The sequence below is a fragment of the Luteibacter sp. 22Crub2.1 genome, assembly GCF_900167995.1.
Lineage (GTDB): Bacteria > Pseudomonadota > Gammaproteobacteria > Xanthomonadales > Rhodanobacteraceae > Luteibacter > Luteibacter mycovicinus.
In genome coordinates this window covers 1-57671 of sequence record NZ_FUYT01000014.1, presented here as the reverse complement: position 1 = coordinate 57671, position 57671 = coordinate 1, and the positions used below count along the sequence as shown (strand labels likewise).

The following is a 57671-nucleotide window of genomic DNA, read 5'->3' as shown; positions in this document are numbered from 1 at the left end:
GGGTCTCCCTCCCCGCCCATATACTGAGTGATGTAGTTCCACCACGTTTTCCCCGGGGGTGTTCTGGTTTCGACGGGGGTAGTGCGATCTACTGGTGCATGCCGAGGGGGTAGCTTTCCTCGTTAAACCAGCTGCAAAACATATAGTTGCCAATGACAACTACTACGGTGACAACTCGGTGGCTCTCGCCGCCTAAGCTGTCCGGCCCCTAAAAAAGGCCAAACCCCCGACCCGCTCTTGTGCTCATGCTCGGCGGTGTAGGGTCACTATCATGAGACCGCTGAAAGGCTCTCCGTCTGTGGGCCTGACGCTAGATCAATCAGATATGTCCGCCGGTGCGCTTAGCACGCCGTGCTGTCGGTGGACGAGATCTAACGGTGAGCTAAGCATGTAGATCTGGAGATTAAACGCCTTCGGACGCGGGTTCGACTCCCGCCACCTCCACCAACACCTGCGGCGAGACAGCGATAAATCGTTGTTTCGCCGTTTCTTTTTGCGGCAAAGCCACGCCCGAAACGCCGTTCCCTCAGGTGTCGCTTTAGCTGCCGTTTGTGCCCAGACCCTTGTTTGTTCAACGTCCGTCCGGCCTCTACGTCGCTTTCTAGTGCTGTCCACGCCGGACAGGTCTGGGGCTGACCGCTCCGATGCACGCGAAGAGCCCGACACATGGCGACCAGCCGGAACTCACGGAGGTGATCGCAAATGAACGCGTACTTAGCCCTTACCCGTTGGCAAAGCACGCGGCGACTTCTTTGGCGATGTCACGCTCCTCGGCGACACGCTTCAGCTCAGCCTGTAGGCGTCGAACCTCGGCGCTCTGATGCAGCTCCGCACGCTTGACGATCGTGGGCTTGGAGAAGGCCTTCTTCCAGCCATACAGGCTGTGGCTCGTAACGCCCAGCCGCTGGGCGACGTCGAGCACCGGCCGCCCGTGCTCTCGAACTGCCTTGATCTTGAACTGATCCGTATAACGCTTGCCACTCATAGAGACCTCCTCAACTGCCATAAATTATGGCTTCAAGTGGTCTACGAAAGTCTGGGCGGTCCAGCTCGCCGAAATCGGGGCTCGCTTTAGCGCGCAGCATTGTTCGTTAAAGCCACTCCTGACCTAGCCGTTTTAGCTACCAGCATGTCGGTTTTGAGTGGAATTTCACGGGAGTCGTCGAATGTTTTTGTGACTGTGATGGTCCCCGTCAACGCCGCCGGTTCGTTCACTGCGCCCGCAGCGTCGCGAAACAACCACGCCTGTTCGACGTCCGCTGGGAAAAGCGCCGCGGCACCGACGATGATCGCGCCCGAGAGGTCCATGTTGCCCGCTGGGTCGGTGTCAACTTTGAAGCTCCATCCGTTTGGAACGTGCACGACGCTGGCCAAAGTCAGATGTTTTCCATGCATCTCCAGGCCAACGATCCGTTCGCCCGGGCGCACATCAACGCCTTTGAGTGACAGGACATATTCCCTGGCTGATGCCGCAGACGACGCGCACACCAGCACCATGACCAACACTACCGCGCTGACACGATGTTTCATGACTTAAATCCTTCCGGAACGGTGACCGTACCATTGTGCAAACGGCCCTGTCACAGTTCACCTCCCGGCGAACGCGGCCGGCGTCAATCGATGACGTCGATGGCATCCGACTGCAAAAATAGGCACGAAGGGACAATCGCCCCCGTGCCCGCATCCGTCAGATGCTGCCTTGCAAGAACGACACGAGGTCGCGATTGAAGTCGTCCTTGTGCGTGATGACGAGGGCGTGTGGCGCGCCATCATATTCTTTCAGCACCGAGCCTGGAATCTCCCTGGCCAGACGGCGCGCGCTGGCGTCAATCGGGATGACCTTGTCATCATCACCGTGGATGATGAGCGTCGGGACACGGATAGATGCGATGTCCTGACGGAAGTCGGTTTTGCTGAACGCATCCACACAGTCGAGCGTGCCTTTCTTCGATGCCTGCATGGCAACCACCAGACTCGAATCAAGCGTCGCCTGGCTTACCGGATGGGACAACATGCCCTGGCCAAAAAACTGCTTGCCAAATGTTTCAAGGAACGCGGGACGTTCATCGCGGAGTTTTTCTTTCATCTCCGTGAAGACATCGCCGTCGACGCCATCGGGATTGTTGTCGCCCTTGAGCAAGTACGGTGTCACTGCCGACGCAAACACGACGCTGGCAATCCGATCGGCACCATGGCGTGACATGAAGCGCGCCACTTCACCGCCGCCCATCGAAAATCCAACAAGCGTGACGTCTCTCAAGTCGAGTGTTTCCAGCACGGCGTTCAAGTCATCGGCAAACGTGTCGTAGTCGTAGCCGGCTGCCGGATGGTCGGACCGCCCGAATCCCCGACGGTCATAGGCAATGGCACGAAAGCCGGCGTCGGCCACCGCACCCATCTGGTACTCCCACATGGCCGAACTCAGCGGCCATCCGTGAATGAACACAACCGGGCGGCCTTCGCCCACCTCTTCATAAAAAAGCGTGGTCGGTTGAGCTGTGGATTTGACGGTCACGAATGGCATGGGGAACTCCTCGGGTTGGATACCAACGCTGGCAAGGACCACATCAACAGCGAGAGAAAGACCTGCATGCGCTTGAACGACGTCCGTGAGTCACAAAGCGACGTATCGATGTCTCATGTCATGGTAGCGTTTCGGTGTCAGCGAATAGCGCCCTGCCGCGGAGCGCCAGCATGTCTCGCATGAGAAAAAAGGCCGACCTGCCTCATAAAACCTGCGCCGCCTGTGGGCTCCCCTTCACCTGGCGCCGAAAGTGGGCGAAGGATTGGGAGCAGGTCAGGTATTGCTCCGAGCGGTGCCGACGCTCGAAACCCGATATCAAAGGGTCTGTCATTCCCAGCCTTCGGTAGTCACGCCACCTTGACCCGAAATCACCCGGCCTGTTGTGTTACATCCAAACACACAGGCAAACCGTCACGTTGACGGAAACACAGCGATGGTGCATCAACAGACATTGGATGCCCCCACTGTGCAAACCTCAGAAAAAACGACCTGCCTGCTCGTCGAAGACAACGCCTTCGTATCCGATGCGTATCAAATCGTGCTTGAAGGTGGCGGCTTTCGTGTCTGCCAGGTCGCCGCGTCCGAACCCGACGCCATCGATGCCATCCTTACACGCAGGCCTGACGTCGCTCTGGTCGACATCGACATCGACGGTGGCGATTCGCTCGGCGTCGCCACGGCGCTCATCGCCAAGGACGTTCCGGTGGCGTTCGTCACGGGGCACCCGCGGTCCGTCTTGCCAGCGCCCTTCTCCACTTTGCCGTACCTGCAAAAACCGGTCTCGCGCGCCGCGTTGCTTGCGCTCGTCCAACGCCTGGAAGAGATGCGGGACAGATGAGCCGCCCGGGCCGGCCGGCCAGCGGCTTTATTCGCGAATGATTTGCCAGGTTCCGTCTGCGCCTTCCTGACGGACCTGCACGTCAAAACCCATTTCCTCGAGCGCGCGGGCACGGTCGCACGCGGCATGCATGGCTACCAGCCCGTCCTTGTAGGACTCGCCGTCCCTCCCCTGCTCCGACACGTGCCAGTGGCCGCCCGGTTGCGAGGGGTGCAGGATGAATATCCGAACGAGTGACATGAGCGCTTTTCCGGCAAAAAAACTTCCGGAAGAATACTGATTGCTCTGCGCCCTCTCAACGGCAAAATCCATTCGACCGCGTAGTGGAAAGGCAGTGGCGGACTCTGCGGGCGCGGAGCGCATGGCCAATCCTCATCTCAGGCGCGAAACGGCCATCTGACCAAGGCTCCAGACGCTCGCCCAGGCGAGCTGAAGCGTGGCGTGAGCACTTCCATCGGCACCGTCTTCGACCACCACGCCACGGTGGTCGAACACCTGAAACGAGCCCCGAAACCCCTCGCCTGGTAAGGCATGAACGGAGTACCCGCATGTTAATCGGACAGCCATCGTACAAATGTACAGCACTTGGCTGAATTTGTCTTCCCGCGTCTGGCGACTCGCGTCCCCGCGCCGTCGAAGGACGGTGCATCCAGCACCCTCAAAAGTCTCGCCAAACCGACGCCGCCATGGCGACCGTGGCCGGTGAGGAGGGCGACTGCAGGACCGGTGGGGTCGGAGTGCGGCCGGCTGGCGCAGGACGTTCGGCGTAGGGAGCGGTGTCCTCCCCCGCAAAGCGGAAGACAGCGACCTGGAGCATCAGGCCTTCGGCAAGCTCGCTGGCTTGCTGACTAGCCGCACTGGCTTCCTCAACGAGGGCCGCATTTTGCTGGGTGACCGAATCGAGCTCGGTCACCGCCATGTTGACCTGATCGATTCCGGCCGCCTGCTGGGCATTGGCCGTGGCAATGTCGGTGACGAAGCTTGCCACCTTGACCGCACCCGCTTGCATATCGGCCAGAGCGTCCGTAGTACGCGTAAGAAGCGCAGCGCCAGCTTCCACGCGCTCGCCGCTCGATGCGATCAGCACCTTCACGTCCTTGGCAGCCACAGCACTTTGCTGGGCGAGACGACGGACCTCTCCGGCCACGACCGCGAAGCCCCGCCCATGTTCTCCGGCGCGTGCGGCTTCGACGGCGGCATTCAAGGCCAGCAGGTTGGTCTGAAACGCGATCTCGTCCATCGTGGTGACAATGCCGCTGATTTCGCGACTTGCATCGCTGACCCTGATCATCGCATCCGACGTTTCCCCCGCGAGCCCGCGCGTCGTCGCTGCCTGGGACGTCAACAAGTCGGCCAGCGCCCGGGCCGCCGCAGCGGACTCGGCGTTCTGACGGACCGAGGCGGTCATCTCTTCCATGGAGGCTGCCGTCTCTTCCAGACTCGATGCCTGCTCCTGGGTGCGCGAAGACAATTCGTCGTTGCCGGCAGCGATGTCCTTGGCCGCGGCGTTCACCTGGCTGGCGTTGTCGCGCACTTTCCGGACGATGCCGGCCAGCGTCGTGTCCATCGCGACGAGCGATCGCAGGGTGTCGCTGACCTCGTCCTTTCCTTTGACGTCGATGGCGTGCCCTAGTTCGCCGTCGCTGATGGAGGCAGCCAGTTCGCGAGCCTGAATCAGGGGTCTCATGATGGAACGCGCCAGGAAGACGCCGCACGCAACGAGGGCCGCCGCGCCCACCACGAGCCCGATGACGACCAGGACGAACGCGTGGCGCTCGATGTTCTCCGACTGGGCGAACGCCTGCGCGGCTTCGTTGACGTTTTCCTGCACGATGGCGTCGATCGCACTCGATTCGGCGGTAAACGCCGGGCCCACCGCAGTGAGCATGTACTGCACCGCTTCGTCCCGTTTCCCGCTCGCCATCAGCGGATCGAGACGTGCGTTGAGCTCACGGGCGTGCGCCTGCGCCGCAATGAACCGGTCAGCTTCCGCTTTTTCCTCAGGCGAGGAGACCATGTTCGGGTAGTAGCTTGCCCAGAGGGCGTCTATTTTTTTCGCCGCCGCGGCGTTGTCCGCCTGCTCCGCTTTCGCCGCGTCCACCGTGCCCACCAGCAACGCCCGGTTGAGCCCGGTGCGCGTCCCATTGAAAAGCGCACGAACCCCGGTGACATCCACGATTGGCTCGAGTGACGTGCGGTAGATGGCTTCCGTCTGCGCGCCGGTCTGGCGAAGAGCCATCAGCCCCCCGACGCCGACCGAGAGGGCGATGACTACGGAGATGGCAATGAGAAGCGCGATGCGCTGGCGAACAGTCATGGGAACACTCCAGGCGGGGACATTTCGCTATCGGCGCGCGCCCACACTGCTGAAGTAAATTTGACAAAATTGATGAAAAGCGTTCATGCGCGATTAAATCGACCGAAAGGCTGGCGAAAGGAGGTCGTATTCAGGGCCGCGAGGCCCGACTTTTTTTGGTTCCTGCCGCCGACCGCACCCGCTATGATTACCTTGTCTGGCAACACGGGGTGCCGTACCGACCCGTCGCCACGGGCTCTATAAAAAAAGGCCCCGCTTCGTGCGGGGCCCTCGTGCATCATGCGGCGGCGTTATCGAGAAGTTGCCGGACGCTGTGCTCGGCCTGGGAGCCCGATGCGATGTCGATACGTCGCGGCTTCATCGCTTCGGGAACCTCGCGCTTGAGGTCGATCGTGAGCAGTCCGTTGACCAGGCGGGCGCCGGTCACCTGCACATGCTCGGCCAGTTCGAAACGACGCTGGAAGGGACGCGTGGCGATGCCTCTGTGCAGGTACTCGCCTTCCGGTTCTTCCTTGCGTTCACCCGACACGGTCAGCCAGTTGGCCTGAGCGGTGACCTCGATATCCGCTTCGCCGAAGCCGGCGACCGCCATGGCGATGCGGTACTGATCATCCGCAAGCTTGATCGAGTCGAAAGGCGGGTAATTGTCGGATGTCTGGCCCCTGGCCGCCGCGGCCTCGAGCAGATCGAACACGCGATCGAAGCCGACGCTGGAACGATGTAGCGGTGCAATATTCAGAAGAGTTCGCATGACCATATCCTCTTGAGCAACATGGGATGGGTTCTCTCTGCCACCCCCTTTCGGCGAGTGGCGAGGCCGACCCCGAAGCGGTCGGCGGGCACTAATTTATGCAGCGCCTGAAAAATTTCAAGACCCGGAATTCAGCCGTTATTTAAGCTGTTTTCCGTGCCGATCAGGCCCGTGAACGAGGCAGGGCCCGCCCATCCCACATGCACGCGGCATGCCGGCCGTGTCACAGTGCATGCAAGACCCGTGACGTGCGCCGATCCCATGACCGCCCTCATCGCCCTCATTTCGCGCCGCTCGTTATGCCTCGGCGCCCTCGTCGCCCTGAGCCTCATCGGCACCGGCGGCGCGATGGGTCAAACATCGCCGACGACACCCGCGACCGTGACGGCCCCAGTGACCGTGCAACCTCTTGCCCTGGAGGAGATCCTGGCACGCGCGGACGAGGACCAGGAGCTGCTCAGTCAGGTGGGACGATTGCTCGCCGGCCCGGATCCGGTGACCGCGATGAGTCCGACGCTCGACGCGATCACCCGTTCCGTCGACAGCCAGGCTCGTCTCGCTTCCGTCGGCGAACTTCGCGGCGTACCGGTGATGCGGCTCGAAAGCCTTGCGCGCCAGTGGGCATTCAACGCGCGGCGGTTCAGCCGCTGGGAGGCGTCGGAACAACGCGCGTTTTCGCCGTATGCCGACCAGGCGATACGCCTGGCGCAGCGACGCGCCGTGTGGTCCGCCACGCGCGCGCAGGGCATCCTCGACGGGCTGCCCCCGGTGCTGACTCAACGGGTCGATTCGATATTGCAGCAGATCGAAGCCTCGGAGGCTTCGCTGAGCCCCGCGCTGTCACGGCAGGATGCGCTCAAGCAACGTGCCGGCATGCTTAAGGCGCGCCTGCAAGCCGGTGAGGCGGCAACGGCTGATGCAATCGACCGCATCGACCGTCAACTGCTTCGACTCGATGTTCCGCCGCTATGGTCCGCCTCGACCTGGACGTCGCACACCAACGCCAGGACCGCGTTCGACGCTGCGGACCAGGGCCTCGATATCGAAAGCCAGTTCGCCAGCGATTACCACGCGGCTGGAGGAAGCAATCAGGATGCGCTGAAGCTGGTCCAGTTCCTGCTCGTTCCACTCATCGGCTGGCTTGCCTTCGAGGTGCGGCGCGCTCGACAAACAGCCAGTTCCACGAGCGTCGCACGCGCACTACGGCGTCCGCTATCCACGTGGCTGTTGCTCTCCATGCTCGCCGTCCTCGTGCTGGAGCCGGACGCACCGTTGCTGGTGGAGGAGTTCGTGCTGTTGATCGCACTCATTCCCGCGTTGCGTCTGTTGCCCGGCGGCATCGTTCGCCAACTGGGCGGATGGCCCTACGTCGCCGTCGCGCTGTATGTGGTCGACCGCATGGGTGTGGCGGTCGTCGGCGACGCGTCGCTCTACCGGTTATTCGGTCTGGGCCTGGCATGCATGGCGCTCGCACTTACGCTATGGCTGCTCCACCGCGCGAGGGCTTCGACAGCGCTATCGCAACCCGGCTTGATGCGCTTCGTCCGCCCCGCGGCGAGCGTCGTGGCGATTCTGCTGGCCATCGCCGTGGTAGCCAATGTGATCGGCAATGTCACGCTGGCCGAAACGCTGACCAGCGGGGTGATCGACACCGGTTACATGGCGCTCGTGCTTTATGCCGCGGCAGCGGCCATCGTCGGTATCGCGGGCGCACTGGTGGCTCGCCCCGCCGTGGCGGGAAGGCGCTTCTTCGTGCGTCACAGCGGGTCGCTTCGGCGCATCGGAACCCGCGCCCTGATGATGGCCGCGCTGGTCGGCTGGCTGTTCTACGCCATGACCCGTTTCCGTGTGCTGCGTCCGCTGTACCGCGCGGGGGCGTCGATCTGGGAACTGGGCATCGATGTCGGCGAGGTGTCCATCCACATCGGCGACGTCGTCGTCTTCGTGTTCGCCACCTGGCTCGCGTTCTGGTCGGCCCGGGGCTTGCGCATGCTGTTGCGGGAGGAACTGCCCCGGTACGCCTCGCTCCCACGCGGCGCCGGCAACAGCATCGCCTCGCTCACCTACTACGCGATCCTCATCCTGGGGTTTCTCCTGGCGCTCTCCGCCGCTGGCTTCAAGGTGAGCCAGCTTGCTCTCATCTTCGGCGCGCTGGGCGTGGGTATCGGCTTCGGATTGCAGACCGTGGTCAACAACTTCGTTTCCGGCCTGGTGTTGATGGTCGAGCGCCCCATCCAGCCGGGTGACGTGGTCGATGTGGCCGCGAGCTCCGGTACGGTTCGCGCCATCGGCCTGCGCGCCACGGTGATCCGAACCTTCGAAGGTGCCGACGTGGTGGTACCGAACGGCCTGTTACTCAGCGGCAACCTGACCAACTGGACGATGTTCGATCGCACCCGGCGCATCGAGGTCATCGTCGGCGTCGCCTACGGAGCCGACCCCGGCAAGGTCATCGAGGTCCTGCTTACCGCCGCCGGTAGCACGCCGGGTGTCTCGGAAGACCCGAAGCCCTCCGCGCAGCTCATCGGATACGGCGACAGCGCCCTGCAGTTCGCGCTGCGCGCATGGACCCACGATCTCGGCGCGCTGGGCGATGTCCGCAGCGACCTGCTCGCTCATACCCTGGCCGCTGTCGACGCCGCGGGCATCGAGATTCCGTTTCCACAAGTCGAGGTCCATCTGCGCGCCCCGATGGCGCCCGAGTGACAGCCGCCGATTCACGGCGGAGGCTCAACCGCCGGTACGCACCTCATGGAGGCGCGCGCGGCCGCCCCACCACAGACCAAGCGATCCCATCGAAACGGCGCCGAGACACAGGAACGCGCCGTGGAATCCGATCGTCTCGGCAAGCCATCCGCCCAGTGCGGGACTGAGTGCCGCACCGACGCCCTGCATCGTCATCACCGCGCCCTGCGCGACGTTGACGCGCCCGGTGCCCTGCATCAGACGCGCGACCAGCGCAGGCACGGCCACGCTCTGCAAACCCGCGCCGATACCATCGAGCACCTGTACCGGAAAGACGCCCCAGCGGTTGATGAAGAACGCGGCAAGTGCTCCGCGCAGCGGCAACGCAAGGAAGGTCACGAGGATGACCTGCCAGTAGCCACGCGTGCGGATCAACCGCATCGCCAGCAGTGAGGTTCCCACCATCACCAGTTGCGCCACGACGATGGTCAGCGCCGTAAACGAGCTGGGCTCGGCCTGGTGCGCGGCGACCACCGCCATACCGTAGAGCGGCAACATCGCCGCGTTGCCGAGGTGAAACAGCGCGAGCGCGGCGGCCAGGATCAGCAGCGGCCGGCAGGTCACCAGGATCGATACGCCCGAAGGCGCGTCGTCGTTACCCCCGTCGTCCGATTCGAGGCCACGCGCGGCACGGTGATCGATCGCATCGGCCGGAATCAGCAGCGTCGACACCACCGCCAGCACGCCGAATACGGCGGCAACCAGGAATACACCACCGAAACCGAAGCGCCAGCCGATGAACCCGGAAACACCGGCGCCGACGAGGTTGCCAGCGTGGTTGGCCACCTGGTTGCGGCCGAACTGCCGGTCGAAGCCCCGCGCGCGGGCCATGCCGAGGGTGACGCCTGCGATCGCCGGCCCGAGCAGCGCGCCGGCGATCGCCGTGGCCACCTGCGAGAGCACCACCATCGGAAACGAATGCGCGTACCAGACGATGCACGACGCGATCACCGTGCAGATCGACGAGACGACGATCGCCAGCCGCTTGTACCGCGTCGCATCGACCACGGCACCCGCCGGCGCCGTGACCAACAGGCCCGCGACGCCACCGATCGTCATCACGGTGCCAATGGCTCCGGTCCGCCAGCCGGCGGACTGCAAAAACACGCCCAGGAACGGACCGATGCCGGCCTGCACATCGGCCACGAAGAAGTTGAGTGCTTCGAGCGGTCGTCGGCCGCGCATGGTTCGTTCCTGAGCGAGTGCCACGTGCGTCTCCCGGCGTCAGTGCTTCGGCTTCTTCGGCATCGGCTTCAGCGAGTCCGCACTCGTACCGATCGCTTCCGCATGGATGACCGCGCCATGGGCGGTATCGGTCCAGCGACCTTCGACCGCGATGGACTTGCCCGGCGCGAGCATCCGTCCGAGTTCGGTCGCCGCGTGCGGCGGAAAGCGCACGATCACCCCGTCATCGAGCAGCACGCCGTGCGCATTGCCCTTGGGACCATGCAGCAGACGCGCGATCTCGCCCTCGTACGACCAGCGGGAACCATCGTCATGCGGTTTGGGCTTTTCTTCGCCGGGTTTCGGACCCTCATCGACAATGCGCTTGCCTTTCGCGGGATCGATCGCCACCGCGACGATCACGTCGGCGCCGCGCACGGCCACGCCGCGCACTTCGAGCCGGCTACGTGGTTTGAGAGCTCGCGCCAGCGCCCGTGACAGATGGGGCGGCGTGTGGATTTCGGTGCCGTCGGTCAACAGCAGTCCATCGATATCGCCGTGCGGGTTGAGCAGGAAGCGGTCCAGCGTGCCGCGGGTAACGGGAAGGTAATCGGGATCGAGCCAATGCATGTGCTACTCCAGGGATAAAAAAATCGGCAGGAAACGCCACCGCCCATGTACGGGCGGCGGCGCCTGGATCGGGGTCAGGGCGTGGGAACGGGCGGCGTGGGAGCCGGTGCTCCGCCCAACGCGACACCCGGTTGCGGCGGCGTCGGCGGGCGGGGTGCCATCGGGCCAGGCTGCGGCGGTGCGGCGACCGGCTGTTCGCTACCGGGCGTCGTGCCGAGAGCGGTCACCTGGATGGAACGGCCGTAGGGCGTGTTCACGCCGAAACCTTTGACGGCGATTCGTGCATGCGGCTGCATCAACGCGCCGGCACGCACCGCCGCTGGAGGCGGCACGCGCAGGATCGAGCCCTCATCCAGCAGCACACCGGCCACGTCACCGCGCGGGCCGTACAGCGGCTGCTGCACCAGGCCGTGCGCTTCCATCGGCTGCAGCGCCGGTGCCGCTGGCGGAGCCGGTGGTGCGGCCGGCGGCGTGTCGGTCAGCTCCGTGCCGCCCGCCGTGATCGAGTCAGCCTGAAGCAGCGGCAAATCACCCACGCGGAAGCCCCGGGCGGTGAGACGATCGCCCCTATGGAGCTTGCCCGCCAGCGCGGCGCCCATCGTCGGCGGCATGCCGACCTGCGTGTGATCGTCGAGCAACACGCCGTCCACGTCGCCATTGGGATTGACGAGAAAACGGGCGACGGTGCCGGTCACCTGGGTGCGATGCGCGTCGGCAAGCGGTGCCGGCGGCGCGGGCGGCGGCGGCGGGATCGCCGAGGGGGACGGTCGATCCTGGGCGACGGCGCTGCCGATGGCCAGGGCGAGCGCGCAACCGAGCAAGGGAAAACGATTCATGATGAACTCCTGCATCGCGGTGGGGAGGCCGCGATGAAAACCGTTGCATCGTTCGTGCCAGCCGCGAAAGCGCTGAAAAACAGGCCTGTCGACACATCTGCGTCGATGGAAGTGTCCCCCTCGGGGACACCCGGTGTCCTCGCCACGGACACTATTCGAGACCGTGGTCCAGCAGCTTGCGGTAAAGCAGCTGACGACGGATGCCAAGGCGACGTGCGGCCTCCGCGCGATTGCCCTGCGCAGCCGCCAGCGCCTGTACGATCATCGCGCGCTCCAGCCGCGCGAGAGCGACAGGCAGCGACTCGCCCTCGCCGACCTCACCGCGCCCGCCTTCCGCCGCCGGCAGCGCGCCGTCGGCAAGCATGCCGTCGAGGTCGGCCGCGTCGACCACCGGTCCGGGCACCAGCACCCGGCAGCGCTCCATGACATTGCGCAACTCACGGACGTTGCCGGGCCAGCGATGTCGCTCCAGCCGCGCTACCGCGGCGGTCGACAGCCGCTTTGGCCGCGACTGGCCCGCATCGAGGAACGCCGTCGCCAGCACCGCGATGTCTTCGACGCGTTCGCGCAGCGGCAACAGTTCGATCGGCAGCACGTTGAGACGGTAGTAGAGGTCCATCCGGAACTCGCCGGCCGCCACGCGTTCGTCGATGTGCCGGTGCGTCGCCGCGATCACGCGCACGTCGATCGGTACCGGCTGGCTGCTTCCCAGCGGGGTGACCTCGTTTTCCTGCAGCACGCGCAGCAGCTTCGCCTGCATCGCCAGAGGCATGTCGCCGATTTCGTCCAGCAGCAGCGTGCCGCCATCGGCCTCGCGGAAGTACCCCTTGCGATCCGCCGTCGCACCCGAGAACGCGCCTTTGCGATGCCCGAACAATTCGCTCTCGAGCAGGTCCGGCGGTATGGCCGCGCAGTTGACGGCGACGAACGGCCGCTCGGCACGCGCGCCGGCGCGATGCAAGGCGCGCGCGACCATCTCCTTGCCGGTTCCGGTTTCGCCCGTGATCAGCACCGGAATATCGCTGGCGGCGGCGAGGCCGATGCGCTTGTGCACCTGATGCATCGCTTGGCTGTGGCCCAGCATGTCGCCGTCGTCCGCCACGGAGGCGCCCGCCGGTTCGACCGGGCCCGCCGCCATGGCGCGTGCCACGGCGGCGGCGAGATCCTGCCTGCCGATGGGTTTGACCAGATGGTCGAACGCACCCAGCCGCATCGCCTCGATGGTGTTCTGAGCTGACGCGAACGCGGTGAGCATGATGATCGGGACGGGTGACGCGGGCGCGTCGGCGTGACGTGAGCGCAAAAGCGCGAGGCCATCCATCCCCGGCATCCGATAGTCGACGAACGCCATATGGACATCCCCGGCGCGTAGCCTGGCCAGGCCTTCCTCCGCATTGCGCGCCATGGCGACGCCGTGGCCGAGCGACGTCAGCGTCGCGGCCATGGTCGCGCGGAAATCGTCGTCGTCGTCGATGATCAGGATCTGCGCCATGGGATCTCCAGGCTGAAGGCGTGGACGCCGTCGTCGCGCTCGTAACGCGCATGGCCGCCATGACCCTCCGCGATCTCGCGCACCAGGGCCAGGCCCAGGCCGTTACCGTCGACCCGGCCGCTGACAAACGGTTCGAACAGGCGCTCCTCGATCTCCGGATCGAGCGACGGACCCGCATTGGTTACCGTGATGCGCAAGGTATGGCCATCGTGGACGACCGCCATCGCGACGTCGGCCGCGTGCTGAAACGCGTTGCGTAAGAGGTTTTCCACGGCGCGGCTGAGCTGCTCGCGGTCGATCGCCCAGTGAAGGTCAGGAGCGTAGCGGCGCTCGACGGTGACCGGCCCGACCTCCTTCCACGTCGCCCGCTCGATCGATGCGACCCATGCCTCGATCGCGGTATCTTCCAGACGCAGGCGGATCGGCTGCACCATGCCGAGCAGGCTTTCGACCAGATCGTCCAGTTTCCTTACCTGCGCCAGCACCATGGTCAATGGGGCGCGTTGCTCGTCGGACACGGCGGGTGCGGCGAGCGCGTTCTCCGCCGCCAGACGCATCGTCGCGATGGGGTTGCGAATCTCGTGAGCCACGGTGGCCGTCATCCGCCCGAGACCGACCAGGCGCTCGTGTCGGCGCAGCTCCGTCGACAAGGCCTCTGCCTCGCGATGGCTGGCGTCGAGCCGGGACGCATAGGCGACCACGGCATCCGCCAGACGATCCACCTCCGGCGAACCGGTCCGCGGCAACGCGGGCACACCGGAGGACCGCGTCAGCGCATCCTCCACGGCGTCCAGCTTGCGCCGCCAGCGTCGCATGATCGCCACCAGGCCGATGGCCGAGGCCAGCGCCAGGGCGAACGGGAGACCGATCCCGGCGGCCAGCAGGCTCGACGACCGCCCTGGCGCGCGGGCCAGACGGGTCATCGTCCATACGGCACGCGTCGTGTCCAACGGGCACGCGGTGATTAGGACGGTTTCGCGCTCGCCCTGACGCACGTAGGACTGCTCCCGCCGCGAGCCCACGGCCACGCTGGCGGTGGTCACGATGTTGCCGCTCTCGGCCTCGGGCACGTCGGTCTTGTCGCCCGAGCCTTCATACGTGGGATAGGCGTATGCGGTAAATCCCCGACCCGATTGCCATGCCCCGCCCTCGACGCCACTGGCGTCCTGCAAGACCAGTTGCAGAACGACGTCGAGCAGACCATTGGACGGCGACGAGGCACGCGCGGCGGGACTGGCACCGCGGTAACGACTGACCACCGCCGCGCAGTCGGCGGACAACGCCTGCCGGGCATGCGCGACCTGCACCGATCCGGTCTGACGCCAGGCCACCAGCAGCAGCACGCCCATGCCGACGCAGGCCAGCGCGACGAGGGCCCAGATGACGAAGAGCTGGCGGGAAAGCGCGTTGAACACCGGTGTCGGCCTGAACGGGGTGCGGCATCGTAGTCGTGGCTTGAGCACGACGCCGTGAACGGAGCGGACGCCACGGGTCCGTGCGGAAACATGGGCGGGCTGACAGCGCTACCATAGGCGTCTTGTCCCTGCCGCTCGGAGTCCCCGTGAACGTATCCATTGCCCCCGGCGTCGAAGTCGGCAACTCGCTTCCCTTCGTGCTTTTTGGCGGCATCAACGTCCTCGAAGACCTCGATTCCACCCTGCATGCCGCCGGTCACTACGTCGACGTGACCCGCAAGCTCGGCATCCCCTACGTCTTCAAGGCCAGCTTCGACAAGGCGAACCGCTCGTCGATCCATTCGTATCGTGGCGTCGGACTGGAAGAAGGCCTGCGGATCTTCGAACGGGTAAAGAGCGAGTTCGGCGTACCGGTGATCACCGATGTACACGAAGTGGCCCAGGCGTCCGTTGTCGCCGAAGTGGTCGATGTGTTGCAGATCCCAGCGTTCCTCGCCCGCCAGACCGATCTGGTCGTGGCCATCGCGAAGACCGGTCGGGCGGTGAACATCAAGAAGCCGCAGTTCATGAGCCCCACGCAGATGAAACACGTGACCAGCAAGATCGTGGAGGCGGGTAACGAACGCATCATCCTCTGCGAGCGCGGCGCGCAATTCGGTTACGACAACCTCGTGGTGGACATGCTCGGTTTCCGCGAGATGATCGAATCGACCGGAGGCTATCCAGCGATCTTCGATGTCACCCATAGTCTGCAGCGCCGTGACGCCGGCAGCGAAGCCAGTGGCGGACGTCGCCGTCAGGTGATGGAGCTGGCCCGTGCGGGCATGGCCGTGAGCATCGGTGGCCTGTTCCTGGAAGCACATGCCGATCCGGACCATGCGCGTTGCGACGGTCCCAGCGCCCTGCCGCTCACGGCGCTGGAACCGTTCCTGGCGCAGATCAAGGCGATCGACGATCTGGTGAAGGGTTTCGCACCGCTCGATATCCGCTGAAACGCCACTCTACGCGCTGACGGCCTCACGAAGCGCTCAAGGCAACGGTGGCCGCCACGATCCTCTGGTGGCCACCGACAGCGACCTTTCGCATTCCACCTAGCGCGCGATAGCTTCCAGCCACGAACCTTGAGCCAGAGCAGCCTGATGTGGCGACAGCGCTCCGATGTCGCGCGCGGTATTCAGCGTCTGGCTGGCGAGTGCGACGGCCCGGCTTTCTGTATCGACCCGCTTTCCCCTTTCATCCATCCATCGATAGACGTCTGCAAGATGGAAGAGCGCTGAAGTCCCTTCGTGCACAGCACGCGGGAACGCTTCGTCCGTCTGCAGAATGCGCCTCGCGTTCTGTCGCGTCTGGCCCAACAGCGCGGCGATCTCCGTCAGACCAACGAGATCCGGCGCCGCCTCTACCAGATGAATTCCCGGAATGGCGCGGCGTACATCTGCGACAGCGCTATAAAGCGCCTCCTCCGCCGTTGCCGCTTCTCGCCCGAAGTCGAGTGCGATGCGTCCGAGCTTACCAATGCCCACGACTGCGTCGTCGCAGCCACTTTCTTCCAGCACCTGCACGTAGTCCGCTGGGTCGGTGTCCGGATGATCGAAAGCGAATTTCAGTACGAAGTTGAACTCAGGCATGTCTGCTCTGTCCTCAATGCAGTCCATCGCTAGAAGGCGCCGCGCTCATGGCGAGCCGCTTGCGCCGCCAGGCAGCGATCTACGATACGTCGCAGCTTTCTTGCGTGCGTCTCGGGATTTTGGGGAGCACCCGCGATGCTCGTCATGCAGAATTCGCCACAGGCGCACAACCGATTGTTGGCTGGGCAGTACATCACCCCCCAGTGCGATCGCTGACTCTCGACTCGCCAACCGTTGCTCTCGGCATATCGCAAGGCGTCTTCGACTTGCCGCTTGCTGTGCGTATTCCGTGGCACTCCGCGCTCCCATGTAAATTAGGCTCCCGACCCCTGATTGTCAACTGACAATAAGGTCGCCAAGGCGCACGCCGACGATTTTCCGCGTGGCGCACCTGGAGAATTTGCCTCAACACACTGCGGGCGTCTGTCAGATTCGCCTGCGCGATGGCAGTGACTAACCCTTACGCGAACGCTGCCGCGCGAGCGCACGTATGGACGTCCGCGCCGGTCACGTGACATTGCGATGACGCGTTTACTTCTTAAGTAATTGCCGCGAAACAGCAACACGCAATTTCGGCAAGAGTGACCCATACGCCAATTCCGTCAAGCTTCCTGTCCCCTTCCCGCTTTTCGATCGTGTCATCCTCGCCGAAATTCTCATAACTCGGACAAGGAGCAGGGGCGTGAACGGAAGCACGGCACTAAGTCACAGGACCAGCGAGGTCTGGTACAGATGGGGTCAATACGTTGCGGTGGCCGCAGCGTACGAAGCGGTTTACGAGATCGCCTATTACCTTTCGTTTCAGCAGTTCCTGCTCACCACGGGGCTGCGGCTGGCCTGCATGCTGCTGTTACCTTCCCGCTTCTGGCCGGCGCTGGCCATAGGCGAGGCCGTTCCGCTTGTCGAGACCGCTGCATTCTGTGCAAATCAGTTCGGGATGCTGTGGGCGATCCTCGTGTCCGTTCCGACGGTTGTCCTCTGGTGGCCGTTACTCAAACCTCTCCGCAAGCGCTGGGCTCTGCACGATGCCAATGGTCGCATAAGAATGCCGGTCATCATCGGCGCGACCGTCAGCGCTGCGCTGATCACGGCCACCATCACGACACTCGCACTGGTCGCCGCCCTGGCACACACGCCGGAAAAGTGGTCTGTCACCTCGCCCACACCGTTCTTCTTCGGGTACCTTCTGGGCGCCTATCTGGGCGCGCTCACATTGACCCCCGTCATTCTTGCGCTGCAGGAACGCTACCGGGCACTCCAGCAACCCCTCCGGGTCAAGCTGATCTGGCGAAGCACTCTGCTTCGCGACATCCTCGCCTGGGTAGTTCCCGCTCTCGCGGTGCTGACCTGTCTTGCGATCGTGACGGACAATGAAAGCATCCGGCAGATAACCCGTCTCGCCCTGCTCTGGCCGATGGTCGGGCTGGCATCCCGACATGGATGGCATGGAACCGCTCTGGGAGGCATGGCGGCCAGCATGGCCCTGGCGCTTACGGCGACGGGACAGCTTGATGAGGGCGCACTCGGCGTGCAGGCCTTACTGGCGTCGTCGCTGACCGCCATGTTGTTGTGGAAAGCCCGGACGCCCGCTTTGGAACAGCAAGGCGTCCGGGTGAAACGTTTCTGACGCGTGGCTCAGGGGCCGCGGATAGAGCACTTCGTCGGATCGTTGCACTCCGTGACGAGAAGCAATGAAGCGGCACCATCAGGCTGCGGAGCCACGACCACCCTCATCGCATCATCGCTGTACACGGACGTACTTTCAGCGGGGATCGCCGCCGTCTCGCTCACCCTCCTCCAGCGTGACGCATCGACGCCGATGGGCAAATCGAGCGTTTCGCCGTCCACAACGGCAATCGCCCCACGCACCGTGCCGGCCGCGTCGTTGACCTGGACATAACGAACGCCCGCACGGTCAAAGAGGTAAACGTGATACTGCGAACTTGCACTGACGTCCGTCGTATTCGGCCAGGACTGACCGAGACCGACCGCCGTGGCAGACGGCGTGCTCGCAGCGGCCGTACCGCAGCCGATGACCAGGGCGACAGACAGGAGGGTACGGTTGTATATCGAGCGCATATGAATTCCTTGTCGAGCGTTGATGGGAGTGCCAAGACTAGCCGAATATCGTGACCGGCCGCGTGTGCTGTAGTGCAAAAAAACCGATGCACACCCAGCCGTCAGCCATGACGGCGCCGCGCGCTCACTGCAACGCTGCAAGCCACTTCAACAGCGCATGCGACAGCTCTTCACGTCGGTCCGAATATGCATGATCGCTAGAAAAGTGAAGCGTGCTCACCTTCGTATCGCCGGCCTCATGCGTCGTGGTGACGCCCTTGCGGAGATCACTCGCGCGAGGGAGGTACCGCTTCCACCGGAAACGCTGCGGCCACGCGCGCGCACCACGCCGCATAGGCTTCGTCACCTGTGGGTTTGGCGGAAGCCAGCAGGTCGCCCAGCTCGGCGTTGTTCGGGTACACCGCGGCCAGCAGTGGGAGCAGCCGGGTCGAGAAGCGCCCCGCCTGAACCAGCTCGCGCATACGTTGCACGGCCGGCTTTTCAAACTCGTCGACCAGCGGGGAGCCCATCCGGCGGCCCTTGCCCAGTGCGGTGAAATACATGAACTGAGCCGGCTCGCTGTCAGGCACTGAAACCGCCAGCGTTTGCAGCCAGCCGTAGATGTTGCGCTCGCCAAACAGCGTCTCGCGCGCTTTCGCCACACTGGCGAGGGTCAGTGCGAGGTACTGCGCCAGACCGCTGACGTATTCGTTGACGTCGGTACCGGGCAGCGCATACATCGGGACCCGGGGCTCGACGATCGCGCCTGTCGCTTCGGCCAGGGAGGCGAGCAACTCCCCCGACAAGACGACCAGCGCGTTGCCCACCTCGCGTTCATTGAACCGCCGTTCCACCCGTTTCAACGTGACGCGGTCGCTCAGACGACGCAGGCGGCAGACGACATGGAAACCGTCCTGCCCTGCGCTGACCTCACCCTCGACCGCCAGGTCGAAATCCTGGCCGAGATAGTCGAGCTCATCGTCCGACAAAGGTTGCCCGAACAGGACGAAATTGTGCTTATCGGCCACCGGAAGATTCATGGCGACCCTCAGATCGCTGCAATAGACCAACTGCTCGAGCAGCAGGAGCGGCAGTGCGCGCGACAGCCGCCCCCGGTCGTCCTCGCGCCCGCTGCGAGCCACACCGCCTGCCGCGTCGTCCACGGCCGCCAGGGGTAGCAAGACGATGCGCGCACCATCGCCGGCGCGCGGCGGCGCGGCCCACTCCATGCCGTGCATGTCGAGCAGCCAGGGCGGCTGGACCATCTGGAGGAGCGAAATCTCCGGGGTGTGATCGAGTGGCTTCGACGGTTCCACCGTCATCTCGTCGAATGCCTGCGCGAAGTGCTGGAGGTTCTGGGCGTACGCCGGCTGACCCAGCGCGAAAAGCTTGCCGAGCAGGAGCTGACCCCGTTCCGCGTCGCCGAGTTCGACATAGGCTTGCAACAAGTTGAAACCCACCCGGACGTCATCGCGCTGTGGATCGAACAAGGGTGCCACGCGCGTCACGAGATCGTTGAGCAGACCGTGCTGGCCCAGCGTACCGGTGACGGCGAGCATCACGTCCGTCCCGTGCGGAGCCTTCGCCAGCGCCCGGTCGAACCATGCAAGCCCGTCGTCGCGCAGGCCGGCCTGGATCGCTGTCTGACCCAGCAGCAACTGCGGCCGGAACGCATCGTCGCGCTCGGCCAGCGCCCGCAGGAAAGCTTCCGCTGCATCAGCGCCCGCGGCTTCGGTCCGATCAGCGACGCGCCAGCCAAGGCCATTGTCCTGATTGGGATCGAGCTGCAGCGAGCGATCAAGGATTGCCATGGCCTCGGTGTCCTTACCTTCCGCGCTGGCCACCTTCGCGAGGTTGGTCAGCAGCGTCGGCGTCTCGCCGACCTTGTCGATCGCCTTGCGCAGCGTACCTTTCGCATCCCGCGTGCGCCCCAGCTTCAACTGGACGATCGCCCGCGTAACGAAGCCGCGCTCGATCATTGGATCGATCTCGAGCAGATGCGCACTGGCTGCGTCGACGTCGGATGCGAGATCGTCGCCAAGAGCCGAGATGACAAGCGAGTAAAGAGCGTCCGGCTCGTCCCACTTGGACTGGAGGTTCGGCTGCAGTACCTCCCGACGCCATTGCTCGAACGGAATCTGATAGGAGCGGCCGTATGTGTCGACGAAGGAAACCATGCGCCCGTCATTGGCCGGCGCCGCAGCGGGCGCCTCAGCGGCCTTTTTGCGCTTCCTGAAAAATCCAAACATCCCTACTGATTCCTGTCGAAATGAATTATTGGCCGGGCGGCACGCGCCGGATGGTCTGCACGTAAATATGCAAGGTCGCGCTTCCGCCGTCGAGCGCCAGGTGGTCATGGTGTGTACTCCCATGGGCGCGCGACGCAGCGCCGATCGGCAGGAGTCAAATCGCCCAAACTTGCATAACTACCCAGTTTGCCCCACGCTCTGCCCGATGCCGCATCGGGCGCCGTGGTCGACTGGAGGTGGGGATGAGTACTGTCCGTGGCCGTTACGGCCGCCGTGTATCGCGGATGCTCAGCCTCGCGGCGCTTACCCTCGGCGCGCTGAATCCGCTGCCCGGCCTCGGGGTCGACGCGCCGCCCGGGCACACGGTCACCTACGACCGCTACTCCCTCATCATCGACGGCAAGCCTACCTATCTGTGGTCGGGCTCCTTTCACTACTGGCGCCTGCCCTCGCCCGATCTCTGGCTCGATGTCCTGCAGAAGATGAAGGCCGCGGGCTTCAACGCGGTCGAGATCTACTTCCACTGGGGCTACCACTCGCCTGAGCGTGGGGTTTATGACTTCAGCGGCATCCGCGACGTCGACCGCCTGCTCGACATGGCCCGCGACGTCGGTATCTACGTCATCGCGCGCCCGGGCCCGTACATCAATGCGGAAACGGACGCCGGCGGATTCCCTGCCTGGCTGGTGACCACCGCCGGCAAACCGCGCACCACGTCGCCGGAATACACCGCGGCGTACCGCGAGTGGATGACGCAGATCGATCGCATCATCGCGCGGCATCAGATGACCGACGGCCGCGGGACGGTGCTGCTCTACCAGGTCGAGAACGAGCTGTATGACGAGAACCCCGATACCCGCCGTTATATGCAAAACCTCGAAGACGAGGCGCGCGCCGATGGCATCACCGTGCCGCTCACCGGCAACCACAACGGCAATTTCGTCGAGGGTCTGGGCGCCACGGACATCCCCGGTCAGGATTCGTACCCGCTCGATTTCGACTGCACACGTCCCGACCGCTGGAACGGCATCTACGACTTCAGCGAGGAGCGCCGTGAGCTGACGCATGTGCCGCTGTTCTTCCCCGAGTATCAGGGCGGCGCGTTCGATACCTGGGGCGGACCGGGCTACGAAGCCTGCCGGAAGTTCACCGGCCCCGCCTTCGAGCGCGTGTTCTACGAGTCGATGATGGCCGCCGGCTCGACGATGCAGAACTTCTACATGACCTACGGCGGGACCAACTGGGGCTGGTTGTCGTCACCGGGCGTGTATACGTCGTACGACTACGGCGCGGCGATCACGGCAAGTCGCCAGCTGACGAGTAAGTACGACCAGCAGAAGCTCCTTGGCTTAATGACGCGTGCCGTCGCACCGCTGGCACGGACCGATGCCACCGGCACCCATGTGCCGACCAATCCGCGACTGAAGGTCGTGGCGCGGATCAATCCCGACGACGGCACACGCTTTTACATCCTGCGACACGCCGAGCCGCAGGACACCACGAACGACGCCACTCACCTGACGATCGCCACCGATCCATCGGGCGCCCACGAGACAACGATTCCCCAGCAAGCGGGAACGGCCATCCATATCGATGGCCGGGATTCGAAGATCTTGCTGGCCAACTATCGGTTCGGTCGCCAGGATCTGGCCTACTCCACCTCCGAACTGATGACCGACCTGACCATCGGCGATCGTGACATCGCGCTGCTCTACGGTCGTCACGGTGAAGACGGCGAAACCGTCCTGCGCTTCGGCTCGGAGCCGAACAGCGAGGTCATAGCGGGCAAGGTCGCCACGCACTGGGACCCTGCAACGCACACGCTCCGGCTCAACTATCGGCATGACGATCTTGCCCGCGTGCTCATACACGATGGCGACAGATCGCTGCTGCTCCTGATCGGCGACAACGATGCGGCGAAACGCTTCTGGCAGGCAGATACGAAGGATGGCCCCGTTCTCGTGCGTGGCTCCTATCTGGTTCGCCATGCCAGGGCCGAAGGCGACCGTGTTTACCTCAACGGTGATACGGAAGAGGCGGGCGACGTCGAATTGTTTGCGCCGGCGACCACTCGCGGCCTGTCGTGGAACGGCAAAACGGTTCCGGTAACCACGACACCATCGGGCAGCCTGCTCGGCCACCTCGATGGCCCGGTACCCGTGACGCTGCCGGCACTGACCACGTGGCATGTCTCGAACGGTTCGCCGGAGATCGATCCCGGGTTCGACGATGCCGACTGGCTCCCCACCGATCGCACCAGCTCGCCCAATCCTTACTGGGCGCACACGCTGCCGATCCTCGACAGCGACGCGTACGGTTTCCATCACGGCAACGTGTGGTACCGCGGCCATTTCCGCGCGACCGGGAAGGAAACCGCCATCCGCTTGTCCGCCAGCATGGGTGTTCACCTGGGTAACCGCGGCATCTTCACCGCCTGGCTCAATGGGCATTTCCTTGGCAACAACCCCAGTGGCGCACAGCAGTTTGCCATCGATCCCGACTGGCTCAGGAAGGACGGAGACAACGTGCTTGCCGTGCTGGTCGACAACCAGGGGCATCTTCAGGAAGAACGCAGCGGCACGTTCCGCGAGCCGCGCGGCCTGATCTCGGCGACCTTCGCCGGGCCTGCGGACGACATCCACTGGAAGATTCAGGGCAACGCCGGTGGCGAAACACTGCCCGACCCCGTGCGTGGTCCATTCAACGCGGGTGGCCTTTACGGCGAGCGGATGGGCTGGCAATTGCCCGGATTCCCGGATGGTCAATGGGCGAGGACGACACTGCCAGCGAGTACCGATAAACCTGGCGTCGACTGGTACCGGACCTCGTTCCGGCTCGATCTCCCCGCCGATCAGGACGTACCGATCGCCCTGCGCATCCACGATATCGCGCCGCATCACTACCGTGCCGTCGTCTTCATCAACGGCTGGCAGATCGGGCGCTACATCAGCGACGTAGGTCCGCAGACGGAATTCGAGCTGCCCTCCGGCCTGCTCAACCAGCGCGGCGAAAACACCATCGCCATCGCGTCGTGGAGCACGGCGCACGACGGCGGCCTCGGCGAAGTGTCGCTCGTGATGCAGGGGAACTACCGTACGTCGCTCGTTTCGAAGTCGGTCAAGGCGCCGGATTATCGGGACGTCATGCGGGCACCGAAGTCCGGCAAGGCGCGCTGATACCGGCGAGGTGTCGTGCCGTCGGCTAAAGACGATCGACAAAAGCGCAAGATCTTTCGAACGAAGTACGCCGAAAGTGGGACGTCGTAGTCAATTCCGCACGGACGACGCATGTGACGATCCAAAGACACAGTTCATACACAGGAGGAAACGCCAGCGGACGATACTGCGGCGCGTCCGATGGCTACAGGGGGATTCAGCCGCCCAGTCATCCAGAGGGACCAACATGCAGAACCACGGGCAGCGTGCAAAGCATCATGGCGAGCGTCGTTTGCTTGCCACTTCACTGATACTGGCTTTGAGTGTTCCATTCGCGGCAAGCGCGGCGGATTCGTCGACGCAGGCATGGGCATCCACCCGCACCGAGGCCTTCCAGTCCGGTGCCGCACAGTTCCAGGGTTACGCCGAAGACGGCCAGACCGTATCGATCGCGGTGTCGCTCAAGGTGCGCGATCCTGACGCCTTGAACAACTACACGCGTGAACTGTTCCGACCCAACAGCCTCGTTTACCACCGTTTCCTGACGAAGGAGCAGAGTGAGGCCACCTTCTCGCCCACCGCCGAGCAGGCTGAAGCGGTCGCGGCGTACCTCAAAAAGCAGGGTTTCACCAACGTCGAAATCGCACCGAACCGCCTGCTCGTCACCGCCGATGGTGACGTAGGCAAGGCACGTTCCGCTTTCCGTACGACGATCGCTCGCTTCAACGTGCAAGGCGTGAACGGCATCGCCAACGACAGCGCCGTGCAGGTACCGGCGGAACTGAGCCAGATCGACCAGGTGGTCGGCCTCGACACCACCCGGAAGATGCAGACCTATTCCTTGCCGGCCGCGCAGCTGAAACCGGCGTACGTGACCACATCCAGTGGCGGCCATGGGTACTACCCGCAGGAATTCGCGACGGTCTATCACGCGGGCACCGTGGCCCGCGCCAGCAAAACCGCTGCCGCCGTCATCGGCTGGGGCAGCATGACCAACGCGCAGGCCGACCTCGCCCACTTCATCTCGGACAAGGGCCTTCCCGCCGTCCCCAGTTCCATCGTCGCCACCGCGTCGAGCAGCGATGATTCGGGCCAGGTGGAATGGGCCATGGACGCTCAGGCGATCACCGGCGTGAGCGGCGGCGTCAAAAGCCTGACCTTCTACACGTCGGGCACCAACTCCAACTCGGCGATCCTCAAGGCGCTCAACCGCGCGGTCAGCGACAACACCGCCAAGGTGCTCAACATGTCGTGGGGTGCGGCGGAATGCGGCAGCACCACCAAGGGCTTCGCGGATTCCGTCTTCCAGCTCGGTGTCTCGCAGGGTCAGACGTTCGTCGCGTCGTCGGGCGATAACGGCTCGTATCCCTGCAACGCCAGCGAAAACGGTGCCTACGGCAGCAAGACCATCCTGAGCGTGTCTTACCCTGCGAGCTCACCGTACGTTGCCGCGATCGGTGGCACGACGCTCAACACCGACACCTCCGACAACTACGTGTCGGAAACCAGCTGGCCGTACAGCGGCGGCGGAACCAGCACCGCGGAAGCGACGCCATCCTGGCAGACGGGTGCGCACCGCCAGGTGCCTGACCTTGCGTTCGATGCGGACTGGGACAACTCGCCCATCATCTTCTACCTGACCAAGAGTTCGACCTCGGGTGTGGGCACGTCAGGCTATTACGCCAACGGTGGCACGAGTCTGGCCGCGCCGCTGTTCAGCGGATCGTGGGCACGCCTCGAAAGCGCGAACGCAAACGCCATCGGCTTCGCGCCGCCGGCGATCTACGCCTATGCCAGGTCGACCACCACCCCGCTGCCGTTGCACGACGTCGCCAGCGGCACCAACGGAGGCTATTCCGCCACCAAGGGCTACGACCTGGCGACCGGCTGGGGAAGCTTCGACATCCAGGCGGTGGCTAACTTCATCGCCGCCAATCCCGGCTTCATCAACGCGAGCAATCCCTAACGGGACGGGGCGGCCTCGGCCGCCCCGTTTCCGAGCGTCCCTGCCCCCGGGTCAACCGCGTCAGGAACCCGTGACAGGCAACTCGATATACGTGCCGTCCGCTCCACCCAGCGATACCTTCTGCGTCGCCGGCTGGAAGTCCGCCGGCTGCGCGAACAGGATGTTGGGTACGAAGGTCTGCGGATTGCGGTCGTACAGGGGGAACCAGCTGGACTGTACCTGGATCATGATCCGGTGGCCGGGCTCGAACACATGGTTGGCGTTCGGCAGACGGAAGTCATACGCCAGCGGCACGTTGGGAGTAATCGGCTTGCCGACGGTGAAGCCTTCCCGATAACGGCCACGGAAGATATCCATCGCGATGCCGAGTTCGTAGCCGCCCATCTCCGGCTGCTCGGCGACCTGATCGGGATAGACATCGATCAGCTTCACCACCCAGTCGCTGTCCGTACCGCTGGTGCTGGCCACGAGGTGAACGTTCGGCTCGCCGCTGATGCGGACCGGCGCGGTAAGCACCGGGGTCGTGAAGGTCAGCACATCGGGGCGCGATGCCGCCTCGCGCTGGTCGCTGGTCAGCCAGTGCTGCCAGCCCGTACCCGACATCGGACCGACCGGACGCGGACGGTACGGCACCGGATGTGCCGGATCGGAAACGTACTGCGCCGTAGCGGACGGCTCTCCCGCCCCTGCGCCCAGCGCAAGAGTGCCATCCGGACCAGGCACGAGCCGCGTCGGCCGTGAACCGCCCGTCGCGTCCATCGGCCATGCCGGACCCGTCTCCCAACGGTTCTCGCCGGTGACATAGGCGTTGACCGGCGCTGTCGTGGCCGGCGCGTCTTTCAGGAAGTGCGCGAGGAACGGACGGAGGATCTTCTGGCGAAAGTAGAGTCCGGTGTCCGTGCCGAAGCGGACTGCGCCCAGGCTGCTGCCGTCGCGCACTTCCTGGCCGTGGAACCATGGGCCCGCCACGAGGAAGAGCTTGTGCGCGTCGTCGTGCGGTTTCATCGCCTTGTAAACGGCAAAGGCACCGTAGATGTCTTCCTGATCCCACAGGCTCGCCACCAGCATCGTCGGCACCTTGACGGGTTCGCGGGCCAGCGCCTTGTCCACCGCCTGATCGGACCAGAACGCATCGTAGGCCGGATGCTGCGCCACCTTGTTCCAGAAGCCCAGCTGTTCCATCCCGTAGCGCTTCGCGATCGCGCCGGCCGACACGCCTTCCAGGAAGAACTGGTAGTCGTCCGCGTAGTTGTTCCACCACTTGTGCGTGTTTTTACGCGAGGCGGTCTGCTCGTAGATGTATTCGAGGTTCTGCTGACGGAACGCGCCGTGATGGAACCAGTCGTCGCCCATCCAGCCATCGACCATTGGGTTCATCGGCACGGCCGCCTTCAGGGCGGGATGCGGATGCACGAGCGCCATCAGCGGTTCGAAACCGTCGTATGAAATACCGAGAATCGCCACACGGCCGTTGCTCTCCGGCACGTGTTTCACCAGCCAGTCGATGGTGTCGTAGGCATCGGTGGAATCGTCGACCGGAGTCGGGTTCTGCGGCCCGCGCAGCGGACGATTCATCACGTAATCGCCTTCCGAACCGTACTTGCCGCGAATGTCCTGCGCGACGCGGATGTAACCGTCCTGCACGAGCACATCGCTGGCGTCGTCGTCGTGACTGACCGCTACTCCGAGGTGACCGCTCTCGACCGCGCTGGTCATTTCGGACGCGTCGTAGGGCGTGCGTGTGAACAGGATACCCGCGTTCTTCGCGCCCTTGGGCACCAGGATCACCGTGTGCAACTTGACCCCGTCACGCATGGGGATCATCACGTCACGCGTTTCGTAGTCGAAACCGTCGTACGTCGGCTTGAAGTCGGCCGGCGTTTCGCTGGGCAATGCCGGATACGTGCCCCTGGCGGGTGGCGGAGCATCGCCGGCGAAGGTCGAGGTGGCGACGACGGCGGACAAAGCGGTGACCAGCAGGGAGTAACGGAGCGTCGAGATGGCTTTCAAGGCGATTCCTGGTTGGGCATGGACTTACTGGCACGTGGGAGGCATGCGTCCGACAGCCTCCCGGATCTGTACGGCGGCGGTGTCGGCCTCGCCGATCTGCTGGCAAAGGGCCCTCACCCGCGTTCGTCCCTGGGCCCGGAGCCCCGCGCATTGCCATGCACGAGGCGCATCGAGCGGCAGCACCGCGTAAGCCACCTTGCCACATTCGTCGTGTGCGCGGTCAGCGAGAGACCGCCCCGCGAATTCTTGCGGCGTCGCGGTCATCGCGGGATCGAAGTAACTGTCCGGAAAAGCCGCCGCGTAGCGGACCACGTCGACCCGCTGCACAAAGTCACCGACGCTCATATCGAAGGATCCTGAGCAGGGTGCGCGCTGTGCGAGGTCGCGCACGGCGGCCAGCAGATAATCACGCATATCGGTCTGCTCGCCGATCGCCTCGGTCACGCCCGCCAGCATCGGCAGCCGGGCTTGCGCCGCCATGGCGGCGAGGTCATGCGCGTGGGCAGTATCGCAGCGGGCGCGCACGGACGCGGCTACGAGGAAGACCGTGTCCTGAGCGAACGCCTCGTTCGCCCGCAGGAGTGGACCGAGCCGGTCCGTGCCGCTGCCCTGGGCACTTACAGCGACCACCCGTGCCGTCGCGTTCGTGGTCGCGGAGGCGGTCTTCCCAACCGCATGCCGCCTTGCCGGCGGCATATCGGGCGGTCCCGCGATCGAAAGCAACGCCACCAGCGCCGCCGTCACGATACCCGCGACAAGCATCCACACCCGCGGTCGCCCCGCCCATGGCACCTTCATTCGAACGCACGCCTCAGGCGCTCTTCGTCGTCGTTGCGATACGGCTCGATGGTGGCGCCGTCCATCGCGTACGCGGAAGCGGCCATCGCGTTCTCGGTCACCTGGGTGTGCATCACGCCCTTCAGCGTCACCGGGTCGTAGAGGCTCGGCGTATCGATGCCCTTCGCCAGGCGCACGTGCACCAGCATGTTCGGTGGCGGCGGAGGGACGTGGATACACGCGCCGTAAAACGGCACGAAGAAGAACTCGGTCATCCTGCCGTCATCATCCGTCTCCAGTGGCACGACATAGCCGGGCAAGCGGATCTTCCTGCCGTCGAGCGCGGCCACGGTATGCAAGGTACCGACCTGCTTCATACGCTGATTGCCGACGTGCAGCACCGGAGGTGCGTCCTCCAGCGCCTTGAAATCCTCCGGTGGCACCATCCGGCTCCAGTCGAGATCGGCGAATCCGTTTTCGTCCGGCAGGCCGAGCAGGGGTGCGGCGGGAGCTGCCGCCACGGCCGCGTTGCCACGCGACGCCGCGAAAGCATTCGCCGCAGCGATACCGTCAGCACCCGCTCTGGCTCGTCGCGCGCGACCTTCATCGGCGGCCGCCTGCGCACGCGCGAGCTCGGATGTCGCCGCCGTCGCCGGGCCCTGCGCCGCGGCGTCGTCAGTACCGTCGCGAGCACATCCCGCAACGCACAGAGCAAAGGCGAGACAGCACAGGCGCGCGATCACAGGCGCACCTGCAGGCCATCGGCCAGGGAACGTCGATACGCGATCCATCCCGGAATGCATCCCGACAACGAACCGAGCACCAGCACGCTCAACAGCAACCACCCTTCCTGCGCCGAGGGCGTGGCATTAAGCACGATGCCCGCGTTCGCCAGCAGATAATCGTGCGCCAGCAGTGTCACCGCAAACAGCAGGACCCCGCCCGCGATCATGCCGATAAGAGTCAGCAAGGTGCTCTCCGCGACCAGCAACGCGAAGACCGTGCGCGTGGATGCCCCCACCGCGCGCAGTACCGCCATTTCACGACGTCGTTCGTTGAGCATCGCCAGCAGGGCCGTCAACATGCCCGAGATACCGACCAGCACCACCATCGCGCTGACCACGCGCAGGGCATTCTCAGCGGTACCCAGCAAGTGCCACAGCTCGCCCAGCGCGACGCCCGGCAGCACCGCGAGCAGCGCCTCGTCGGGATACTCGTTCAGCGCACGCTGCACGGCGAAGGCCGAAAGGCGCGAGCGCAGCCCGACCAGGCAGGCGGTGATCGCCTTCGGCGTCAGGTCCCTGTGTCGCGCCTCATCGGCGCTGGACGCCATTCCCGGCAGACGGACCCCGGAGCGCCAGTCCACGTGAATAGCCTCGATCGCCTCCAGACTCACCGCGATCGTCGCATCGACCGGTGTGCCCGTCGGCGCCAGCACGCCCGAGATACGAAACGGCTTGTCCGAATGCAGCGCCGTTGCTGGGCCGCCCAGCCCATGAGCGAGGACGATGGTGTCTCCAACGCCATAGTGCAGACGACGCGCGACCTCCGCGCCGATCACCGCGTCGTAAAGGTCGGAAAAGGCATGTCCGGCCGCGAATGCCAGCGGCTTGCGTGCCCCATAGCGGTAGTGCAGGAAAAAATCGGAGGTCGTGCCCGTGACCCGGAAACCCCGGTGCGAATCGCCCAGCGACAGCGGCACGGTCCAGGCCACTTCAGGCATCGCACGGATGTCCTGATAGGTCTTCCACGTGATGTTGTTCGTCGCCTCCCCCACATGGAAGACCGCGTACAGCAGCAGGTTCACAGGACCGGAGCGTGCGCCGACGAGCAGGTCGGTCCCGGAGACGGTACTGGCGAAACTCTGCCGCGCGTCGGTGCGGACGCGCTCGACGCCCAGCAGCAGAAAAACACTGAGGGCGATGGTGATCACGGTCAGCGCGACACCGGTGCGACGCTGGCGCAGGCTTTTCAAAGTGATGCTGAAGACGTTCATCAGGCGACCAGCTGGTGGGAAGGAAGGTTGCCCAGCGCCAGGGCACGATCGAAATGGCGCGCCAGTGACATGTCATGGCTGACGAAGACCACGCCGGTGCCGTGCCGCGTGCACTCGCCCAGGAGGAGTTGCAAAAAGCTGTCCCGTGCGGCGGTGTCTAGCGCCGAGGTCGGCTCGTCGGCGACGATCAGTTCAGGGCCACCGATGAGGGCACGCGCGGCGGCCACGCGCTGTTGTTGTCCGACGCTGAGCTCGCTGGTTTTTCGTCGCGACAGGGTGCGCCGATCGAGGCCAAGGGCGCCGAGCAGTCGCGACGCTTCGATACGCGCATCGCCTGCGCGTGCCGTACGCGCGGGCGACCACGCGCACCCGAGCAGTACGTTTTCGACCGGATCCAGAAAGGGCAGCAGGTTGAACTGCTGGAAGATGTAACCGAGGTGGTCCGCACGGAAGCGGTCCCGCGCCGAGGCGCTCAGCGACGACAACGGCGTACCCAGCACATTCACTTCACCGGCGGCTGGCGAGAGGACGCCTGCGATGAGCCCGAGCAAGGTACTTTTCCCACTGCCGCTGGGCCCGCACAGGAACAGCCGCTCGCCGGAGGCGACGTGGAAATCGTCCAGCATCAGTACCGTATCGGAAGACGGCCACGCGAAACGCAGGCCTCTGCACCGCAGCAGCACCTCATCGCCGTAAGGAATCATGGCTGCACGTCCACCCGTACGACGCCGGGGTCGAGCACCTGCTGGTGACTACCGTTCGCGGACAGCACGTTGACTACGACGGTCTGCAGCGAAGGAAACGTTTCGACCAGTCGCACATCGAACGCGTCGAGCTTGTCCGGGTGCGCGCAAAGCAGCCGATAGTCGGCGTGCAGCTCGGCGTGCGCGCCCGAGGTGTCCTTAGCATCGAAACCACTGGCGTCGACGTGTGCCTCGGCGACGTGGCAATCCGCGGCGCGTTCCGCTTCCAGCCAACGCCCCGACTGCAACACCGCCTTCGCACGAGCGAGTGCCGCCCGCTCCGGCGGTGTGCCCGGCGGATGTTCGAAGCCGACGGCGTCGTGCCCGGCCAGATCGAGCTCGGCGGCGACCATGTTGTTCTCGATCGAGATATCGACCGTCGCCCGTCCGTGCACGTGCGCACCCACATGCCGGACTTCCGCGCCAGCTGCGCCAGTCACAAGCACGCTGCCGAGCAGCACCCACCAACGCACAGCCATGCCATCACCTCTTATTGTTATGTTATAACATAAGTTACATGACAAGCATCGCGTCGCGCCAGCCCTCCTCGTCACTCGATCGTTTCGCCTCTTTCTGGGCGATCGGGTGCGCTATCCACTGCCTCGCCCTGCCCCTGGTCCTGTTCGCCGTACCGTCGCTCTACCTCGCCCTGTATTCGTTCGCATCGCCCCACCGCGAGCTCGCCATGGCACTGCTGCGGCTGATCAGTCTGGAGCCCTGGTTCATTGCGACCGGCGCGTTTATCAGCACGCTCGCCATGGTCAGGGCATGGCGGCGACACCGGCGAGCCGGACCGCCCGCGCTGGCCGCAGCCGGCATCGCGACCTTGTTCGCCGCGTGGTACTTCGCCGCGTGGGCCGACGGGTGGATGCACACCGGCGGCGTCATGCTGGGCGGCGCCCTGCTCGTCACCGCGCATACGTGGAACGTGAAGTGCGTCCGATCGGTAAGGCGTGACGTTTTGTGAAGCCGCCGCTCCGCTCGTTACACTACGTGGATGTCGAATGCGAGCCACACACGGACACACCCTGCCCTGAGCGCGGAACCCAGGTGGATCTCCGGCAGTGCGTTTCTTGCCGTAGCGGCGGCCTACGCCGCGGTATATGAGATAGCCCGTTACATATCGCCATCCAGCCAGTGGAATCTGATGGCTGGGCTTCGCCTCGCGGCGATCCTGCTGGTTCCTCGTCGCTACTGGCCCGCCCTGATCGTGGGCGAGTGGGCGCCGCTCATTCAGAAATGCGCGATCAACGCCGGACGGTTCGGCCTGGAGTGGGCCATTCTCGGCGGGATTCCCCTGATGATCGTCTGTATGCCGCTGGTCATGCTGGCCCGGCGACGGGGCCCGTTTCCGTTCCGTGACGGGGAGATCCACCTTCCCAGCGTCCTGCTGGTAGCCGCGGCATGCGCACTTGGCAGCGCAGTGGTCGATACGGCCGGACTCAGCGCGGCTATCGATGCCTCCCGCGGTACATCGCCGACCATCTATCTGCGCGACTCCTTCTACGCCTATCTGCTGGGTGACTTCTGCGGGATGGTACCCGTCGTGCCGGCGTTGTTCGCCTTGAAGGATGTGTTCAACGCGGGACGGTCCGGTGCCTGGCGACGCGTGCGAAACATCCCGCTCACCAGCGCGCTCGTCGCACTTTGCCTGGCCGGCTGGATCGGGATAGTGCTTATACAAGAACGTCTGCACCTGCACGGCGCGGAGCTGCAGGCGCTTCGTCTGTGCGCGATGCTGCCGGTGCTCGCGCTGACGCTGCGCTTCGGCTGGCAGGGCGGCGCGCTCGCCGGCGTCCTCGCCCTCGCGGCGGTGATGTCGACGGCAGGCGAGTCGACCGACGTGTCGATCATCGAGGCGCAGGTGGTCATGTGCATCGCCATGGCAGGCGCCTTGCTGATCGGCATGCCCATCGCGCGGCGTACGCGCGAACGCCACGCGGGCCGCGTCACGGCGACGGCGGGCTGACTGGATAGCCCCAGGGGGCCGGCGCCAACACCTCCGCCAGCCACTCGACAAAGGCACGGGTCTTCGCCGGTGCGTGACGCGTCGACGCACGGATGACATAGATGCCTGTCTCGCCCTTCGCCCGCCACCCGTCGAGTACAGGGACGAGACGTCCATCCGCAAGCTCATGCGCCACGAGCCAGTCGGCGGCCATCAGCACGCCTGCCCCGGCGACGGCGGCACTGACGAGGGCGTGTATGTCGTCCGACTCGATACGTCCCGCCACTTTCACCGCCCGTTCCTCGCGGCCGCGCTGCAGATGCCATACGGGGTGCGTGAACATCGGCGTGAAACCGAGGCAGTCGTGCCGGGTCAGATCGTCGGGCGTCGTCAACGGCGGCCGTCGCTCCAGGTACGATGGCGCAGCGCAGATCATCCGACCGGCGGGTGCGACGCGCTGGCTGATCAGTCGGCTGTCTTTCATCTCGCCGATGCGCACCGCCACGTCGAAGCCCTCCGCGACCATGTCGACATAGCGGTCGCTGAAGCTCGCCTCGATACGCACGGAGGGATGCAGCGCCAGAAACTCCGTGAGTCGCGGCGCGACCCACATGCGTCCGAAAGCCGGTGCCAGGGTGACTCGCAGCAACCCAGATGGCGCATCGGCGAAATCGCGCGCCTCGTCCTCGGCCGTCCGCACCAGGTCCATCGCCTGCCGCACGCGCTCGCGAAATTGCATGCCCGCTTCGGTCGCGCTTACCCGCCGGGTCGATCGCTCGAGCAGGCGAATGCCGAGACGTGCCTCGAGGGCAGCCACACGGCGCGATACGACGGAGGCATCCCGCTCCAGCCGGCGGGCGGCGGCCGTGAAGCTCCCCGTGTCGACCACGGCAAGGAAGGTGAGCAGCTGGTCGGCTTCGAGCGCGTCCATTATTGCATCCGGTGCAGGAATGTCTTGCTTCTACCACCGATTTTGCGCACCGGGAACCCCTCACACTGATCGCATCCCCCAACCCGGAGACGCCGCCATGCGAGCCTTTCAGCTGACATCCGCTTCCATCGACTCCCTCACCGCGAGCGAGCTGCCGACGCCGCAGCCCGGTCCGGGCGACGTTCTCATCCGGCTACGCGCCGCGAGTCTCAACTTCCTGGACGTCGCGGTGGCCCGCGGCGACTTCGGCCCCGACCACTTTCCGCGGATTCCCGTGGCCGATGGCGCCGGCGAAATCGCCGGGCTGGGCGATGGTGTGGAAGGCTGGGCGGTGGGCGATCGTGTCGCGCCCGCGCTGATGGCTCGCTGGCTCGCCGGCCCGATTCAGCCTTCGTCGCATGACGCCGTTCGCGGCGTCACCGTCCCGGGTTCCCTCGCGCAATACACGGTCGCCCCGGCGTCGTCGCTTGTCCGTATTCCGGATGGACTGACGTGGGAAGAGGCCGCGACCTTGCCCGTCGCCGCGACCACGGCCTGGAACGGCCTCGTCAAAGGCCACGTGCGTCCGGGCTCGACCGTCGCCCTGCTTGGCACCGGTGGCGTGAGCCTGTTCGCGCTGCAGCTGGCGAAGGCCGCCGGGGCTCGCGTGATCATCACATCGTCGTCCGACGACAAGCTGGAACGAGCCCGGAAGCTCGGCGCCGACGAGGTCATCAACTACACGACCACGCCCGCGTGGGACGAGCGCGTGCTCGAACTGACCCAAGGCAGGGGTGCGGACCTGGTGATCGAATCCGTCGGTGCGGCCACGTTCCCCCGGTCCATGAATGCCGTCGCCTTCGCAGGCACGATCTTCGTCATCGGTTTCGTAGGCGGCGCGGAACTGACGATCCCCGTGCTCCCCATCCAGCTGAAGACGATATCGATCCTCGGCAACAACACGGGATCGGTGAGCGACTTCGCCGCCGCGGTGCGGGCCATTGAGATGGCGGGGATCAAACCGGTCATCGACAAGGTATTCGCTTTCGACGACGCGAAGGCGGCCTTTCACTACCTTGCCGACGCGGGACACGTCGGCAAGGTGGTCATTCGGATCGACTGAGGGACAGGGCCAAGAGCATCGCTCCGGGTCAGCTCCCACCGCAGCTTGCCGTGGTGGGAGCGAGCCTGTCGGTCGTGTCAGCCTGTCACCCCAACCAGACCGCCGAATTCGCCGGCAACATGTGTCCAGTGTCCAGCGGCACACTGGACACCAGAACCTCGCCGCCGGGCAGCGCGACCGGATGATCATTGGTGTTCACCACCACATGCACGCCGCCGTTGGCGAAAGCCACAACACCCGGCTCCGCATCGCGCCACACCAACTCGCCGTTACCGAGATGCCGTTGACGACGCAGCCGCAAGGCCGCGCGATACAGCTCCAGCGTCGAGCCGGCATCGCCCTCCTGCCGATCCACCGCATAGCGCGCGAACGACACGGGCTGCGGCAGCCACGTCGCCGTGCCCGGACCGAAGCCGAACGCGGGAGCCGCGCTCTGCCACGGTAGCGGCACACGGCAGCCGTCGCGGCCGATCTCCTCGCCTGAGGTCCGGAAGAATGCCGGATCCTGGCGATGCTCCGCCTCGAGCGTTGTGTGCTCGGGGAGACCGAGCTCTTCGCCCTGATAGATGTACGCCGAGCCCGGCAACGCCAGCGTCAGCAACGCCGCCGCACGCGCACGGCGCAGGCCAAGCGCTTCGTTCGGCTGCTCGCCGGCCGCGTCGATGCCCTTCGGCCGCGCACCCGGCACGCTCAGGCCATAACGCGACGTGTGCCGCACCGTGTCGTGGTTGGACATCACCCACGTCGTCGGTGCACCCACCTCGGCACTCACGGCCAGCGAGCGCGTGACCACGTCACGAAACGCCTGCGCATCCCAGTGGGTGAGCAGGTAGTCGAAGTTGAACGCCTGCTGCATTTCGTCGGCGCGCACATAACGGGCGAGGCGCTGCGGCGGATGCACCCACGCCTCGGCCACCATCATGCGGTCGTTGTCGTACTCGTCCAGCACCTGACGCCAGCGGCGATACACGTCGTGCACGCCTTCCTGGTCCCACATCGGGCCGTTGTTGGAGTGCGCACCTTCCTCGCCTTCGACCATCGAGGTCTGCCCTGCCCAATCGGGCAGGCCTTCGGCCTTGATCAGGCCGTGCGCCACATCGACGCGAAAACCGTCGACGCCACGGTCCAGCCAGAAGCGCAACACGTCCTCGAAGTCGGAGCGCACTTCGGGGTGGTCCCAGTTGAGATCCGGCTGGCTGCGATCGAACAGATGCAGATACCACTGGCTGTCGCCCGGTGCGCGCGACCATGCGTTGCCACCGAAGATGCTCTGCCAGTTGTTCGGCGGCAGCTCACCGTCCTTACCCTTGCCGTCGCGGAAGATGTAGCGCTGGCGTGCGGCACTGCCCGGCAACGTCGCGACCGCCTCCCTGAACCACGCGTGCTCGGTGGACGTATGGTTGGGTACGAGGTCGACGATGATCCGCAGGCCCAGACGATGCGCCTCGGCCAGCATGTGGTCGAAGTCCGCGAGCGTGCCGAACAAGGGATCGACATCGCGATAATCCGAGACGTCGTAGCCCGCATCGTGCTGCGGCGAACGGTAGAACGGCGAGAGCCAGATCGCATCCACACCGAGCTTCGCCAGATACGGCAGTCGCGAGGCGATGCCGGGAAGGTCGCCGATGCCATCGCCATCGTTGTCGGCGAACGAACGGGGATACACCTGATAGATGACGGCGTGCCGCCACCACGTGGTCTCATCCTGCGGAGCGGATCGTGCAAGATTCGTCTGCGTCATGAAGTCTCCTCTCGTGGCTGGTCGCAGTATTCGTGTAAGGACAACATCGCTCGCCAGCGGTTCACGCGGCGCGCGTTTCGCTCTTCAAGGGTAGAAAGGTGCCGTCATGCAGCGATTCTTCAACCTCTTCGAGGCTACGCCCCTTGGTTTCGGGAAGACAAACGAAGACGAAGAGGAAGCCGAGCGCGTTCAGGCCCGCATAAACCCACATGGCGCCGCCCACGCCGAGCCAGTGCGTCATCGACAGCGCCGTGCCGGTCAGCAGCAGGTTCGAACCCCACAGCATCGCCGCGTGCGCGCCGGTGGCGCGATCGCGGATGCGCAGCGGATAGATTTCCGATCCCACCAGCCAGCCGATCACCTGGATGCCGCCGGAGTTGAAGATCATGAAGGCGATGAGACACGCCACGACGAGCGCGCCGCGATGATCGCCGCCGAGATTGAAGTGAAACACCGCGCCCAGCAGCACCAGCGCGATAGCGGCGAACGGCATCATCCACAAGGTGAGCGTGCGGCGACCGACATGATCGACCACCAGCTTGCCGAGCAGCGTCATCAAAAGATAGGTGATGGCGACGCCCAGCGCCGCGAGCAGCGCGGATGAGTGGCCAAAACCTGCCTGCGTCAGAAACGTCGGCGTGTAATAGATCATCATTTCGATACCGGAAAGCTGCGTGAACGCCGCGACACCCAGCCCGGCGATCACCGCCGGACGGAGCCACTTCGCGCCGAGATCGCGCCAGCGCGAGGCGCCGCGCGCCTGCGAGCGATCGAGCACTTTCTCGATCTGCGTCACCTCGCGGCGCACCTGCGACTCGCTGTCGCGGATGCGCATCAGCGTGTCGTGCGCTTCGTCGGCACGGCCTTGCTCCACCAGCCAGCGCGGGCTGAACGGCGCAAACAGCATGCCGACGAACAGCAGGAACGCGGGAATCGCCGCGACGCCGATCATCCAGCGCCAGGTCCAGTCGTTCTGCAGCACCACGCCGACGATGGCGGCAAGAAGAATGCCGACACCGATCGACACGTTGAAGAACGTCACCAGTCGTCCCCGACGATCGGCAGGCGCCAGCTCGGCGATATAGGTCGGCACCACCTGCGTGCAGGCGCCGACGGCGATGCCGAGGAAGACACGGGAAAGCGCGAGTTCCCACTCGCCTCGCGATACGGCGGAGGCGAGCACGCCGACGACATACAGAATCGCGACGGCGATGATGGTGCGGCGACGCCCGATGCTTACCGAGAAGCGCGAACTGGCGAGGGCACCGATCACCGCACCGAGCAGGATGGCCGCGGCGACGATTTCCTGTGCCTGCGCATCGAGCTGGAACTCGGTCGATATCTGCAGCAGCGCACCGGAAATGATGCCGGTGTCGTAACCGTAGAGACCGCCGGAAATCGCCGCGAGCATGGCCACGAGAGTCATGCGCCACGAAGCGGCCTTAGGGTTTAGATCGATTGAAATCTCATTTGCTTTACTGGCGTCCAAGAAGTGCCCCCGTAGCGAGTGGAGTGAGGCGCGGCGACAACACGCGCGAGAAGAATGTTCACGGCCGCGGCGCGAAAAACAACGTCGAGCGCACGCGGGGAACCGATGAAACTGCGACCACCTTAGCTCAGCACGGTGGGAGGGTTCAAATTTCAGACGCGCTTTTCAGCGCTCAGGAAGCGTTTAGACGTGTGGCGTTTGGTCGCGATTCGCTCCCGGAAGCGCCCACCAACTTACATGTAACTAACAAGTGAAGGCGCATGGTGGACGCACCTGTCCGGTGCGCCGGACAGCATCCCTTGCGCGTGCCTTCGCCAGGGCGGTCCCACGCCCCATCATGGAATGTCATGCCACCGCAGAAACCCGAAAATCGCTTCCCCAAGGGTGCTCCGGCCGACCGTTCGTCCGCCGCCTTCGTCTCTTACGTCTATTCGCATTCGCGTCGCGCGCCCCTGCCCGAAGTGCCCCGCGATCCGGCCAGGCCGGGCAAGGCCAAGTCGGGAGGCAACGCGTAGTCCCCGCTAGAATCCCACCTCATCCGTACAACGCATGAGGTGGGATCCATGAGCGACCCGACGCTCGACGAACTCGCGACCGAAGAGGCGCGACTGCAGTTCGACACGCTGAGCCTTGAACAGGCATGGGACGTCGGTTGCGCACTGCGCGAGCTGGCTGTGCAGCGATCCGCGAAAGTCGCGATCGAGATCGCGTTGCGCGACCGCGTGCTGTTCCACACCGCCCTGCCCGGCACGGATATCGCCAACGCCAACTGGGTGCGACGCAAGCGCAATACGGTGCTCGCCCTCGGTACCAGTACCCTCGTCGTCGGCATGAAACTCGCCAAAGCCAGTCAGACGCTCGAAGAGCGCTACGGCCTGTCGCCCGCGGAGCATGCTTCCGACGGTGGCGGCTTTCCGCTTCGCCTGCGCGGCCTCGGCGTCATCGGCGCGATAACGGTATCCGGCATGCCATCGTTGCAGGACCACCGGCTGGTCACGGACGTTCTTGCGCGCTTTCTCCAGCGTTAGGCGAACTCGCGCTCGCGTAGTAGCGCACCCGATAGCCACGTCGTTCGAGGGCGGCCTCGAGATGGCCTGCGTCTTCGAAATGAACATGACTCAGGGCGAGAGCCGTTTTCATGCGTGAAAGGGTTCCGAAAAAGGGGTCATTTCAGTCTAACGCGTCGAAAAGCCAACGCCCGTCACATAACCCCCTGTGCGTTGTGCCGTTCTTCGCCGTATCCTTCCCGGACAGGGGTATTTTCGGCAACCGATGGACCAAACGACGCTTCCTCCGGCCCGACCGGGGGGCGGCCCCTGCCCGACCACTTTCCGGGAACACCAGGTATGGCGCAGACGTCGACGAAAAGCATCCTGCATGTACGGCCCGCACATTTCGTGTCCGCGGTCGCCACCGGGATAGCCGTCACAGGACCCACAGACGACGGCTTCGTCCACCTGCACTTCTTCCGGGAGACGCAGCGCATCACCAACGACGATGTGCCCAGCCGCAGCAGCGCACCGAACGAGGTGGAGCTGGCCTGGGGCCACGCGGAGCCCAACATCCATCTGGTCCGCGAGGAAGTGGCCGTGATCTCCATCCCGGTGGGACGGCTGCCGTTCGTCAGCACGGCCCTGAACAAGGCGGTCCGGTTTGTAGCGCGGGTGATGGCGCCCAGCGTGGGACAACGGCGGGAGAGCCGGGGGACAGCGGAGACGATCGCCGAGTTCTCCCAGGGGACGGTGGGACCGGTGCCTACGCGGCCAGGTGTGACAGCTTGACGGGAACGCTTTTTGCCAGAGGGTAGTGCCTCCGGGCCCGCGACGACTGGTCGCGGGGACCGAAGGCCGCCCCGGGACCGGGCTCCCGTATGATGGTGCGCTGCATCATGCCACCCGATTGCCATGCCGAAACAGAAAACCCGCATCGTCGATCTGGCTGCCGCCGCACGTGTCAGTGCCGCGACGGTCGACCGCGTGCTCAACGGACGCGGGGGCGTCAGTGAGCGTGCCCAGTCTCGCGTGCTCGAAGCCGCCAAGCGGTTGAAGATAAACCGGTTAATCGAGGTCCCGCCCGGCCGCTGGCTGCACGTGCCGATTCTGATGCAGTCGCCCACGATCCCCTTCTACGACGAGCTCGGCCGCCGGTTTGAGCAACATCGTCTGGCGATGCATGCCATGCGGGTACGCAGCCAGGTACATCATCTGTCTGAGATCGCGCCCGAAGCGGTCGCCGCCGAGATCGACCATTACGCCGAAGGCGCCGATGCGCTGATCGTGACCACCCACGACCACCCGCTGGTACGTGATGCCGTGCGTCGCGCGGCGGATCGCTGCCCGGTCGTCACCCTCGCCTCGGACCTGCCCGATAGCGGCCGCCTCGCTTATGTCGGCACGGATACTCACGCCGCCGGGCGTCTCGCCGGCGAGCTGATGGGTCGCTTCCTCGGTCCCGCGGGCGGCTCGATCCTGTTGATCAAGGGCTACCACCATTTCCGTAGCCATGAGCAGCGCGAGCGCGGTTTCGTGGAGGCGCTGCGCGAGCACTTTCCCGACGTGCAGATCATTCACCGCGCGGACAGCCAGGAAGACCCGGAGAGCACCGGGCGCATCGTGACCGACGTGCTCAACGCGGTGCCCAACCTCCGTGGAATCTACAACACGTCCGTAGGCGACGACGGGGTCGCCAGGGTGCTGACCGAGCGCACGCGTCCACGCGAGGTGGTCTTCATCGGCCACGACCTGACGGAAAGTAATCGCCGTCTGCTCGAACTGGGCCTGATGGACGCCGTGCTCGACCAGAACCTGGCGGCGCAGGCCGCCCGTGCGCTGACCCACGTGCTCGCGCGTTTCGGTCGTGCGGCGGCCCCGCCGACCCACCCGCAGCCCACGGCCATCCTCATGCGTGAGAACCTTCCGGCGAGGCCGAGGGACATTTGATGTAAAACCATCAACTTTTGAGGTTGAGGGTTTTACATCAAAACCGCTTTCTATAATTCGCGTCGTCGTGCCGCATGTGCCGCCGTGACGCAGCGCTCTTTTGTTTCTGCTCCAGCTCCCCGTGATGGCCGATGCGTTCGGCTGACAATGCGCTCCGCATCTGTCGACGCTTCGCTTCTCCCGCCATCGCAAGAGGAAGCAGTCCGATGTCAGATATCCACGGGTCCGATCCCCGTGCCGTTCCGCCGATCAACACCGGCCGCCGCCGGCTGCTGATCTCCGCGGGCATGATCGCCGCCGCAGGCGCCCTGCTCCCCTGGACCCGGATGGCCTATGGCCAGTCGCCCGCTCAGGCCAGCCCCGCCGAACTCGACGCGTTCCTGACCCTGGGTCGCCGCCTTACCGGCCATCCCGAGCTTCCCGCCGACGTCTCCGCACGGCTGTTTGCCGCGCTGGCCGCCGGCGACCGCAACTTCGGTCCGCAGGTGACCGCGCTGATCCGCGCCATGGATGCCGCCGGCATCGACGACATGCACAAGTTCAAGGGCTCCGCCGTCGACGCCGATCCCGCGCTCAAGGCGCTTGCCGTGTCCATCGTCAGCGGCTGGTACCTCGGTTACACCGGAGAGCCCAAGGGCACCGGCAAGGACGACGGTACGCAGTTCATCACGTACACGGGGGCCCTGATGTTCAAGCCCACGATCGACGTAACGGTGATCCCGACCTATGCCCGCGCCGGTACCGACTACTGGTCGGCCGCCCCGGCCAGCATCGCGACGGACTGACCGCGCGAACACGGCGCCACGTACGGGCGCTTGCGCCCCCACGCACACGCAGGACACACCATGAATACGCAATACGACGCCGACGTCGTCGTCATCGGCTCGGGCGCGCTCGGCAGCAACGCTGCCTATGAGCTGTCCAGACAGGGCCACTCGGTCATCATGTTGGAAGCCGGCTCGCGCATTCCGCGCTGGAAGATCCTCGAGAATTTCCGCAGTTCGTCGCGCAAGTCCAACTTCAACGATCCCTACCCGAACGAACCGTGGGCACACACCACGTTCGAGCCGGACTATATCGAGAACACCGGCTCGTTCGAATTCCGGCCGGGCATGCTGAAGCTGGTCGGCGGCACGACGTGGCACTGGGCGGCCGCCTGCTGGCGTTACCTGCCCAACGACATGAAGCTGAAGACGCTCTATGGCGTCGGTCGCGACTGGCCCATCGGCTACGAAGAGCTCGAGCCCTACTACCAGCGCGCTGAAGAAGCGCTGGGCGTGGCCGGCAACGGCGAGGAAGACCAGAGCGGCCAGGGCGGCAAGGCATGGCCGCCGCGTTCCAAGCCGTACCCGCTGCCGCCGGACGCGACGACTTACATGAACCAGGAGCTCAACAAGCGCCTGGGTCCTGCGGGTTACCACTACATCCATGAGCCCAACGGCCGCGTGACCAAGCCATACGACGGCCGTCCCGCGTGTTGCGGCAATAACAACTGCATGCCGGTCTGCCCCATCGGCGCGATGTACAGCGGCGACATGCATGCCACGCACGCCGAGCGCGCGGGTACGAAGCTGCTCACCGAATCCACGGCGTACAAGCTCGAGAAGGGCGCGGGCGGCAAGATCGTCGCCGTGCATTACCGCAAGCCGGACGGCACCGACGCGCGTCTGACCGCGAAGTACTTCATCGTGGCCGCGCACGGTCTGGAAACGGCCAAGCTGCTGCTGATGTCCGACGTCGCCAACTCGTCCGACCAGGTCGGCCGCAACCTCATGGACCACACCGGCATCGGTCTGTTGATGATCGGCGACCAGCCCCTGTGGCCGGGACGTGGCGCCGTGCAGCAAGGTGGCATCTTCAACTGGCGCGATGGCGACTTCCGCAAGCGTCACTCGGCGGTCAAGCACTCGATGTCGAACGCCGTACCGAACCGCGTGGTCACCGAGCGGCTGCTGAAGAAGGGCGTGATCGGCCCCGAACTGGACGAGCGCATCCGTCACGACGCGTCGCGCTGGATCGACGTCGGTACCGTCTTCGAGATGCTGCCGAACCCGGCCAACCGCGTGACGCCGAGCGACAAGAAGGACGCCCTCGGCATCCCGATGCTGCGCGTGAATTACGACGTGGACGACTATGCGAAGGCCGGCAAGGTCATCGCCAAGGAGGACTACGCCAAGTTCGCCAAGCTGTTCAACGCCGAGATCGTCGAAGACGAGAGCGGCTGGCAGAACCGCGACCACATCATGGGTACGGTGATCATGGGTTCGGATGCGAAGGACTCCGTCGTCAACGGCGAATGCCGCACCTTCGACCACGACAACCTGTTCCTGGCCACCACCGGCGTGATTCCCGCCTCCGGTGTGATCAACCCGACGCTCACCGGCGTCGCGCTGTCGATCCGCATCGCCGACACGATTCACAAGGAAATCTGATGGCCACGAATTCCCTGTTTCGCGGCCTGCTGCGAGCTGCCGTCCTGGTCGGCGCCGTCGCCGTCTCCGCGCCGTCACTTGCCCAGGACGACAACGACGCGCTGATCGCCCGTGGCAAAGGCGTCGCCATCGCGGCCGACTGCGCCGCCTGCCATACCTCGTCGCCGGACAAGCCGTTCGCCGGCGGTCGCGGCATCGGTTCGCCGATGGGCAACATCTACGCATCCAACATCACGCCATCGAAAGACGATGGTATCGGTGGCTACAGTGAGGCGCAGTTCGTCCGCGCGGTACGCGAGGGCGTCAACGCAAAAGGCGACCACCTCTACCCCGCCATGCCATATACGGCATATGCGGGCATCACCGATGCCGACATGCACGCGCTGTATGTGTACTTCATGCAGGGCGTGGCGCCGGTGGACAACAAGGTGAAGGAAACCCGCCTCGCCTTCCCGTACAGCATGCGCTGGACGATGGCCGGCTGGAACCTGATGTTCCTGCACAAGCCCGCGGCCATCGACGCCACGGGCACCGAACGCGGTCGTTATCTTGTCGACGTGCTGGGTCACTGCAGCTCGTGCCACTCACCGCGTAACCTGCTCATGGCGGAACGCCAGGACGCGTACCTCGGCGGTGCCACGATCGACGGTTGGTTCGCCCCGAACATCACCTCCGATCCGGTCAGCGGCATCGGCGGCTGGTCGGAAGACGAACTGGCGTCGTATCTCAAGAACGGTCACGTGCACGGCAAGGGCCAGGCCGGGGGCGGCATGGCGGAAGCCGTGGAGCAGAGCCTGCGTTTCCTGTCAGACGACGACATCAAGTCGATGGCGACCTACCTGAAGACGGTCAGGCCGATCCGCGATCCGGCGGACACCAAAGCTTCGTATGCATACGAAGGTGGCAGCGCCCTGCCCCCGACGACGACGCTGGAGCCGCTGCGTGGGGATGCCGCCACCGGACCGGATGTGCGCGGCGTGCATGACACCGTGGACGGTGCCGCGCTCTACAGCGGCGCGTGCGCCAGCTGCCATCAGCCGAGCGGCAAGGGGACGGAGAATCAGTATTTCCCATCGCTGAGCCACAACCGTGCGGTAGGTCTGTCGCGTCCGGACAACCTGATCATGGCGGTGCTTCATGGTCTCGATCGTCAGGGTGCCGACATGCATGTGTCGATGCCGGCGTTCGAGTACGACATGACGGATGCGCAGGTGGCTGCGGTCGTCAACTATGTGGAAGAGCACTTCGGCAATCCGGCGGTTCACGCGACGGCTGAGGATGTCGCGACGATCCGTGCGGGTGGGCCGAAGCCGTTGCTGCTTAAGCTGACGCCGTACCTTATGGTGGCGGGTGTGGTTGTCGCTGTCCTGGTGCTTTGGCTGGTTGTGTTTCTGGTCCGGCGTCGGAAGCGTAAGTCACGTCGCTGATTTTTTGGTGGTGTGGTATCTGAGGGGTGCCGCAGTGATGCGGCGCCCTTTTTTGTGGACTCGGGGCGAGGGAGCCGACCTTGTTGGCGAAAGCCAGCCGAAACCCCATCCACCGACGACTGAGAAACATCGTAGTAAAATCGAGTTTTTTCTCATTACAAAAGTCATCCAATAGAGGCATAAGACGCTCCCGTCTCGAAAACCCGGAGCCCACCCGATGCCACTGACCGCGCTGACCACCCCTCTTTCTGGCACCGCCCCCTGCGGAATCGATCTCAGCCACCTTCCTGAGTTCGACGACATCCAGGAGGCGCGTCGCTCAGACGATGCCTCGCTGGATCAGGGCGAATGGACGCGTGAACTGAAATCCGCCGACTGGCCCCGTGTGGTCCGTCTCTGTGCCGCTTCTCTGAGCAACCGCAGCAAGGACTTACGTGTCGCCGGCTGGTATATCGAGGCTCGCGCTCAGGTAGACGGCCTGACCGGGATGGCTGAGGGGTACGACGTATTCGCGACACTGTGCGAGGAGCTTTGGTCGGGGTTGCACCCTGGCGGCGATGAGGACGACGAAAGGCTGGGATGCCTGCGATGGGTACTGAGCCATACGCCGCGCTGGATTCGCGGCATCGCGCCAGAGTCCATGGCACATGAGCTCAACGAGCCTGCAAATACGATCCTTCGCGCGATGGACCGCCTGGAAGCACATATCGAGGCGGTCGCGCCTGCCGACGGTCCTTCAGTCACGGCCGCCCGGGATGCGCTACTCGATATGATTACGGCCGCCGTGAACGCCGCCCCGCCCGCGACGGGTCCGGCATTAACGCCAGCGGCATCGTCGAGAAACGGTGGAGACAGCCGCGACGACGAGATCCGGAAGTCCACCGCCCGGGCGGCGGAGGCCACCGCTCAACAGGAGTCACCGTCCATCACCTTCGAGCATCGCGATGAGGCCCTGCAGTGCCTGCGCGATGTCGCCCGTTTCTTCCGAGCGACCGAGCCGCACAGTCCAGTGGCCTACCTCGCCGACAAAGCTGCCCATTGGGGAGATATGGCGTTACACGAATGGCTGCAGCAAGTGCTCGGCGAAGGTGACACGCTGGAACGCATGCGCTCCACCCTCGGTGTTCCTGGCAAGCAGTCCGCCAAGTGAATCGCCGCGGTCAATTCTTGGGCGGGCGACGTTCCGCCTTGCGACGCTCCGCGTCGATATGTTCCACCAGCACACTTAGAACGGCAATGTCTTCACTGACCACCCGGGCCGATTTCCGACGGCTGGTCCGTGACCGGGCAGTCGGACCTGCCGTTGTCGACGGCTTGCGGCTTGCCACCGGTTGCAACGGTCCAACCGCAGGCGGCATCGCGGGCAAAGGTGTCCGCGTTAGCGCAATAACTGGCATTTCCGCGACTACGTTCGGAATCGACATGGCTGGCACGTGCGTCGGACCGAGAGGTCCCGACACATCGTCGGCCGCAAAGTGGATGCTTCCCACCAGCACGAGGCTTGGCATGATGACCGCGAGGGCAATGGTGCAAGGTCGCGCGAGCGCCACGCGCCAGCGGCTCGTCTCGTCCATGTCCATGAGGATCCTTTGCGATGGATCCCGCCTGATGACGCCGCTCTTCGAAAGGAGACCATCATTCCTGGAGGTCATGCGTAAGCTCCGTGCCCGCCTGTCTGCGATGGCGCACCTTACACAAGCGAGACGAGCGTGCCAACCGCCGACGCGGCGAAATCACCTCGAGGCGTGTCCCGCGTGAAGGCATCCATTCATTTAGAAACCGCATTCGACAGCGTCATGGCGTGTCTTGTCGCCGCGTCGGTTGTCGCGTGCTTCATTTTCGTCCTGATCGTCTTTCCCGACGTGACTGACGCACTTCGTCGGGGGATACGTCAGCGGTCGGCGAACGTGATGAATCGGAACGTTCGAATAGTCGGTGTATGTCGTGACGCTTTGCTTCGTTCAATCGTGTGGATGCGGGACGCGGCGAGAAATATGCTTACGCTTTCGCTGGCGTTTCGCTGGGTGATTCCGGTCCTGTGCACCGCTATCGTCGCTCCGGCCGTTGTCGTACTAACGTTGAAGCGAGGCACCGTCGCTCTCGACGCGTTCGACGCAACGCGTGACTCACGCAGCGAAGCGACACCCGCTGTCGCCGCGTTATTTCAAGGAGAACACCTGGTGGCACCACCACCGCTACCCCCGGAGGTATTCTCTACGCGAGAAGTCGAACTCGTTCGTCCCGCGCTGGCGCATGCCAGTCGTGTCTGGTCGCTACTCGATGATGTCTTCGCACAACAACTTCTTCGTGTTTATCGCCTGATGAGGGAGCGCCATGGCTACGAGATGGTTTTGATCGAAGGCTATCGAAGCCCCGAACGACAGGATGAGCTTGCCGCCGCCGGCCGCCACGTCACCAATGCGGCGGCATGGCAGAGCTACCACCAGTACGGTCTGGCGGCTGACAGCGCGTTCCTTAAAGACGGGCGTATCGTGATCTCCGAGAAGGATCCATGGGCTATCAAGGGCTACCGGTTGTTTGGAGAGGTGGCTGCGGAAGTGGGGCTGACCTGGGGCGGGAACTGGAAGTTGATGGATCTGGGCCATGTCGAGCTAAGAAGATCGGGGGCACGCGTTGGATCGGCCCAGTAACCCGATTCACTGTCGACGCAGAAGGCAGGTCGCCCGCAAAAATCTTTTCGCATTTTTCAGATTTGTCCTAGAGCCAAGCGACCCCACCGCTTGCTAGCGTCGCACCCCTATCGATTCGTCTGATCGGGCCTTCCTTCGGGATCGTCGACGGCGCCGTCGTGCCCGCGCTTCACGAGGCGCCCCGTGTTCAAGCAGGAGATTTATCCATCCATGGATTCGACCCGTTTCTGGCCAGCGGTTGCTGGCGTCACGCTGACAGGGGGAGGCCTGATCGCCCTGGCCCTGGACCAGTGGTACGTCCTCTTCGGCATCCTTGTCTTCGCCCTACTTCTGTTCGCGCTGTACCACTTCGGCAAGCCGATGTGGAATAGCCGAAAGGCAAAGACGATGGCCACCGGTATCACTGCGCCACCGCTAAACGTTGAGCAGCGTCCCGAAGACCGCGCCGCCCAGATCGAACTTCAGAAACGCCTCAAGAAAGCGGTCACCACGGTCCGCGACTCGCGCCTTGGCGAATCGCGCGGTCGCACGGCGCTATACGAGCTGCCCTGGTACATGGTGATTGGTCACCCAGCCGCGGGTAAAAGCACCGCCATCGCCCGCTCGGGCCTTCGCTTCCCGCTTGGCGAAGAGCACGGGAAGGCCGTCACCGGCTACGGGGGCACGCGTGACTGCGACTGGTACTTCACTTCGGAAGGCATTCTTCTCGATACGGCAGGCCGGTACAGCAGGAAGGAGAACGCCAGTGACCAGACGCAGTGGAGGCGGTTCCTCGACATGTTACGTAGACACCGGCCGCGGGCACCAATAAACGGTGTCATTGTCACCGCAAGCCTGGATAGCCTCCGCAAAGAGGCAGCCGATGCCAATCAGCCCGATGCCATCGAACGACACGCCACCGACCTGCGTCAGCGGATCCACGAGCTGATCGAGCGACTCCAGGTGTCGGTACCGGTCTATGTGGTCTTCACCATGGCAGACCGCATCGGTGGTTTTAGCGACTTCTTCAGCTCATTGGATGCCGACGAGCGGGCGCGCGTCTGGGGCGCCACGCTGCCGTTCGAAGACGAAGGAACGACAAATCCCGCAGGCAGATTCGCTACGGAGTTCGACATACTGGCGAGCGGACTGCGTTCACACGCGCGCAGACGAATGGCCGCGGCGCCCGGCGATATCCCCGGGGCGCTGTTGACCATGCCTCTCGAATTCGCTTCGCTCAAGCCCGCATTGAGCCGTTTCGTGGAGACGTTGTTCGAGGACAATGCGTTCCATTTTCGGACGTTGTTCCGTGGCTTCTACTTCACCAGCGCAGCGCAGGAAGGCGGCGAGGCATCCTCGCTGAGCAACTCGATCGCGACGCGCTTCGGCCTTGCGCTGGCACCCGCGTCGACCGAAACGAGCGCAGCCGCCGTGACCACCCCTGCCGACCTCAACGCCAGGGACAGGAAGCTGCCGGGCCATGCGTACTTCCTGCACGATCTGTTTCGTCGGGTGGTTTTCGCTGACGCGCGGCTTGTGCGCCAGGTCAGCACACGCCAGACCCGCCGCCGCCGTTTGGCAATCGCGACGGCTGCCTGTGTCGGCACGGGCCTTCTGCTTGGCTGGTTTGCCCATGCTTACCGCAGCAACCAGCAGTTCATCGCCAATGTGCAGGCCGACTTCCAGGAGGTGCGGCGGCTACAGGCCGACCGCATCGATCTGAAAAGTCGCCTCGACGCCATGCTGGTACTACAGGATCGTTTGCAACAACTGATGACCTATCGCCATCGATCCCCGCTCGTCTTCTGGCCGCTCTACACGGGCGACCCGTTACTCGAGGCCGTGCGCCGGGAGTATTTCGCCGGCATGCGGCAGCTCATGCTGACCCCGGTGAGCCGCGAGATGGAGGCGTACCTCGCGCAAGTGGTTGCGACGTTTACCGCTCCGGACGCACGGAGCGCGACGCCGTCGGACAGTACCGCTGGCTCGCCGTATCGACCGGCTTCGGCCAGGGATAAAGATGAAGCATACAACGCACTCAAAGCCTATCTCATGCTGTCGGATGTCCGCCGGGCCGAGTCCGCGCATCTCGCGACTCAGCTCACCCGGTTCTGGCGACACTGGCTCGATGAGCACCGCGGCGCTATGAGCCGCGAAGAGCTGATCGAGCGTGCCGAGAAGTTGCTGTCGCTCCATGTATCGCTGGCAGCAGAGCAAGGCTGGCCGTCCATTCAGCCCCGCGCTGCGCTGGTCGACGATACGCGCCGAGTTCTGGCCAGTGCGATGCAGGGAACTCCCGCGCGGGATCGCGTTTTCGCCGAAATCGTAGCGCGGGCCTCCGCACGCTACCCCGCCGTTACGGTCAGGGAGATCGTGGGCAACTCATCGGATAAAACGCTCGCAGGAAGCTACGCCATCCCGGGCGCGTATTCCGTCGCCGCGTGGGAGGGCTACATCCAGCAGGCGATCGGCGATGCCTCACGCAAGTCGCTGGATACGAGCGACTGGGTGTTACAGGACACGCACATGGACGACCTGACGCTCTCCGGGAGCCCAGAGCACATCCGTAAAGACCTGCAAGCGCTGTACGCGACACGCTATATCGACGAGTGGCAGCGCTTTCTCGCCGGTGTCGGTGTCGCCGAGCTGCCTGACTTCGGCCACGCCGTGGCGGCGATGGAACGACTGGGTGACAGCGAGCAATCGCCGCTTCGCAAGCTCCTGGAGCGGGCGCGGCGGGAAACGGCATGGGACGCGTCGCCCGTAGGCAAAACCAGTCTCGCACGTGCTGCGGCGTCAGAACCGGTGCTCGGACTGGCCGATAAGGCACCTCCGTTGCCGGATGCGGGCAGCATCCCATCCGTAGCGGATGGCCCAGTGGCACATGCGTTTGCGGGTCTGGCCAGGATGGTCGATGCGCGAGATGGCGCCGCGCCGCCGCTGCGGGGCTATCTGGCGGCGCTAGGGCGCCTACGTACGCGCCTGCACGGCATCGAAAACGAAGGCGACATCGGCCCCGGGGCACGGAGGCTGGTTGAAGCCACGCTGCAGGGCAAAGGTTCTGAGCTCGTCGACGCCTTGCGGGTCACGGACGAACACATGCTGGTCGGTCTGGTGGATGCGCAACGGCAGTCGCTACGCCCGTTGCTTCTGCGGCCGCTGACGCAGACGTTCGCAGCGTTGATACCGCACGTCGAGAAGGAACTGAACCAGATCTGGGACGCGCAGGTCTACCAGCCGTTCACCCGAGACCTTGGCCGCAAGTTTCCCTTCGCGGAAGAAGGTCGCGTCGAGGCCAGTGCCGACGAAATCGCCGCGATCTTCAGCCCTGGCGGCGCCATTGCCCGGTTCTCCAGCGAGGCTCTCGGACCGATCGTCGAGCGGCGTGGTGATGTCCTGACGCCGCGCCAGTGGGGTGAGCATGGCGTCACACTGTCCCCTGCCCTTCTCAGTGACTTCGCACAATGGATCGCACCGCTGGGCAGCACCGTAGCCGGACCGCAGACGCTGTTTCAGTTGATGCCCGAACCGACGTCGTCGGACGTCAAGGAATACACCGTCACCATCGGAGCCCAGAGCCTGCGCTACCGCAACGAGCCCCCGCAATGGAGCAACTTTGCCTGGGGCGGATCCGCGGCCGCGCCTCTCGTCGTCATCGAAGCCACCGCCAGCGACGGGCGCATCGTGCGTATCGCCGACTTTCAGGGTGCCGATGCGTTGGGAGAACTCGTGCGCAACGCCCAGCGGCAGCGGGCGGACGACGGGACACATGTGCTCGCATGGTCGAAAGATGGCCTCGTCGTCGGCCTGCGCCTGAAGATCGTCAACGCTGCGCCGGTAGACGCTGACGGTGCCCGCAAACGCGGACTCCGAGGAACGCAGCTGCCGGCTTACATCGCCGGAATGAACCATGCAGTCGCCGCCATGGAGGGAGGCCGATGAAGCGCGTACAGACCATCACACCCAGTTACTTCGGCAAGATCCCGTCGAAGGATGATTTCATGACTTCCGCCGGCGCGGACCACCGCCTCGTCCGACGACTCGACCATTGGCTGGCGGAATGCATGGCACGTCTGTCGGAGCATCCCGGCTGGCAAACTGCCTACGACGCCAGCGAATCGTTCGACGTACTGGCAGCAACGACCCATAGCCGCAACGTAGCCGCTGGAACCTGCCTTCCCAGCCATGACGCAGCCGGCCGGCGATGCCCTATGCTGGCATGCCTGCGTGTCCAGTCGCGAACGCCCATGGCGTTCGCGGCCACCGCCCCGATCGCACTGGGCACTTTATGGTCGTGCCTGCAACACGATCTGTCCCAGTTGAAAACACTGCAGGACACCGGCTCTTCGCTGCAGAGGATGGGTACGACGCCCATGCTCATCAACGCCGACAAGAGGCCGCACGACGAGGCACTTCGCGAATATATGTCCACCGAGTCGGCCATCCATCTGGACGCCTTGCTCGTCTCGGCGGGGCACGCTACGAAAACGTCCAATGTTCTTGCCGCACTGCATGCCCTGCTGAATGGGGTCGCCGCGGAGCCGTACCTACCCATCAGCCGCGGCCTGATCCTCCCGCTGCCTGCCGACCCCATGCGGCGGACCCGCGTAGCCGCTTTCTGGATGACACAGCTACTCCCTTATCTGGGCAAACGCGACATCGAAGTGGTCGCCCTGTTGACCCGCACCCCGACGCCCCGCCTGGTCATCAGTCTGGACGGTACACGTGGCACGGAACTCATGGCGGCGACGATGCCGGCCTGGGTCGCAGACGCGTATATCGATCTGACCTGCGCGCCATCGCCGGGCGAACTACTGCCGAACGTACCTCAGTCCCCTCACGCTTGCCTGCAGCGATTGAGCGAGGCCTTCCTGTCGCACGCCCGGAAACCGAATCCATGCGAATGAAACCAACGTCCGTGCTGCAAATCGTTGCTCTTGGTCTTGGCCTAGTGTCGTGCGCCAGCGCGCAAGCGACGGATGGCGCACCCGTCATCATTGAAGGCGTTGTTCCCGACGAGACGACGCGGGCGGCGCTCGTCCAGCGACTACGCTCGATCTATGGAGAAACGCAGGTCATGGATCGACTTCAGATTGCCGCGGTGACGACGCCCGCCAACTGGTCGCGCTACGTTACGCAAGCGATCGTCGGTGAACTCAAGGAGATTTCGAAAGGACAGCTGACGATCGACGGCAACGTCGTGAACGTACACGGCAAGGTGTCGAGTAACGAGATCCATGACCGGGTGCAGTCCCGCCTGAAGTCAGCGTTCAACACGACCTACGAGGTTCACGACGACCTGATCGTCGACGACACGAACGCGAGGCAGGCTTTGCTCGACCGGACACTGGCCAGTCGCACGGTTCAGTTCGAGACGGGCAGCGCGGTGCTCACCCCACAGGGCCTAGCCGTACTCGACGATATGGCCGCCGCCATCACTCGCGTTGGCGTTCCCCAGCTAGACATCGTGGGCCACACCGACAGCGTTGGAGATCGTCAGGCGAATATCCTGCTCAGTGTGCAACGTGCCGACGCGGTAAAGGCCTACCTGACAGCGCGCGGCATCGACGCGCAACGTATGGTCGTCGGTGGTCGCGGACCCGACCTGCCCGTTGCGGACAACGGGACGCCAGCGGGCCGCGCACGCAATCGCCGTATCGAATTCGTCATCCGCCGGTCGTAAGCCGGCCTATCAAGGAAGTAACCCATGAGCAAACCACTCATCATCGTCGGCGACAGCCACTCGCACGGCGGAAACGTTCTTAACTCGTCCGCGGACATGGATATCGGAGGAAAGCTGGTGGCCTGCGAGGGTGACGAAGCGCTTTGCCATGTCCATGGACTGACGAAGATCGGGGCGGCTACGTCGAATATCACCTGCGGCGGCCGACGGGTGGCATGTGACGGAGATCGCTTGGCCTGCGGCGCGGTGTTGAAGGCTAGCCAGGACGCGGTCGATTGTTTTTGATCATATCCACGTGCGGCACGACGCAGCTATCGAAGCCGGGCATATCCCGGCTTCGATAGCTGACTTTCCTTTTTAGCTGGCGTTGACGGGAATCTAGCGTCGAGGCCTGCCCTCCCCTGTAATCAGCCACTTAGCCGACCATCCTTTGTGGACATAGACCGCCAGGATCGCGGCGCTTACGGATGACCTGCCGTTTTCATAGAAGCTCAACGTGACACGATCGACGCCGAGCTCAGCGGCCATCGTCGCCTGGGAAGCCTTGCCACGCGCAAACGCGAGGCGTTGACCCAGCGATACGCGGTAAGGGTCTCTCATCATCAATCCTTCCTGGATGCATGCCTCGACCAGCTTCGGGCGTGTGCGCGTAGGGTAAGCATTTCCGAGTGCTTGTGACTCGCGCGAAGAAAGAAAGTCGAAATTTTCAGAATTATTCTATGTTCGTCGGTTGTTTGACGGCGCGGTGCGAAGCTTCCGATAGGCGGTGGCTTTCGGAGTTCAACGGCGGCGCATTAAATCGGATCGATTTTTCAGAATTCTCCTAGAGCCAGGCGTCTACTTCGCTTGTTAGCGTGACGTCCCTTTTCCGCGCGGGTGTCACCATGTATTCCGGCTCCGACATCGACGACTACTACACCTCGCACTTCCAGGATGCCGAGCGGATGCTCTCGGTCGCGTTCGACGGCGGACGCGACGGAGTGCTCCCTCCGAGCCGATGTTTTCTCCCCTTTCGCCTGGAGTTCTCCGAGCGTCTGTCGCAGCCCTTCCGCGCAGTGCTCTACGGGATCACTCCCGCGTATTGGGAATTTCCATACGACAAGATCCCGGGCGATCGCGATGTCGAACCGCATGCGGACCGATTCCTCGGGCTGTCCGCCGCGATCCGGGTTCGCGCCGAGGGCCGCGTGCGCGCCATCAACGGTGTGGTCACCGCCGCCCGCCATCTCGGCAACTGGTACAGCAAGGCCGATTACACCGGTCACGATATCTTCGAGCTCGTGATCGAAGCGCCGCTGCGGTTGTTCGACATGCGGCGTGCCAGCCGCATCTACCAGGAGCGCTCGACCCGCGGCATCCTGCATGAACTGCTGGCCGAGCACCGATTCATGAACATGGCCATCAGCGAAGGCATGCGTGCCGCCTTCGAGACCCGGGATCGGGCAGATCGCGACCTGGTTCGCTCCTGCCGCATGCAGTTCCAGGAATCGGACCTGGACTTCATTCACCGCCTGCTGGTCGATGAGGGCCTGATCTACGTGCTCGAGGCCGAGCATGGTCGCAACGGTTACAGCAACGCATGGCATATCTTCAGCCCCGAGCACTACTTCGGCGACGAGATCGACGCCACCCTCGACGTCACCCCGGACGTCGAGGAAGGGGAGCTGATGCTGCTCGGCTGGCAGGGCCGGCGCAAGCTGGTGCCGCCCTTCACCCGCACCATCAGCCACGAGTACAAGGACAACGATCGCTACGTGGGTCGCGGCGAGGGCCGCGTCAATTACGGGCACGCGCAGACGTCCCGCGGCACGTTTGGTAACTCCGAAAGCCTCCCGCCCCGCGCCGTGCTCCGCCCTGTCCGAGGCAACCACGAGGCGCTATCGTTTGATGATCCACCGCTCACGTACATGGATGCCCCGGCCAAGCACCGCCAATGGGCGTACGAGATGGAGGCCGAGGTCTATCACGGCGCGACCACCGCTCCGCTGACCCTGGCCAAGGTCATCCGCGTCCTCGGCCTGGACGGTGGCCGCGTTCCGCTGCGAGTCGAGCGGGAAGGCACGAGACCGGATGAGCGCCGTCACGACTACATCGTAACCGCGCAGACCATCGTCACGTCCGTGGCTTTACGCGGTCCGGCACGCGGCTGCTGGGCCACGTTGGCCGACCAGCTGCGGGAGGCTACCGGCATCGAGATGTTTCCCGACGAGGGTGACAGCGCTTTGGCGCCGATGCACGTAACCTTCGAGGCCCAGCCCTTCGGCAAGCCGCTCGTGGCGGCGCACCCCAACGATATCGCCCGTCCGCATCCCGGCCCGATGACCGCTACCGTGGTCGGTCGTAAGGGCAGCGTGGTCTCGACCGACGCGCTGGGTCGTATCGCGGTGAAGTTCCATTGGCAGCGTGAACCGGACTCGCCTGTCCTCGCCAAGAATTTCCACGACTACACCGACGACCCACCGGTCAATGTCCGCTACGTGCACCCCGGCGCCGGTGAGGGCATGGGCATGCAGTACCTGCCGCGCGTGGGCGATGAAGTGCTGATCCTGTTCATCGACAACGACATGGACCGGCCCATCGCAGTGGGCAGTGTGCATAACGGCAAGCTGGGTACGCCGAGCTTTGGAGGCGTATCGCAGTTGCCGCTGGATGCAGCGCTTACGGGACTGCGCACCGGCGAGCATAAGGGCGGTGGTGCCAATGAGATGGTCTTTGACGACACGACCGACGAGGTCGGGCTGCGCCTGGGGAGTACGACGGCGGCGACCGATCTGAGCCTGGGGCATATCGGGACGCCGCGCGCGCGCGGTGAAGCCAGAGCACGGGGGACAGGCGCCGAATTGCGCACGGATGGCGCAGCCGCCTTGCGTGCCGCGAGGGGCATTCTTCTAAGCACGCACGCCTCTACTGCGGACGCGCAGCACCTCGAGCACAGCGCACTTTCTGCGCTACTCGATGACTGCAGAAATCTCGTCAGCCTGACGGAATCGAATATCAGGCGCCGCCCCGAACTCGACGATGCCGCCGCCGGGCGAGATGCCATCGTTCAGTCGGTTGCCACGTGGAACAGCAAGGATACGGCCGGATCTGGTTCTGCCGTTCTCGCCGTGTCGTCTCCCGATGGCATCGTCGCTGCGACGGACGCATCCACGCTGGCCGTGGCGGGAGCGCATATGGATCTCGTTGCCGCTAAACGGCTCCAGCTTCATAGCGGTGCTCAGACGACCATCGCGGCGCAGGGTGGCATCGCCTTGAACGCCGTGAAGAATGGTGTGGCGATCGAAGCAGTCCATGGCGACGTGACACTGGGTGCCCACGACGGCCAGATGTCGCTGATCGCGCATAACGATCTTTCGGTGAGGTCGGTGACCGGCACGCTACAAATCCGTGCTCCTGTCATCGAACTGATTTCGGGTAATGGCAGCTACATCCGGCTCGGCACACACATCGAACTCGGCTCGCCGGAGGATCTCGTTGTCAAAACACCGGACGCGCACTTCACCGGGAAGGGCGAGAAGCTCGACTTGCTCGAAGACCCAGCGCCCGACGAGCTAAACGAGCCTGGGACAGGCGCCTATGGGCGGAACGCACACAGCCAGCGGCGGGCTCGCACCACGTCGCCAAAGAAGGAGGCAACGTCATGACGACATCAAATCACCCCCGCACCACTCCCGCGCCTGCGGTTGAGCAACCGGTCACGGCGACGAAGCACTGGGCCTATCCATTCGCCCTTCGCGACGCTTCCGCGCCCAACGACCTGCATCACCATTTTCAGGCCGTCTCCGCCATGCCGGTCGGCATGTTTCCCATCGCGTGCTCGGGCTTCCTCAACGGCAGCGTATTTTTCGGTGAGGAATGTACCGGTCTCACGATCGACGAGGGATTTCGTTGCCTCGCCGATGGCGAGGTCGTGGCGTACCGACTCGACCGCACGTTGCACACACTCACCTACGACCCCGCGCACGTCGTCCTGTATTCGCTCGGCTTTGTACTGGTAAGACATCGCATGGACTTGCCGCCGGGGCCACCGCGCGAGCCAGCGCCGCAAGGCAACC

The 57671-nt window shown here is 64.5% G+C and carries 47 protein-coding genes, 1 other RNA gene and 2 pseudogenes; 26 read left to right on the top strand and 24 right to left on the bottom strand.

Annotated elements, in window-relative coordinates:
* The first annotated feature begins 54 nt into the window (after positions 1–54).
* Positions 55–447: a transfer-messenger RNA gene (gene ssrA, locus B5X73_RS15210) on the top strand.
* Positions 448–635: 188 nt separating this feature from the next.
* Here ssrA and B5X73_RS15205 read toward each other — a convergent pair.
* The 3 genes and pseudogenes from B5X73_RS15205 to B5X73_RS15195 all read right to left on the bottom strand — a co-directional run.
* Positions 636–985, bottom strand: a pseudogene (locus B5X73_RS15205) (transposase); the annotation flags it as partial.
* Positions 986–1071: 86 nt separating this feature from the next.
* On the bottom strand, positions 1072–1530 hold the full coding sequence (locus B5X73_RS15200) for a hypothetical protein (RefSeq protein WP_079522438.1): 459 nt from the start codon (positions 1528–1530) through the stop codon (positions 1072–1074).
* A gap of 157 nt (positions 1531–1687) precedes the next feature.
* A complete protein-coding gene (locus B5X73_RS15195; protein WP_079522437.1) occupies positions 1688–2524 on the bottom strand; it encodes an alpha/beta fold hydrolase in 837 nt (278 codons plus the stop codon).
* Between the two features lie 179 nt (positions 2525–2703).
* On the opposite strand from B5X73_RS15195, the gene B5X73_RS15190 reads away from it, so the two are divergent.
* The gene (locus B5X73_RS15190; RefSeq protein ID WP_217699784.1) at positions 2704–2871 is read left to right on the top strand and encodes a DUF2256 domain-containing protein; all 168 of its coding nucleotides are present in this window, start codon (positions 2704–2706) and stop codon (positions 2869–2871) included.
* 86 nt (positions 2872–2957) lie between these two features.
* On the top strand, positions 2958–3362 hold the full coding sequence (locus B5X73_RS15185; protein ID WP_079522435.1) for a response regulator: 405 nt from the start codon (positions 2958–2960) through the stop codon (positions 3360–3362).
* 27 nt (positions 3363–3389) lie between these two features.
* Here B5X73_RS15185 and B5X73_RS20700 read toward each other — a convergent pair whose 3' ends face one another.
* From B5X73_RS20700 to B5X73_RS15170, 3 genes are all read right to left on the bottom strand, one after another.
* On the bottom strand, positions 3390–3725 hold the full coding sequence (locus tag B5X73_RS20700) for a hypothetical protein (RefSeq protein WP_139382803.1): 336 nt from the start codon (positions 3723–3725) through the stop codon (positions 3390–3392).
* A 295-nt stretch (positions 3726–4020) separates the two neighbouring features.
* On the bottom strand, positions 4021–5679 hold the full coding sequence (locus B5X73_RS15175) for a methyl-accepting chemotaxis protein (protein WP_079522433.1): 1659 nt from the start codon (positions 5677–5679) through the stop codon (positions 4021–4023).
* Between the two features lie 277 nt (positions 5680–5956).
* Entirely contained in the window at positions 5957–6430 is a 474-nt protein-coding gene (locus B5X73_RS15170) for an Hsp20 family protein (RefSeq protein ID WP_036112455.1), read from the bottom strand.
* 261 nt (positions 6431–6691) lie between these two features.
* Between B5X73_RS15170 and B5X73_RS15165 the strand changes: the two genes are divergently transcribed.
* Complete coding sequence (locus tag B5X73_RS15165) at positions 6692–9136, top strand: mechanosensitive ion channel domain-containing protein (RefSeq protein WP_079522432.1); 2445 nt, start codon at positions 6692–6694, stop codon at positions 9134–9136.
* A 24-nt stretch (positions 9137–9160) separates the two neighbouring features.
* Here the strand turns inward: B5X73_RS15165 and B5X73_RS15160 are convergent, their stop codons facing one another.
* The 5 genes from B5X73_RS15160 to B5X73_RS15140 all read right to left on the bottom strand — a co-directional run bounded on the left by B5X73_RS15160 (position 9161) and on the right by B5X73_RS15140 (position 14712).
* Positions 9161–10360 (bottom strand): MFS transporter, encoded by a 1200-nt coding sequence (locus B5X73_RS15160; protein WP_079522431.1) that lies wholly within the window; start codon positions 10358–10360, stop codon positions 9161–9163.
* A 39-nt stretch (positions 10361–10399) separates the two neighbouring features.
* The gene (locus B5X73_RS15155; RefSeq protein ID WP_036112448.1) at positions 10400–10969 is read right to left on the bottom strand and encodes a hypothetical protein; all 570 of its coding nucleotides are present in this window, start codon (positions 10967–10969) and stop codon (positions 10400–10402) included.
* 74 nt (positions 10970–11043) lie between these two features.
* Positions 11044–11805 carry a hypothetical protein gene (locus B5X73_RS15150; RefSeq protein ID WP_176167860.1) on the bottom strand — a complete coding sequence of 254 codons (762 nt, stop codon included), beginning with the start codon at positions 11803–11805 and terminating at the stop codon, positions 11044–11046.
* 151 nt (positions 11806–11956) lie between these two features.
* Positions 11957–13297, bottom strand: coding sequence for a sigma-54-dependent transcriptional regulator (locus tag B5X73_RS15145; protein WP_079522429.1), 1341 nt, complete (start codon positions 13295–13297; stop codon positions 11957–11959).
* A complete protein-coding gene (locus tag B5X73_RS15140; RefSeq protein ID WP_090351357.1) occupies positions 13282–14712 on the bottom strand; it encodes an ATP-binding protein in 1431 nt (476 codons plus the stop codon). Before B5X73_RS15140 ends, B5X73_RS15145 begins: the two co-directional genes overlap by 16 nt.
* A 146-nt stretch (positions 14713–14858) precedes the next feature.
* Between B5X73_RS15140 and kdsA the strand changes: the two genes are divergently transcribed.
* The gene (gene kdsA / locus B5X73_RS15135; RefSeq protein WP_079522428.1) at positions 14859–15704 is read left to right on the top strand and encodes a 3-deoxy-8-phosphooctulonate synthase; all 846 of its coding nucleotides are present in this window, start codon (positions 14859–14861) and stop codon (positions 15702–15704) included.
* Positions 15705–15803: 99 nt separating this feature from the next.
* On the opposite strand, the gene B5X73_RS15130 is transcribed toward kdsA, so the two are convergent.
* Complete coding sequence (locus B5X73_RS15130; RefSeq protein WP_079522427.1) at positions 15804–16340, bottom strand: helix-turn-helix transcriptional regulator; 537 nt, start codon at positions 16338–16340, stop codon at positions 15804–15806.
* Between the two features lie 682 nt (positions 16341–17022).
* Between B5X73_RS15130 and B5X73_RS15120 the strand changes: the two genes are divergently transcribed.
* Entirely contained in the window at positions 17023–17967 is a 945-nt protein-coding gene (locus B5X73_RS15120; RefSeq protein WP_079522425.1) for an MASE1 domain-containing protein, read from the top strand.
* An 8-nt stretch (positions 17968–17975) separates the two neighbouring features.
* Here the strand turns inward: B5X73_RS15120 and B5X73_RS15115 are convergent, their stop codons facing one another.
* Positions 17976–18419, bottom strand: coding sequence for a hypothetical protein (locus tag B5X73_RS15115; RefSeq protein WP_079522424.1), 444 nt, complete (start codon positions 18417–18419; stop codon positions 17976–17978).
* A gap of 266 nt (positions 18420–18685) precedes the next feature.
* Positions 18686–20575 carry a tetratricopeptide repeat protein gene (locus B5X73_RS15105; protein WP_139382802.1) on the bottom strand — a complete coding sequence of 630 codons (1890 nt, stop codon included), beginning with the start codon at positions 20573–20575 and terminating at the stop codon, positions 18686–18688.
* Positions 20576–20889: 314 nt separating this feature from the next.
* Here B5X73_RS15105 and B5X73_RS15100 point away from each other — a divergent pair, with 314 nt between their 5' ends.
* Both B5X73_RS15100 and B5X73_RS15095 read left to right on the top strand, forming a co-directional pair.
* Positions 20890–23823, top strand: a complete 2934-nt coding sequence (locus B5X73_RS15100) for a glycoside hydrolase family 35 protein (protein ID WP_079522421.1) — start codon at positions 20890–20892, stop codon at positions 23821–23823.
* A gap of 298 nt (positions 23824–24121) precedes the next feature.
* On the top strand, positions 24122–25768 hold the full coding sequence (locus tag B5X73_RS15095) for a S53 family peptidase (RefSeq protein WP_176167859.1): 1647 nt from the start codon (positions 24122–24124) through the stop codon (positions 25766–25768).
* Positions 25769–25828: 60 nt separating this feature from the next.
* Here the strand turns inward: B5X73_RS15095 and B5X73_RS15090 are convergent, their stop codons facing one another.
* The 6 genes from B5X73_RS15090 to B5X73_RS15065 are packed head-to-tail and all read right to left on the bottom strand — an operon-like array spanning position 25829 to position 31773.
* Entirely contained in the window at positions 25829–27769 is a 1941-nt protein-coding gene (locus B5X73_RS15090; protein WP_079522495.1) for a CocE/NonD family hydrolase, read from the bottom strand.
* A 33-nt stretch (positions 27770–27802) separates the two neighbouring features.
* Positions 27803–28576, bottom strand: a complete 774-nt coding sequence (locus B5X73_RS15085) for a hypothetical protein (RefSeq protein ID WP_139382801.1) — start codon at positions 28574–28576, stop codon at positions 27803–27805.
* A complete protein-coding gene (locus tag B5X73_RS20695) occupies positions 28573–29298 on the bottom strand; it encodes a DUF3299 domain-containing protein (protein ID WP_176167857.1) in 726 nt (241 codons plus the stop codon). The genes B5X73_RS15085 and B5X73_RS20695 overlap by 4 nt, the downstream gene beginning before the upstream one ends.
* On the bottom strand, positions 29295–30551 hold the full coding sequence (locus tag B5X73_RS15075) for an ABC transporter permease (protein ID WP_079522418.1): 1257 nt from the start codon (positions 30549–30551) through the stop codon (positions 29295–29297). Before B5X73_RS15075 ends, B5X73_RS20695 begins: the two co-directional genes overlap by 4 nt.
* A complete protein-coding gene (locus B5X73_RS15070; RefSeq protein WP_043694574.1) occupies positions 30551–31255 on the bottom strand; it encodes an ABC transporter ATP-binding protein in 705 nt (234 codons plus the stop codon). Before B5X73_RS15070 ends, B5X73_RS15075 begins: the two co-directional genes overlap by 1 nt.
* Positions 31252–31773 (bottom strand): ZrgA family zinc uptake protein, encoded by a 522-nt coding sequence (locus tag B5X73_RS15065; protein WP_079522417.1) that lies wholly within the window; start codon positions 31771–31773, stop codon positions 31252–31254. The genes B5X73_RS15070 and B5X73_RS15065 overlap by 4 nt, the downstream gene beginning before the upstream one ends.
* A gap of 38 nt (positions 31774–31811) precedes the next feature.
* Between B5X73_RS15065 and B5X73_RS15060 the strand changes: the two genes are divergently transcribed.
* Together B5X73_RS15060 and B5X73_RS15055 are read left to right on the top strand one after the other, a co-directional pair.
* Positions 31812–32261 (top strand): MerC domain-containing protein, encoded by a 450-nt coding sequence (locus B5X73_RS15060; RefSeq protein WP_079522416.1) that lies wholly within the window; start codon positions 31812–31814, stop codon positions 32259–32261.
* A gap of 30 nt (positions 32262–32291) precedes the next feature.
* Positions 32292–33263, top strand: coding sequence for an MASE1 domain-containing protein (locus tag B5X73_RS15055; protein ID WP_079522415.1), 972 nt, complete (start codon positions 32292–32294; stop codon positions 33261–33263).
* Here B5X73_RS15055 and B5X73_RS15050 read toward each other — a convergent pair.
* Positions 33244–34173, bottom strand: a complete 930-nt coding sequence (locus B5X73_RS15050) for a LysR family transcriptional regulator (protein ID WP_079522414.1) — start codon at positions 34171–34173, stop codon at positions 33244–33246. The two genes, B5X73_RS15055 and B5X73_RS15050, sit on opposite strands and share 20 nt — an antisense overlap.
* Positions 34174–34270: 97 nt before the next feature.
* Between B5X73_RS15050 and B5X73_RS15045 the strand changes: the two genes are divergently transcribed.
* The gene (locus B5X73_RS15045; RefSeq protein WP_079522413.1) at positions 34271–35275 is read left to right on the top strand and encodes a zinc-dependent alcohol dehydrogenase family protein; all 1005 of its coding nucleotides are present in this window, start codon (positions 34271–34273) and stop codon (positions 35273–35275) included.
* 85 nt (positions 35276–35360) lie between these two features.
* On the opposite strand, the gene B5X73_RS15040 is transcribed toward B5X73_RS15045, so the two are convergent.
* Complete coding sequence (locus tag B5X73_RS15040) at positions 35361–37016, bottom strand: glycoside hydrolase family 13 protein (protein ID WP_079522412.1); 1656 nt, start codon at positions 37014–37016, stop codon at positions 35361–35363.
* A 61-nt stretch (positions 37017–37077) separates the two neighbouring features.
* Positions 37078–38505, bottom strand: a complete 1428-nt coding sequence (locus B5X73_RS15035) for a sugar porter family MFS transporter (RefSeq protein ID WP_303048770.1) — start codon at positions 38503–38505, stop codon at positions 37078–37080.
* Positions 38506–38852: 347 nt separating this feature from the next.
* On the opposite strand from B5X73_RS15035, the gene B5X73_RS21055 reads away from it, so the two are divergent.
* The 8 genes from B5X73_RS21055 (at position 38853) to B5X73_RS15000 (ending at position 46453) form a co-directional block, all read left to right on the top strand.
* On the top strand, positions 38853–39020 hold the full coding sequence (locus tag B5X73_RS21055) for a hypothetical protein (protein ID WP_156108705.1): 168 nt from the start codon (positions 38853–38855) through the stop codon (positions 39018–39020).
* Positions 39021–39068: 48 nt separating this feature from the next.
* Complete coding sequence (locus tag B5X73_RS15030) at positions 39069–39533, top strand: heme-degrading domain-containing protein (RefSeq protein WP_079522410.1); 465 nt, start codon at positions 39069–39071, stop codon at positions 39531–39533.
* 318 nt (positions 39534–39851) lie between these two features.
* Complete coding sequence (locus B5X73_RS15025) at positions 39852–40286, top strand: hypothetical protein (RefSeq protein ID WP_079522409.1); 435 nt, start codon at positions 39852–39854, stop codon at positions 40284–40286.
* Positions 40287–40409: 123 nt separating this feature from the next.
* Positions 40410–41444, top strand: coding sequence for a LacI family DNA-binding transcriptional regulator (locus B5X73_RS15020; RefSeq protein WP_079522408.1), 1035 nt, complete (start codon positions 40410–40412; stop codon positions 41442–41444).
* A gap of 206 nt (positions 41445–41650) precedes the next feature.
* Positions 41651–42229: a sugar dehydrogenase complex small subunit gene (locus B5X73_RS15015; protein ID WP_052191320.1), complete on the top strand. Its 579-nt coding sequence runs from the start codon at positions 41651–41653 to the stop codon at positions 42227–42229.
* A 60-nt stretch (positions 42230–42289) separates the two neighbouring features.
* Positions 42290–43876: a GMC family oxidoreductase gene (locus B5X73_RS15010; RefSeq protein ID WP_079522406.1), complete on the top strand. Its 1587-nt coding sequence runs from the start codon at positions 42290–42292 to the stop codon at positions 43874–43876.
* Positions 43876–45303 (top strand): c-type cytochrome, encoded by a 1428-nt coding sequence (locus tag B5X73_RS15005; RefSeq protein ID WP_079522405.1) that lies wholly within the window; start codon positions 43876–43878, stop codon positions 45301–45303. The genes B5X73_RS15010 and B5X73_RS15005 overlap by 1 nt, the downstream gene beginning before the upstream one ends.
* Positions 45304–45520: 217 nt before the next feature.
* Positions 45521–46453, top strand: a complete 933-nt coding sequence (locus B5X73_RS15000; RefSeq protein ID WP_079522404.1) for a type VI secretion system ImpA family N-terminal domain-containing protein — start codon at positions 45521–45523, stop codon at positions 46451–46453.
* 10 nt (positions 46454–46463) lie between these two features.
* Here B5X73_RS15000 and B5X73_RS14995 read toward each other — a convergent pair whose 3' ends face one another.
* Complete coding sequence (locus tag B5X73_RS14995) at positions 46464–46955, bottom strand: hypothetical protein (protein ID WP_079522403.1); 492 nt, start codon at positions 46953–46955, stop codon at positions 46464–46466.
* 57 nt (positions 46956–47012) lie between these two features.
* On the opposite strand from B5X73_RS14995, the gene B5X73_RS14990 reads away from it, so the two are divergent.
* The 7 genes and pseudogenes from B5X73_RS14990 to B5X73_RS14955 all read left to right on the top strand — a co-directional run.
* Positions 47013–47954 carry a M15 family metallopeptidase gene (locus B5X73_RS14990; protein ID WP_217699782.1) on the top strand — a complete coding sequence of 314 codons (942 nt, stop codon included), beginning with the start codon at positions 47013–47015 and terminating at the stop codon, positions 47952–47954.
* Positions 47955–48137: 183 nt separating this feature from the next.
* Positions 48138–51875 (top strand): type VI secretion system membrane subunit TssM, encoded by a 3738-nt coding sequence (tssM, locus tag B5X73_RS14985; protein ID WP_079522401.1) that lies wholly within the window; start codon positions 48138–48140, stop codon positions 51873–51875.
* Complete coding sequence (gene tagF / locus B5X73_RS14980; RefSeq protein WP_079522400.1) at positions 51872–52840, top strand: type VI secretion system-associated protein TagF; 969 nt, start codon at positions 51872–51874, stop codon at positions 52838–52840. Before tssM ends, tagF begins: the two co-directional genes overlap by 4 nt.
* Positions 52837–53616, top strand: coding sequence for an OmpA family protein (locus tag B5X73_RS21050; RefSeq protein ID WP_176167856.1), 780 nt, complete (start codon positions 52837–52839; stop codon positions 53614–53616). The genes tagF and B5X73_RS21050 overlap by 4 nt, the downstream gene beginning before the upstream one ends.
* 24 nt (positions 53617–53640) lie before the next feature.
* Positions 53641–53901: a PAAR domain-containing protein gene (locus B5X73_RS14970; RefSeq protein ID WP_079522399.1), complete on the top strand. Its 261-nt coding sequence runs from the start codon at positions 53641–53643 to the stop codon at positions 53899–53901.
* A 599-nt stretch (positions 53902–54500) separates the two neighbouring features.
* Positions 54501–57260, top strand: coding sequence for a type VI secretion system Vgr family protein (locus tag B5X73_RS14960; RefSeq protein WP_139382799.1), 2760 nt, complete (start codon positions 54501–54503; stop codon positions 57258–57260).
* Positions 57257–57671 (top strand): annotated as a pseudogene (locus B5X73_RS14955) (hypothetical protein); the annotation flags it as partial. The gene B5X73_RS14960 and the pseudogene B5X73_RS14955, both read left to right, overlap by 4 nt.

Excerpts from the sequence above, each read along its gene's own strand:
- B5X73_RS15200 (WP_079522438.1), bottom strand. The coding sequence starts at position 1,530 with ATGAAACATCGTGTCAGCGCGGTAGTGTTGGTCATGGTGCTGGTGTGC.
- B5X73_RS15195 (WP_079522437.1), bottom strand. The coding sequence starts at position 2,524 with ATGCCATTCGTGACCGTCAAATCCACAGCTCAACCGACCACGCTTTTT.
- B5X73_RS15190 (WP_217699784.1), top strand. The coding sequence starts at position 2,704 with ATGAGAAAAAAGGCCGACCTGCCTCATAAAACCTGCGCCGCCTGTGGG.
- B5X73_RS15185 (WP_079522435.1), top strand. The coding sequence starts at position 2,958 with ATGGTGCATCAACAGACATTGGATGCCCCCACTGTGCAAACCTCAGAA.
- B5X73_RS20700 (WP_139382803.1), bottom strand. The coding sequence starts at position 3,725 with ATGCGCTCCGCGCCCGCAGAGTCCGCCACTGCCTTTCCACTACGCGGT.
- B5X73_RS15175 (WP_079522433.1), bottom strand. The coding sequence starts at position 5,679 with ATGACTGTTCGCCAGCGCATCGCGCTTCTCATTGCCATCTCCGTAGTC.
- B5X73_RS15170 (WP_036112455.1), bottom strand. The coding sequence starts at position 6,430 with ATGCGAACTCTTCTGAATATTGCACCGCTACATCGTTCCAGCGTCGGC.
- B5X73_RS15165 (WP_079522432.1), top strand. The coding sequence starts at position 6,692 with ATGACCGCCCTCATCGCCCTCATTTCGCGCCGCTCGTTATGCCTCGGC.
- B5X73_RS15160 (WP_079522431.1), bottom strand. The coding sequence starts at position 10,360 with ATGCGCGGCCGACGACCGCTCGAAGCACTCAACTTCTTCGTGGCCGAT.
- B5X73_RS15155 (WP_036112448.1), bottom strand. The coding sequence starts at position 10,969 with ATGCATTGGCTCGATCCCGATTACCTTCCCGTTACCCGCGGCACGCTG.
- B5X73_RS15150 (WP_176167860.1), bottom strand. The coding sequence starts at position 11,805 with ATGAATCGTTTTCCCTTGCTCGGTTGCGCGCTCGCCCTGGCCATCGGC.
- B5X73_RS15145 (WP_079522429.1), bottom strand. The coding sequence starts at position 13,297 with ATGGCGCAGATCCTGATCATCGACGACGACGACGATTTCCGCGCGACC.
- B5X73_RS15130 (WP_079522427.1), bottom strand. The coding sequence starts at position 16,340 with ATGCCTGAGTTCAACTTCGTACTGAAATTCGCTTTCGATCATCCGGAC.
- B5X73_RS15115 (WP_079522424.1), bottom strand. The coding sequence starts at position 18,419 with ATGCGCTCGATATACAACCGTACCCTCCTGTCTGTCGCCCTGGTCATC.
- B5X73_RS15105 (WP_139382802.1), bottom strand. The coding sequence starts at position 20,575 with ATGGTTTCCTTCGTCGACACATACGGCCGCTCCTATCAGATTCCGTTC.
- B5X73_RS15100 (WP_079522421.1), top strand. The coding sequence starts at position 20,890 with ATGAGTACTGTCCGTGGCCGTTACGGCCGCCGTGTATCGCGGATGCTC.
- B5X73_RS15085 (WP_139382801.1), bottom strand. The coding sequence starts at position 28,576 with ATGAAGGTGCCATGGGCGGGGCGACCGCGGGTGTGGATGCTTGTCGCG.
- B5X73_RS15075 (WP_079522418.1), bottom strand. The coding sequence starts at position 30,551 with ATGAACGTCTTCAGCATCACTTTGAAAAGCCTGCGCCAGCGTCGCACC.
- B5X73_RS15070 (WP_043694574.1), bottom strand. The coding sequence starts at position 31,255 with ATGATTCCTTACGGCGATGAGGTGCTGCTGCGGTGCAGAGGCCTGCGT.
- B5X73_RS15065 (WP_079522417.1), bottom strand. The coding sequence starts at position 31,773 with ATGGCTGTGCGTTGGTGGGTGCTGCTCGGCAGCGTGCTTGTGACTGGC.
- B5X73_RS15060 (WP_079522416.1), top strand. The coding sequence starts at position 31,812 with ATGACAAGCATCGCGTCGCGCCAGCCCTCCTCGTCACTCGATCGTTTC.
- B5X73_RS15055 (WP_079522415.1), top strand. The coding sequence starts at position 32,292 with ATGTCGAATGCGAGCCACACACGGACACACCCTGCCCTGAGCGCGGAA.
- B5X73_RS15050 (WP_079522414.1), bottom strand. The coding sequence starts at position 34,173 with ATGGACGCGCTCGAAGCCGACCAGCTGCTCACCTTCCTTGCCGTGGTC.
- B5X73_RS15045 (WP_079522413.1), top strand. The coding sequence starts at position 34,271 with ATGCGAGCCTTTCAGCTGACATCCGCTTCCATCGACTCCCTCACCGCG.
- B5X73_RS15040 (WP_079522412.1), bottom strand. The coding sequence starts at position 37,016 with ATGACGCAGACGAATCTTGCACGATCCGCTCCGCAGGATGAGACCACG.
- B5X73_RS21055 (WP_156108705.1), top strand. The coding sequence starts at position 38,853 with ATGCCACCGCAGAAACCCGAAAATCGCTTCCCCAAGGGTGCTCCGGCC.
- B5X73_RS15030 (WP_079522410.1), top strand. The coding sequence starts at position 39,069 with ATGAGCGACCCGACGCTCGACGAACTCGCGACCGAAGAGGCGCGACTG.
- B5X73_RS15025 (WP_079522409.1), top strand. The coding sequence starts at position 39,852 with ATGGCGCAGACGTCGACGAAAAGCATCCTGCATGTACGGCCCGCACAT.
- B5X73_RS15020 (WP_079522408.1), top strand. The coding sequence starts at position 40,410 with ATGCCGAAACAGAAAACCCGCATCGTCGATCTGGCTGCCGCCGCACGT.
- B5X73_RS15015 (WP_052191320.1), top strand. The coding sequence starts at position 41,651 with ATGTCAGATATCCACGGGTCCGATCCCCGTGCCGTTCCGCCGATCAAC.
- B5X73_RS15010 (WP_079522406.1), top strand. The coding sequence starts at position 42,290 with ATGAATACGCAATACGACGCCGACGTCGTCGTCATCGGCTCGGGCGCG.
- B5X73_RS15005 (WP_079522405.1), top strand. The coding sequence starts at position 43,876 with ATGGCCACGAATTCCCTGTTTCGCGGCCTGCTGCGAGCTGCCGTCCTG.
- B5X73_RS15000 (WP_079522404.1), top strand. The coding sequence starts at position 45,521 with ATGCCACTGACCGCGCTGACCACCCCTCTTTCTGGCACCGCCCCCTGC.
- B5X73_RS14995 (WP_079522403.1), bottom strand. The coding sequence starts at position 46,955 with ATGACCTCCAGGAATGATGGTCTCCTTTCGAAGAGCGGCGTCATCAGG.
- tagF (WP_079522400.1), top strand. The coding sequence starts at position 51,872 with ATGAAGCGCGTACAGACCATCACACCCAGTTACTTCGGCAAGATCCCG.
- B5X73_RS21050 (WP_176167856.1), top strand. The coding sequence starts at position 52,837 with ATGAAACCAACGTCCGTGCTGCAAATCGTTGCTCTTGGTCTTGGCCTA.
- B5X73_RS14970 (WP_079522399.1), top strand. The coding sequence starts at position 53,641 with ATGAGCAAACCACTCATCATCGTCGGCGACAGCCACTCGCACGGCGGA.
- B5X73_RS14960 (WP_139382799.1), top strand. The coding sequence starts at position 54,501 with ATGTATTCCGGCTCCGACATCGACGACTACTACACCTCGCACTTCCAG.